At 59.7% G+C, this 55902-nt stretch carries 56 protein-coding genes (1 of these 56 only partly in view); 26 read left to right on the top strand and 30 right to left on the bottom strand.

The features are described 5' to 3' along the window. The 11 genes from VCA57_RS06095 to argH form a co-directional block, all read right to left on the bottom strand. On the bottom strand, positions 1-1267 hold the beginning of the coding sequence (locus VCA57_RS06095) for an insulinase family protein (RefSeq protein WP_411184072.1). 1520 nt of this gene lie to the left of the window's left edge; the window shows 1267 of its 2787 coding nt (coding positions 1-1267); its start codon is at positions 1265-1267; the stop codon falls past the left edge of the window. Positions 1268-1280: 13 nt separating this feature from the next. Beyond that, positions 1281-4169: a TonB-dependent receptor plug domain-containing protein gene (locus VCA57_RS06090; protein WP_411184071.1), complete on the bottom strand. Its 2889-nt coding sequence runs from the start codon at positions 4167-4169 to the stop codon at positions 1281-1283. Positions 4170-4280: 111 nt separating this feature from the next. Continuing rightward, positions 4281-5315, bottom strand: a complete 1035-nt coding sequence (locus VCA57_RS06085) for a FecR family protein (protein ID WP_411184158.1) — start codon at positions 5313-5315, stop codon at positions 4281-4283. Beyond that, on the bottom strand, positions 5305-5808 hold the full coding sequence (locus VCA57_RS06080; RefSeq protein WP_411184070.1) for a sigma-70 family RNA polymerase sigma factor: 504 nt from the start codon (positions 5806-5808) through the stop codon (positions 5305-5307). The genes VCA57_RS06085 and VCA57_RS06080 overlap by 11 nt, the downstream gene beginning before the upstream one ends. 71 nt (positions 5809-5879) lie before the next feature. Further along, on the bottom strand, positions 5880-8738 hold the full coding sequence (locus VCA57_RS06075; protein WP_411184069.1) for a class I adenylate cyclase: 2859 nt from the start codon (positions 8736-8738) through the stop codon (positions 5880-5882). A 244-nt stretch (positions 8739-8982) separates the two neighbouring features. After that, positions 8983-9237: a TIGR02647 family protein gene (locus VCA57_RS06070; protein WP_411184068.1), complete on the bottom strand. Its 255-nt coding sequence runs from the start codon at positions 9235-9237 to the stop codon at positions 8983-8985. Further along, complete coding sequence (locus tag VCA57_RS06065; protein WP_411184067.1) at positions 9234-10052, bottom strand: substrate-binding periplasmic protein; 819 nt, start codon at positions 10050-10052, stop codon at positions 9234-9236. The genes VCA57_RS06070 and VCA57_RS06065 overlap by 4 nt, the downstream gene beginning before the upstream one ends. 181 nt (positions 10053-10233) lie before the next feature. Beyond that, entirely contained in the window at positions 10234-10500 is a 267-nt protein-coding gene (locus VCA57_RS06060) for a hypothetical protein (protein WP_411184066.1), read from the bottom strand. A gap of 24 nt (positions 10501-10524) precedes the next feature. Then, on the bottom strand, positions 10525-11004 hold the full coding sequence (locus VCA57_RS06055) for a GNAT family N-acetyltransferase (RefSeq protein ID WP_411184065.1): 480 nt from the start codon (positions 11002-11004) through the stop codon (positions 10525-10527). Between the two features lie 34 nt (positions 11005-11038). Beyond that, positions 11039-11587 (bottom strand): AAA family ATPase, encoded by a 549-nt coding sequence (locus tag VCA57_RS06050; protein ID WP_411184064.1) that lies wholly within the window; start codon positions 11585-11587, stop codon positions 11039-11041. A 1-nt stretch (position 11588) separates the two neighbouring features. Beyond that, a complete protein-coding gene (argH, locus tag VCA57_RS06045; protein ID WP_411184063.1) occupies positions 11589-12983 on the bottom strand; it encodes an argininosuccinate lyase in 1395 nt (464 codons plus the stop codon). A gap of 253 nt (positions 12984-13236) precedes the next feature. Between argH and VCA57_RS06040 the strand changes: the two genes are divergently transcribed. The 8 genes from VCA57_RS06040 (at position 13237) to rsd (ending at position 20541) form a co-directional block, all read left to right on the top strand. Next, positions 13237-14319: a sensor histidine kinase gene (locus tag VCA57_RS06040; protein ID WP_411184062.1), complete on the top strand. Its 1083-nt coding sequence runs from the start codon at positions 13237-13239 to the stop codon at positions 14317-14319. Then, positions 14316-15062 (top strand): LytR/AlgR family response regulator transcription factor, encoded by a 747-nt coding sequence (locus tag VCA57_RS06035; RefSeq protein ID WP_411184061.1) that lies wholly within the window; start codon positions 14316-14318, stop codon positions 15060-15062. The genes VCA57_RS06040 and VCA57_RS06035 overlap by 4 nt, the downstream gene beginning before the upstream one ends. 91 nt (positions 15063-15153) lie before the next feature. After that, a complete protein-coding gene (gene hemC, locus VCA57_RS06030; protein ID WP_411184060.1) occupies positions 15154-16092 on the top strand; it encodes a hydroxymethylbilane synthase in 939 nt (312 codons plus the stop codon). Further along, a complete protein-coding gene (locus VCA57_RS06025) occupies positions 16089-16862 on the top strand; it encodes a uroporphyrinogen-III synthase (protein ID WP_411184059.1) in 774 nt (257 codons plus the stop codon). Before hemC ends, VCA57_RS06025 begins: the two co-directional genes overlap by 4 nt. A 16-nt stretch (positions 16863-16878) precedes the next feature. Further along, on the top strand, positions 16879-18066 hold the full coding sequence (locus VCA57_RS06020; protein ID WP_411184058.1) for a uroporphyrinogen-III C-methyltransferase: 1188 nt from the start codon (positions 16879-16881) through the stop codon (positions 18064-18066). After that, the gene (locus tag VCA57_RS06015) at positions 18063-19313 is read left to right on the top strand and encodes a heme biosynthesis HemY N-terminal domain-containing protein (RefSeq protein ID WP_411184057.1); all 1251 of its coding nucleotides are present in this window, start codon (positions 18063-18065) and stop codon (positions 19311-19313) included. Before VCA57_RS06020 ends, VCA57_RS06015 begins: the two co-directional genes overlap by 4 nt. A gap of 23 nt (positions 19314-19336) precedes the next feature. Continuing rightward, positions 19337-19879, top strand: coding sequence for a DUF3833 domain-containing protein (locus VCA57_RS06010; RefSeq protein ID WP_411184056.1), 543 nt, complete (start codon positions 19337-19339; stop codon positions 19877-19879). 194 nt (positions 19880-20073) lie between these two features. Further along, positions 20074-20541, top strand: coding sequence for a sigma D regulator (rsd, locus tag VCA57_RS06005; RefSeq protein ID WP_411184055.1), 468 nt, complete (start codon positions 20074-20076; stop codon positions 20539-20541). A gap of 12 nt (positions 20542-20553) precedes the next feature. On the opposite strand, the gene VCA57_RS06000 is transcribed toward rsd, so the two are convergent. Beyond that, entirely contained in the window at positions 20554-21198 is a 645-nt protein-coding gene (locus tag VCA57_RS06000; protein ID WP_411184054.1) for an FKBP-type peptidyl-prolyl cis-trans isomerase, read from the bottom strand. Positions 21199-21312: 114 nt separating this feature from the next. Here VCA57_RS06000 and VCA57_RS05995 point away from each other — a divergent pair, with 114 nt between their 5' ends. Further along, a complete protein-coding gene (locus VCA57_RS05995) occupies positions 21313-22215 on the top strand; it encodes an AlgP family protein (protein ID WP_411184053.1) in 903 nt (300 codons plus the stop codon). Here VCA57_RS05995 and VCA57_RS05990 read toward each other — a convergent pair. Continuing rightward, positions 22212-22673: a TIGR02444 family protein gene (locus tag VCA57_RS05990; protein ID WP_411184052.1), complete on the bottom strand. Its 462-nt coding sequence runs from the start codon at positions 22671-22673 to the stop codon at positions 22212-22214. The two genes, VCA57_RS05995 and VCA57_RS05990, sit on opposite strands and share 4 nt — an antisense overlap. A 113-nt stretch (positions 22674-22786) precedes the next feature. Here VCA57_RS05990 and VCA57_RS05985 point away from each other — a divergent pair, with 113 nt between their 5' ends. The 4 genes from VCA57_RS05985 to rhtB all read left to right on the top strand — a co-directional run bounded on the left by VCA57_RS05985 (position 22787) and on the right by rhtB (position 26802). Next, positions 22787-24697 carry an ATP-binding cassette domain-containing protein gene (locus VCA57_RS05985; RefSeq protein WP_411184051.1) on the top strand — a complete coding sequence of 637 codons (1911 nt, stop codon included), beginning with the start codon at positions 22787-22789 and terminating at the stop codon, positions 24695-24697. 8 nt (positions 24698-24705) lie between these two features. Further along, complete coding sequence (locus VCA57_RS05980; protein WP_411184157.1) at positions 24706-25281, top strand: mechanosensitive ion channel domain-containing protein; 576 nt, start codon at positions 24706-24708, stop codon at positions 25279-25281. Between the two features lie 6 nt (positions 25282-25287). After that, positions 25288-26052, top strand: coding sequence for a TerC family protein (locus VCA57_RS05975; protein ID WP_411184050.1), 765 nt, complete (start codon positions 25288-25290; stop codon positions 26050-26052). A 120-nt stretch (positions 26053-26172) separates the two neighbouring features. Beyond that, entirely contained in the window at positions 26173-26802 is a 630-nt protein-coding gene (gene rhtB / locus VCA57_RS05970) for a homoserine/homoserine lactone efflux protein (protein WP_411184049.1), read from the top strand. Here rhtB and VCA57_RS05965 read toward each other — a convergent pair whose 3' ends face one another. Continuing rightward, positions 26803-27576, bottom strand: a complete 774-nt coding sequence (locus tag VCA57_RS05965; RefSeq protein WP_411184048.1) for an SDR family NAD(P)-dependent oxidoreductase — start codon at positions 27574-27576, stop codon at positions 26803-26805. A 121-nt stretch (positions 27577-27697) separates the two neighbouring features. Between VCA57_RS05965 and VCA57_RS05960 the strand changes: the two genes are divergently transcribed. Continuing rightward, positions 27698-29593, top strand: a complete 1896-nt coding sequence (locus VCA57_RS05960; RefSeq protein WP_411184047.1) for an FTR1 family protein — start codon at positions 27698-27700, stop codon at positions 29591-29593. Positions 29594-29652: 59 nt separating this feature from the next. Beyond that, positions 29653-30108, top strand: a complete 456-nt coding sequence (locus VCA57_RS05955; protein ID WP_411184046.1) for a YaiI/YqxD family protein — start codon at positions 29653-29655, stop codon at positions 30106-30108. 3 nt (positions 30109-30111) lie between these two features. Here the strand turns inward: VCA57_RS05955 and VCA57_RS05950 are convergent, their stop codons facing one another. The 3 genes from VCA57_RS05950 to radC all read right to left on the bottom strand — a co-directional run bounded on the left by VCA57_RS05950 (position 30112) and on the right by radC (position 32445). After that, complete coding sequence (locus VCA57_RS05950) at positions 30112-30582, bottom strand: thioesterase family protein (protein WP_411184045.1); 471 nt, start codon at positions 30580-30582, stop codon at positions 30112-30114. 114 nt (positions 30583-30696) lie between these two features. Beyond that, positions 30697-31359: an isoprenoid biosynthesis glyoxalase ElbB gene (gene elbB, locus VCA57_RS05945; protein ID WP_411184044.1), complete on the bottom strand. Its 663-nt coding sequence runs from the start codon at positions 31357-31359 to the stop codon at positions 30697-30699. Between the two features lie 411 nt (positions 31360-31770). After that, positions 31771-32445 (bottom strand): RadC family protein, encoded by a 675-nt coding sequence (gene radC, locus VCA57_RS05940; protein WP_411184043.1) that lies wholly within the window; start codon positions 32443-32445, stop codon positions 31771-31773. A gap of 191 nt (positions 32446-32636) precedes the next feature. Here radC and coaBC point away from each other — a divergent pair, with 191 nt between their 5' ends. Genes coaBC through argB form a run of 4 tightly spaced genes read left to right on the top strand, consistent with a single transcriptional unit; the run spans position 32637 to position 37908 of the window. Continuing rightward, positions 32637-33860, top strand: a complete 1224-nt coding sequence (coaBC, locus tag VCA57_RS05935; RefSeq protein ID WP_411184042.1) for a bifunctional phosphopantothenoylcysteine decarboxylase/phosphopantothenate--cysteine ligase CoaBC — start codon at positions 32637-32639, stop codon at positions 33858-33860. Between the two features lie 14 nt (positions 33861-33874). Then, a complete protein-coding gene (gene dut, locus VCA57_RS05930; RefSeq protein ID WP_411184041.1) occupies positions 33875-34330 on the top strand; it encodes a dUTP diphosphatase in 456 nt (151 codons plus the stop codon). Between the two features lie 43 nt (positions 34331-34373). Next, entirely contained in the window at positions 34374-36971 is a 2598-nt protein-coding gene (locus VCA57_RS05925; RefSeq protein ID WP_411184040.1) for a phosphomannomutase/phosphoglucomutase, read from the top strand. A gap of 31 nt (positions 36972-37002) precedes the next feature. Further along, positions 37003-37908 carry an acetylglutamate kinase gene (gene argB / locus VCA57_RS05920; RefSeq protein ID WP_411184039.1) on the top strand — a complete coding sequence of 302 codons (906 nt, stop codon included), beginning with the start codon at positions 37003-37005 and terminating at the stop codon, positions 37906-37908. Positions 37909-38107: 199 nt separating this feature from the next. Here the strand turns inward: argB and VCA57_RS05915 are convergent, their stop codons facing one another. Beyond that, positions 38108-38701: a DUF4124 domain-containing protein gene (locus VCA57_RS05915; protein WP_411184038.1), complete on the bottom strand. Its 594-nt coding sequence runs from the start codon at positions 38699-38701 to the stop codon at positions 38108-38110. Positions 38702-38722: 21 nt separating this feature from the next. After that, on the bottom strand, positions 38723-39364 hold the full coding sequence (pyrE, locus tag VCA57_RS05910; RefSeq protein ID WP_411184037.1) for an orotate phosphoribosyltransferase: 642 nt from the start codon (positions 39362-39364) through the stop codon (positions 38723-38725). Between the two features lie 93 nt (positions 39365-39457). Here pyrE and VCA57_RS05905 point away from each other — a divergent pair, with 93 nt between their 5' ends. Next, a complete protein-coding gene (locus VCA57_RS05905; protein ID WP_411184036.1) occupies positions 39458-40237 on the top strand; it encodes an exodeoxyribonuclease III in 780 nt (259 codons plus the stop codon). Positions 40238-40317: 80 nt separating this feature from the next. Here the strand turns inward: VCA57_RS05905 and VCA57_RS05900 are convergent, their stop codons facing one another. Both VCA57_RS05900 and rph read right to left on the bottom strand, forming a co-directional pair. After that, entirely contained in the window at positions 40318-40629 is a 312-nt protein-coding gene (locus tag VCA57_RS05900; protein WP_411184156.1) for a DUF4870 domain-containing protein, read from the bottom strand. A 94-nt stretch (positions 40630-40723) separates the two neighbouring features. Further along, positions 40724-41446: a ribonuclease PH gene (gene rph / locus VCA57_RS05895; protein ID WP_411184035.1), complete on the bottom strand. Its 723-nt coding sequence runs from the start codon at positions 41444-41446 to the stop codon at positions 40724-40726. 269 nt (positions 41447-41715) lie between these two features. Between rph and VCA57_RS05890 the strand changes: the two genes are divergently transcribed. The 6 genes from VCA57_RS05890 to VCA57_RS05865 all read left to right on the top strand — a co-directional run bounded on the left by VCA57_RS05890 (position 41716) and on the right by VCA57_RS05865 (position 47257). Then, positions 41716-42579 (top strand): YicC/YloC family endoribonuclease, encoded by an 864-nt coding sequence (locus VCA57_RS05890; RefSeq protein ID WP_411184034.1) that lies wholly within the window; start codon positions 41716-41718, stop codon positions 42577-42579. Between the two features lie 205 nt (positions 42580-42784). Continuing rightward, positions 42785-43405 (top strand): guanylate kinase, encoded by a 621-nt coding sequence (gmk, locus tag VCA57_RS05885; RefSeq protein ID WP_411184033.1) that lies wholly within the window; start codon positions 42785-42787, stop codon positions 43403-43405. Positions 43406-43519: 114 nt separating this feature from the next. After that, complete coding sequence (gene rpoZ, locus VCA57_RS05880) at positions 43520-43783, top strand: DNA-directed RNA polymerase subunit omega (RefSeq protein ID WP_305621687.1); 264 nt, start codon at positions 43520-43522, stop codon at positions 43781-43783. Positions 43784-43842: 59 nt separating this feature from the next. Beyond that, entirely contained in the window at positions 43843-45951 is a 2109-nt protein-coding gene (spoT, locus tag VCA57_RS05875; RefSeq protein WP_411184032.1) for a bifunctional GTP diphosphokinase/guanosine-3',5'-bis pyrophosphate 3'-pyrophosphohydrolase, read from the top strand. 143 nt (positions 45952-46094) lie between these two features. Beyond that, on the top strand, positions 46095-46475 hold the full coding sequence (locus VCA57_RS05870) for a RidA family protein (protein ID WP_411184031.1): 381 nt from the start codon (positions 46095-46097) through the stop codon (positions 46473-46475). Positions 46476-46522: 47 nt separating this feature from the next. Beyond that, positions 46523-47257 (top strand): hypothetical protein, encoded by a 735-nt coding sequence (locus tag VCA57_RS05865; protein ID WP_411184030.1) that lies wholly within the window; start codon positions 46523-46525, stop codon positions 47255-47257. Positions 47258-47292: 35 nt separating this feature from the next. Here VCA57_RS05865 and VCA57_RS05860 read toward each other — a convergent pair whose 3' ends face one another. From VCA57_RS05860 to VCA57_RS05820, 9 genes are all read right to left on the bottom strand, one after another. Then, entirely contained in the window at positions 47293-47922 is a 630-nt protein-coding gene (locus VCA57_RS05860; RefSeq protein WP_411184029.1) for a LysE family translocator, read from the bottom strand. A 68-nt stretch (positions 47923-47990) separates the two neighbouring features. Further along, positions 47991-48791 carry an AraC family transcriptional regulator gene (locus VCA57_RS05855; protein WP_411184028.1) on the bottom strand — a complete coding sequence of 267 codons (801 nt, stop codon included), beginning with the start codon at positions 48789-48791 and terminating at the stop codon, positions 47991-47993. Positions 48792-48793: 2 nt separating this feature from the next. Then, positions 48794-49681, bottom strand: coding sequence for an SDR family oxidoreductase (locus VCA57_RS05850; RefSeq protein WP_411184027.1), 888 nt, complete (start codon positions 49679-49681; stop codon positions 48794-48796). Further along, positions 49678-51147 carry an NADH-quinone oxidoreductase subunit NuoN gene (gene nuoN / locus VCA57_RS05845; RefSeq protein ID WP_411184026.1) on the bottom strand — a complete coding sequence of 490 codons (1470 nt, stop codon included), beginning with the start codon at positions 51145-51147 and terminating at the stop codon, positions 49678-49680. The genes VCA57_RS05850 and nuoN overlap by 4 nt, the downstream gene beginning before the upstream one ends. A gap of 23 nt (positions 51148-51170) precedes the next feature. Next, the gene (nuoM, locus tag VCA57_RS05840; RefSeq protein ID WP_411184025.1) at positions 51171-52700 is read right to left on the bottom strand and encodes an NADH-quinone oxidoreductase subunit M; all 1530 of its coding nucleotides are present in this window, start codon (positions 52698-52700) and stop codon (positions 51171-51173) included. 13 nt (positions 52701-52713) lie between these two features. Continuing rightward, a complete protein-coding gene (nuoL, locus tag VCA57_RS05835) occupies positions 52714-54564 on the bottom strand; it encodes an NADH-quinone oxidoreductase subunit L (protein WP_411184024.1) in 1851 nt (616 codons plus the stop codon). Continuing rightward, the gene (gene nuoK / locus VCA57_RS05830; protein ID WP_411184023.1) at positions 54561-54869 is read right to left on the bottom strand and encodes an NADH-quinone oxidoreductase subunit NuoK; all 309 of its coding nucleotides are present in this window, start codon (positions 54867-54869) and stop codon (positions 54561-54563) included. Before nuoK ends, nuoL begins: the two co-directional genes overlap by 4 nt. Continuing rightward, complete coding sequence (gene nuoJ / locus VCA57_RS05825; protein WP_411184022.1) at positions 54866-55375, bottom strand: NADH-quinone oxidoreductase subunit J; 510 nt, start codon at positions 55373-55375, stop codon at positions 54866-54868. The genes nuoK and nuoJ overlap by 4 nt, the downstream gene beginning before the upstream one ends. A 173-nt stretch (positions 55376-55548) precedes the next feature. Continuing rightward, positions 55549-55902 (bottom strand): hypothetical protein (locus VCA57_RS05820; RefSeq protein ID WP_411184021.1); only part of this gene is annotated, 354 nt, incomplete at its 5' end.

Genomic DNA, 55902 nt, shown 5'->3' with positions numbered 1-55902 from the left:
CGGCAGGGTCTTGCAGTACCCGTTCGCCCAGGGTGGCGTCATTGAGTTGCCGTACCCATCCGTCGAAATCCCGGGTCACCGGCTTCGCCAGCATGCGCTCGGCGATCTGCCGCACCTCATCCTTCACCGCTTGCACATCAGCGTCGTACGAGGCGTGCTGGCGCACCCGCTCAAGCTCGCGCAATACGCTCTGCAAGGCCTGCTCATGTCGCTGACCTTTGACGCTGGCAGCCACTGCCAGTACACCGGTGCGCCGGCCGATCTGGGTCTTGACCGCGGTCAGGCTGGCAACGCCTTCATCCCGCGGTTGGCGGCGCAGTTGCCGTGACAGCAGGCTGAGCGCCAGGCGATCAAGCAAACGCTCACGCCCGCCGGCCTGGTTTTGCTGACGAATATCCAACTGGCGGAAGCGGAACAGCAGGGCGACCTGGTTGCTGCCGCTCTGGCTGTCCTGCACACGGAAGACTTTCAACCGGTCATCCAATGGCAGTTCAAGGTGCTCGCGCGATGGGCGTTCACCGCGTGCGGGCGCGCCGAAGTGCTGCTCGATCTGTTGGATCATCTGCTGCGGATCGAAGTCGCCGACGATGTTCAGCACCATATTGTTCGGCAGATACCAGCGCTGCTGGAATGCTTGCAGCGCCGCCAGCTGCGCCTGCTCGATGGCTTGGCGATTGCCGATGGTGCGGTGTGCCGGGTAACGCGAACCGGTGCGCTGGGCGGCGGTGCGTTTGGCGTTCATGCGTTGTGCCACGCCGAGGCCACCGCGCCATTCTTCGATCACGATGGGGCGCTCGCGCTGCAGGTCGGCCACGCTGTAGTCGCCCGCGAAGGCCATCGTCGACAGCGCTTGCAGGGCCAACGCAGTGCTCGCTGTGCCATCGGGCGGGCTGAGCAGGTATTGGGTGCGTTCGTAGTTGGTCACCGCATTGAAGTGGCGTCCCTGTAGCCAGCCGGCTTTCTGCAGACGCTGGCGCACATCAAGCGCATCGCCGCCGTGGCTGTAGAAGGTCAGGTGCTCAAGCATATGAGCGATGCCGACTTGGTCATCGGTTTCGTCCACCGAGCCGGCCTGCACTGTCAGGCGTATATCCAGGCGGCCTTTTTGCGCATCGACGGGGATCAGGTTGTAGCGCAAGCCATTGGGCAGCTCGCCACGGCTGACGGCGGGGTGCCAGGGCAGTGGTGTATCGCCGGCGGGCAGGTGGCTACAGGCACCAAGCAGCAACGCTGCCAGTGCCGCGAAAAGGATTTTCACGGGATACATGGAGCGCACCTTTTTAGAATTGGTAGCCGACTTCGAGCCAGTATTGGCGGCCGGTTTCGTAGCTGATTACACCGGCGGTGTTACTGACGATATTGTTGACTTTGTCTGTGACGTTGGTGACATCTACTGCCACGTAAGTCGACTGTGAGCCGCCCATCGGCAATGTCCACTTGACCCGGGTATCCCAGGTTGGTGCCGCACTTACTTCGCCAACTTCATAGTTTTCGTAGGTGCCGCCATTGATCGTGATGTTTTCAGGGTTTGCCCGGAATATCTGTTCATAGGCACCCCGATAACGCAGGAAGTTTGTCCACGCTAGGTTCAGCGCCGGGATGCTGGTGACCGTATTCAGGCGGGCTGTCCAGGGGCGGTTGAAGTTGTTTGCAGGCAATTCGCTGTAAGAAATCAGCCGGCCATCAAAGTAAACATCTTCGTCAGCCAGGCGGTCTTCGTTGAGCAGGTCATCGTAATTGCTCTGTGGACTTTGTGTACGGTTCCAGTCCAGGCCGAGCATAAAGCTGGTCATGGTGCCTGCGAACCTGAGGTTTTCGAGCGGAGTGACGGTCAGGGTTACGGTCTCGCTGCGGCTTTGCCCTGCGTTGGTGTAGGTGTAGTAGTTGTCGATGGCGTCGACGCCATTACCTTGCTCCAGTCCCAAGTAATTGGCGCGGCTGCGTACAACCTGATCCTTGCCGTCGCGGTGCACATATTTGAGGTCAAATTGCAGGCCGACCAGCCGCTGTGAAAAGCCCACCATCCATTCGTCGTCGTAGGGGATGTCGAGCTGGCGGAAGCTGTTCTCGTCTACACCAAAGTTGGTCCATGGACCAAAGTCGCGAATGGTGTCGGTGCTCGAGTTGAGACGCGTGGCGCGCCAGCGCAATGACTCGCGCCCGTCCGCGAGGCGGTATTTGAACAGGTTGCGGCCGTAGTAGCGGTTGAGGCCTGCTGTGAGCACGCTGGTCTCGTCACCGAAGAAGTCGTAGCTGGCGGCAAAGCGTGGGGCTATGGTCTTTTTGTCCATGTAGTCATCGGCATCAAAACGTACGCCGGGGCGCAGCTTCAGGTTGCCGATTTGGATGTCGTCCTGCAGGTAAAGCGCATAGTCGATTTGCTCAGCCTCGACCTTGCCAGCGCGCACGCTGTTCAATAAGCCAAAGTACTGGCGTTCAGGGGTACCAATAGCGTCCACGCTGATCGAGCAGTAATCATTGTCCAGTTGTCCGCTGGCGGTCACGCAAGTGCTGCTGCTAGTGGCATTACTGCGGCGCAGAACCGACGCGCTAAGGGTGTCTTCTGATACCTCATAAGAGGCTTTTTGTCGGCGTACTTCCATGCCAAAGGACAGCGTGTGAGCTGAGCCTGCCAGGTCGAAAGGAATCGCCTGGATATCCAGGTTGTATTCAAGCCCGCTCTGCTCTTGTTCGATATCGCCCATGCCCCCCTCTATGCTGGTGGAGCCGGCGTAAAGTACGCCGTCACGGAAGGGGTTGCCCCAGTTCTTTTCTTGCGACCAGCGCCATTGTTTGAGAGTGCTGCTATCGGCATCCCGCGAGCTTTGCACCATCTTGTAGGCAAACTGTTGGGTATAAGTGAGCGTGTCGCCGGTCCAGATTGTCTTGAGGGCAGCGGTTTGCCCGCCCTGGTCAATGCGAAAGCCCGAGTCTCGCTGGTTGCTCTTGAAATAAGTGTTCTCGGCGGGGGCGTCGACTAGGGTCAGGGTCATGTCTAGGCGATCGCTGGGCGTCCAGAACGCTTTGATCATCTTGTTTTCGATAAGGCGTTCTTGGTTGTGCTTGGTCTTGTCGCCAGCACTTACAAAACCGCCATCGTATGAATACAGGGGTATTTCCGAGGTTTTGCGCACGAAGTTGCCGATCAGTCCGAAATTATCGGTCAGGTGGCCTTCAAGCATGACGCGAGTGGTGAGTTTTTCAAACTCCGGTTGGTTGGAGTAGGTACTCGATTTAGCGAATTCCTCATCGCTCATTTGGTCGTTGTTGATGTGGTAACGGGTCCAGTCAGACTTGGTCATCTGCGCAGAAACCTTGCCATGAAACTCTTTGCTTGGCCGGCGTGTTATGGCATCGATAACCCCACCATTAAACCGTCCATATTTGGCCGAGACGTTGGAGTCATAGACCCGGACCTCTTCCAGCAGGTCAGCGTCCAGGGCGATACCAAATGCATTGCTTGGCAGTAGGTATTGCCCATTGACGTCGCTGCGCGATCCCGAACTGGCCCCCGGATCAAGGTCGTTGTTGATGCTGATGCCATCCACCATAAAGTTGTTCTGGTAGAACTTGGCACCGTTGATGCTGATGTCGGCCGGGTTGATCTCGCCGGGGGTATTGGAGCTTTGCTGGGTGGTGTCGAAGCGCACGCTGGGGTGCATTTTCAGCATGGTGGTGAGGTCGCCGTTGCCGCCGGCGAAATTCTCGATGGCGCGCCTATTGATTACGGCCTCGCCCTGAAAATTGTGATCGGCTTTGCCCAGTACCACGATGTCCGGTGTCTGCAATGCCGCAGGATCCTGGGCACGGTAATCCGGGTCGACTTCCAAGGTCAGGCTGTTGGCCGTGCTCACGCGCCAGCGCAGGCCGCTGCCGCTGAGCAGGCGCTGCAGGGCGTCCTGGGTGGACCACTCGCCGCTGGTGCCCGTCGAGTGGCGCTCGCTGACCAAATTACTGTCCACGCTGATCTGCAGACCGGCCTGCTGAGCAAACTCCAGCAGCGCGCTGGCCAGTGGCTGTGCGGCCACCTCGAAGGCTTGGCGCTGGGCCAACTGCTCTTGCAGGGCGTCGGCCTGGGCGGGCAGTACCTGGATCAGCAGTAAGGTCGCCAGGCTGACTTGGTTCAGCCAGCGGTAGCGGTTGGGTGTGGTCGGTGCAGAGGTGGTCATGCAAGCGTCTCCCCGAGTGGTGCAAGGTTGATAGCGTTATTTGCGAACGCCTCTCACTTGCGTCGCAGCCAAGAGACGGCTGGCGGGAGATTTTTTTCAGAATTTACTGCGTTATTTTTCAGGAGGGCCCTGAATCACCCGCAACCAGGGACTGTAGGCCTTGATATGACCGCCTTGTGGGGCGACCAATGCCTCTAGCGCTGCGTCCGGACGAGTGAGGTCAAAGACCCCGGTGACGCGACGTTGGCCCAGTGCGGGATCGTCCAGCATAACCAGGCCTGGCAGGTGTTCGGCCAGTTGCTCGAGTATCTCGGTCAGGGGTTGGTTGTTGGCAACCAGCAGGCCTTTGCGCCACGCGGCCATGGCCCCCAGCGCCTGCTGACTCAGCTGTGCCTTACCTTGGCGGTGGTCCAGCTCCAGGCGATCACCTGCTGTGAGGGGCGTCTTGAGCTGGCTTGGTTTAGTCTGCGGGTCATTGACCTGCACACTGCCATGCTCGACGGCCACGCTTGAACGTTCATTGCCTCGCGCCACGGTGAAGGCAGTACCGGTAACGGTGACAGTGGTGGTCCCGGCCATGACCCGAAACGGACGTGCCACGTCGTGGCTGACCTGAAAGTACACGCGGCCCTTCAGCAGGGTGACCTGCCGCTGGGTTGTGTTGAGCTTAACCTTGACGGCGCTGCCGCCATCGAGGGTGAGTTGGCTGCCATCGCTCAGGCTAACGCTTAGCCGCTCGCCTGGCGGGCTGTAGTAGTCGGCTTGCCAGGTGGGCCACTGCAGTACAAGCACCAGCAGGCAGGCGGCGATGGCTGCGCCGCCACTAAGTAAGCGTTTGCGCCGCCGCAGTGGCCGGCTGCGCGGCTGCATAGGTGGCGGTGTGCTGGCGGTGTGCTTTGCAGGCGGTGTGGTCAGTGCGCCGCTAAGGTGCCAGACCCGCTGGGCGCGCTGCCAGGCACGGGCATGCGCAGGGTGGGCACCGTACCAGGTGTTGAAGGCGGCGTGCAGGGCGCTATCGTGCGGTTGTGCGTGCAAGCGCAGGTGCCAGTCCAGTGCGGCCTGCCAGGCGGGGTCGCTGGCCAGGTCATGCGCAGGGACCTGCGCTGCGGGCGCGGGCGGTTCAATCAATGGCGGCTCAGTCTTCATGCTCACCCAGGCACTGCGCGCAGTGTGTCATGGCATCACGTACCAGGCTGTGCACCAGGCCGACCGACACGCCGAGGTGCTGGGCGATCTGTTGCAGGGTGTAATCGCCCAAACGGTGCATTTCAAAGGCTATGCGTGTGCGGTCGGGCAGCTCCAGCAGCGCTTTGGCGATCATCTGCAGGGCATCCTCGTCACACACTTGGGCTTCGGGTGATGGGGTGGAGGCGACCAGTTCGCCAAGGCGAGTGGCACTTTCAGGTTCGCGCTGTTCGGTGGCCAAGCGACGGCCGGCGTCCAGCGCCAAATTACGTACGATACGGTAGAGGTAACCGAGCGGGTTACTCAGCGTGTGGTCGCTACGGGTATCGGCAAAACGTAGCCAGGCGTCTTGGACCACATCTTCAGCCTGGGCGCGGCCGCCAGCAATCGAGCGCGCATAGTCGATCAAGGCGCGGCGATGGCTGAGGTAGAGGTCCAGCTTGGGGTCGTTCACGGTGGTAGCAGCTGCTAAAAGCAAGGTGTCGGCATTATATGCAATCAAGAATCAATATCAATTGTATTTCTTCAGGCCTTTTGTAAGGCCTGATTCAGAGCCGCTTCCAAGCGGCTCTTGTAGCGCAGGTAATGCACGCTTTGCATATGCCCATCACCGAGTACCGCGGATAGGTCCAGGTCGGTGATGTAGCAGGGGTAGCGCGCGCCGTCACGGCGCTGCGCGAGGATATGTTGGGCCACCGCCGCGAACAGATCGCCGGCGTATTCCAGTTCAGAAAACTCTCGATGATTGCAGTACAGCGTGACGTGCGAGCGTCTGTGGCCATCTGCCGGCTCGACAATGGCCTGCACGTCGTAGAACGGGTGGCTGATCGGTGACAGTGGCGGTGGTCGCCGCTCCAGGCGCTGCGCGCGCAGTGGCGCATCTGGCAGCACTTGGTAATACAGCACTTCAAGCGGTTGATGCGCCGGCAGATTGTCCAGGGGCAGCAGCGCATTGCGTCGGTACAGCACCGACTGCAGAAAGCGCTGCAGGGGTGTCAGCAGGCTTTGCTCGTCACGAAACGGCATCTGTTGCCGCCACAACGCATTGTGTTCGTCGAGCACGCTGAGCTCGGCCGTCTCGTTGGACTCGTTGAGGCGATAGAACACTTGGATGCACTGCGCACGCCCAAGCGGCAGGATCAGCGCCAGGTCTTCACCTTCCAGAGCACTGCGGTCCAGGTGCAGCTCGCTGTAGCCGGGCAACTCCTCGCCAAGGTGTTCGATTAGTGTCGGCAGGTCTTTCAGGCTGGTGTGGCGAACATGACCGGGCTTGAGTTCGAGCACGTGGTACTGCTGCTTGATCTGCAATAAGTAGCGGTTGGTCTGTTCGCTACTGAAGCTGTCGAGGGTTGTGCGGAACAGCTCCTCGACCCGCTCGGCAATCGCCGTGGCGCGGTTGCGGCAGAAGCAGCGCACCTGCAGGTTGGGTTTGCCGCCGCTGCTGGGCAGGTTGTTGAGGAAGTCGCGCAGGCAGTTAAGCAGCGCCTGCGGGCCGTCATAACGGCTTACCAATAGCTCGTTCCAGCTGTTCAGGGTGACTTGGTCGATGGTCAGAATCAGGTTTTCGCGTACCCCGGAATAGCCCAGCGCATCCGTGCGCCCGGTGGTCATGTGCATGTTCATCTGGCTGAACTGCTTGAGCGGGTCGACGCCGACGTTGACCAGTAACAGCACTTCGCGGGGCACGCTGGCGCTTAGCAAAGCGGCTTCATCGACTGCTGGCAGCGGCAGGGGGATCGCTTGCTGCAGGCTACTGAGCAAGTTGGTCAACTCGAAATCGGTTAAATCGCTGCTGCCGGGATGCAGTGACAGGCGCGTGCTGTTATCGATCACACCATTGCGCTGGCACCAGGCGAGCAGTTCGATGAGTTCGCGCGCGCGTTTGAGCGGTGAGAAATCTGCCAGATCCTGAGCGCTGACACTGCCGCTGTAGAGCGCCCAGAGGGTTTCATTGGGCTCGTCCGGGCTCGGGCTTTGCGCCAGGGTCAGGGTGTCTTCGGCAAGGTCCGGGGCGATGCCGGGGTTGATGTATTCGATTTTGCCGGATTTGCGCTCGAAGGCGGCGTACAGCCGGCGGCCGAGGATGCCTAGGTCGCGGCTGTTGAGTGAGCTGCCGACGTGCTCGCTACGGGCGAATTCGGAAAGGAAGCGGTAGCTGTAGGTTAGTTCGTTGACCAGCATGCGGCGCTCGGCACTGACTTGGCGCACCTTCCACTGGCTGCGGCTGTCGAGCATTGCTAGTTGGCGGCTGTCCCAGTTCCAGTCGCGGGTGAGGCGCTCAAGCAGCAGACGCTGCCAGCTTTTGCGGTTGTTGCGCGGCGGGCGGCTAAGTTTTTTGTCGACCTTAAGGTACAGGCAGCGGCGGATCAGCTCCAGCCGTTCAGACTCGCCGCGGGCCTTGAGGTATTCCTCCAGGCGGCGGTAAACCACGATGTAAGGGTCGAGCTCATCGACGTCGAGCCGGTTGGCGAATACCGCCTGCTTGAAACGCAGCGACAGGCATTCAACCTTGGGGTGTTCGCTGGCGTAAACCTCGGTCAGGAGCAGTTTGAGCACCGACTTGTAGGGTGACTCAATCCCCTTGAACAGTTGCCACATACCTGCGCCAATAAACTCTTCTGGCGGAATGCGCGCCAGGTGGCCGAGATCGAGTACGTCTTCAGCGCGGATAAAGCGCTTGGCCAGCAGGGTGCTGGTGTAGTGCTGGTAACGCTGTTCTTCATACACCGGCACTAGCCACCACAGCGGTGTGCGCCCGCCGAGCCAAATGGCTGTGCGGTAGAACTCGTCGAGTAGCAGGTAGTGTTGGGTGGTGCCGCAGTCATCCGAGGTCAACTGGGCTTCGCGCTCACCTTGGGTGAAGCGCGCAGGGTCGATCAGGAAGAAGTGCGCTTCGGCACCGAAGGTCGCCGCCCAGCTTTCCAGAAGCGCGCATTTTTTGCCCAGTTCGTCTACCTGTTGCTGGCTAAGGTCGCTGGCATGGCACACCCATAAATCCATATCGCTCTGTTCTGCCTGGGCTACGGTGCCCAGGCTGCCCATCAGGAACAAGCCGTGAATTGGCAGGGCCTGGTTGCCACGATAGGGTTTGTAGGCGAAGGAGCGGGTCAGGCGTTGTACTTCAGCGAGCAGGTTGTCATCCGGCTCGAAGCCGCTGAGGCCGGCGGGAGTTAGCCCGGATACATAGCCCGGTAGCAGTGGATGATTGACGTGGAGCAGGAGCGGCAGAAGCTTCAGCACCAGTTGCTGGCGTGTCGATAGAGCCTGCATGGCGCGTTGCAGGCGGGTTTGGTTGATTGTGAGGAAGCGCGCACGCAGCTGGGTCAGTACCTTGCGATCAATACCGTCGTCAATGTCTGGGCGAATTTCCTGATTGCGCGTCATGCTCGTGCTCGCTAGGGCGGTGAAGCAAGCCTATCAGCTGCCTTCGCTCTTGAAACCTGTTGATCAGTACGTGCAGGCATCACGCGTGCTGTGGCAGGCCGCGCGGTTAAGGTGCGCAACATTGGCGAAGCGTGGGCGTATATCGCCGGAGAGATGTGCCAGTTTACTTGCGGCGGTGTGCAGCAGAGCGCACAGGTGCTGTGCCGTGTCTGCTGCTATATCGCTGATAGGTCTGGCTGGAAGGTTATGTCAGTAAGGCGGGTTCTTGCGTGAGGATAGTTAGCAGGCCTTGAGCGTGTTCGGCTGCATCAATGCCCAGGCTGGTCAGGTAGCCGCCGTCAGGCTGGCTGATCAGGCCTTTTTCATGCAGGCGGGTAATCGCCCCTTGGGCCTTGAACGAGGCGTTGTTGTGCACCTTGAGCCCCTCTTGGTGGTTGCTCAGGTTGTACATGGCGAGGATTTCAAGTTCGTCGATCAGGTCTGAAGTAAAGGCTTTCATTGTGACTCCGTCTTGTTGTTATGCCTGTCCAGCAGTGTAGTGGCGTGTGCCGTAGCTTGCCGAGCAGGAAACTGCCAGTTATCAATAATTTTTTGGTAGGTGCCGTTTTTTCTGATCTGCCGCATGCCTTGGTCAAAGCGCTGCATAAGTGCTGGCGCCTGTGGGTGGCGGCGGGAAAAGCTCAGGTACAACTGTGGCTGGTGAACGGTGGCCAGAGCGACAAACTGGCCAGCAAGCTCCGGATTCTGCTGGATCAGTGCCTGGGCAGTGCCGCGAAAGGCGACAACGTAGTCAACCCTATTACGCTGCAGCATGAGAAAGCCATTAAGGTCACGGCGGACCGGGATGCGCTGAATGTCCTGGCGCGCGTCGAAATGCTCGCCGTAGGTATAGCCGATGGTTACTGCCACGCGTTTGCCGGCCAGGGCATCGAGATTTCTCAGCGGCGCGGCACCCGTGCGCGCCCAGAGCAGAATGTCATCGCTGAACAGCATTTCCTCTGGCAGCAAAAATTGCGCTTCGATTTGCGAATTAGGCGAGGTGTTGAAGCAGGCCGCAAGTCCGCCGCTCCGGGTCATTTCCATGCAGCGTGAATAGGGGTAGTGGACGAGATCAATAGGTGTGCCGCTGCTAGCGAAGGCGGCGCGTACGATGTCCACCGACATGCCCACGATTCGCTCATCACGCCAGGCACTGTAAGGGTACCAGTCGTCCTCGGCCCCAATGCGCGGGGTGTCAGCTGCCACGTCTCCAGCCCTGGCCAGTGAGCCGAGCAGGGTAAGCAGAATGCCGATTTGCTCGAGCGAACGGATCATCGGGGGGCTGCGCCTTATGGGGTCAGGTTGTCTGAGAGCCTGGTTGCGGTTTGCTTACCTTGCGGGTCAGTCGTTGTGAGCACTCCGCTGCATTGCTTGATTGTGGTGCATGGGGTGCTAATACACTCTCTGGCAAGCAATCTGCTTGCCAGGCTGAGCGGCGGGTATGGGTTCGTGCCGCTTAGTTTTCTTCCGGTAGCTCGGGCAGGGTCCGCAATCCCAGTTCATAGCGGGCGAGATCAAAAGGGCGGTCATCGCGCAGCATGGTGTCGATCTCATCAGCCAGCACCAGCGCCATCAGCTCAATGATTTCATCGCGTTCGTAGCCGACCAGGGTCAGCTTGTTCAGTACGGCCTGGACGAAGGCCGGCTCGCCCGCTTCGAGTTGGTTCTCGATGGCTTGCGTCAAGGTGTCTTGGGCAAAATCTTCATCGTCTTGTTCGCTCATGATGGGCTCCTGAATGCAGTGGTTTTAGCCCTGGGCAAAGTCCAGCAGGGCTTGGCCGGTAAGGCGGTAAGTGGTCCATTCATCCTGCGCGCGAGCACCGAATGATTGGTAGAAATCAATCGCCGGCTGGTTCCAGTCCAACACCGACCACTCAAAGCGGCCACAGCCTTGGCTGACGGCCAATTGCGCCAAGTGACGCAGCAAGGCTTTGCCTGCACCGACGCCGCGTTGTTCGGGCGTCACGTAAAGGTCTTCAAGGTACAGCCCGTGTTTGCCGAGCCAGGTTGAGTAGTTGAAGAAGTACACGGCATAACCAATGGGCTGACCCGCGTACTCGCAGATCAGCGCGCGAGTGCTGCTGTCGGGCCCAAACAGGCTAGCTTGAATGCCGGCCACATCGGTTTTCACTTCATGTTCAGCTTTCTCGTAGATCGCCAGATCGGTGATAAAACGCAGAATAACGGCAGCGTCTTCAAGGGTGGCGGGGCGGATTTGCAGGGGCATTAGGTGGGCTCCGAAGTGTGGTTGAGGGCACTAACTAGCCCGGCAGGTTTGCTAGAAAATGCTCGACGGCTTGCCGTGAATCCAATCGCACATAACGCTGCATTGGCGGTGCATTACGCATCTCGTGGCCATAGCGCTGCCGGTAGATGTGATAGCGGGTCCAGGCCCAGACTAAAATTGAATGCTTGGCGGTGAGCTTGAACAAGTTGCCCCAGCGCTCGCGGTTACCGTTCCAGAGCGTCTGGCGCAGTATCAGGCGCTTGAGGGTTCTTGGGATCAGTTGGCGCATCACGGTAGCTCTGGGTAGGTCGAGCCAGATCACCATGTCCGAGCGTTCGAGCACCAGTGGGCGTACCGCTGAATAGTTGCCTTCGACTACCCAGCCATCACCTTGTAAGGCCTCGGTGGCCGCTTGCTGGAACTGCTCTGTAGGGAGCGATTGCCAGTCAGGTTGATGGTAGAGCGCATCCAGTTCGACATGGCGGTAGCCCAGTTGCTGTGCCAGGCGGCGCGCCAGGGTGGTCTTGCCCGCGCCGGAGCAACCGACCACCGAGATACGCCGTCCTGGCGACTGGGCTGGCATATCAGCGTACGGCGAGCAATTCTTTGCCGCGCACTACTGCCGCGCGCACCTGATTCGGTGCGGTGCCGCCGATATGGTCGCGGGCGTTGACCGAGCCTTCCAGGGTTAGCACGGCGAACACGTCCTGCTCTATCTGCTCGCTGAACTGGCGCAGTTCTTCCAGGCTCATCTCGGCCAGATCTTTGCCAGTGTCCACACCATATTTCACCGCATGGCCGACGATTTCGTGGCAGTCACGGAATGGCAGACCTTTGCGCACTAGGTAGTCGGCAAGGTCGGTGGCGGTGGAGAAACCACGCAGCGCCGCTTCACGCATGATCGCGTGCTTGGGTTTGATTGCCGGGATCATGTCGGCAAAGGCACGCAGCGAGTCGCGCAGGGTGTCGGCGGCGTCGAACAGCGGTTCTTTGTCTTCCTGGTTGTCCTTGTTGTAGGCCAGCGGTTGGCCTTTCATCAGGGTTAGCAGGCCCATCAGCGCGCCGAATACGCGGCCGGTCTTGCCGCGTACCAGCTCAGGGACGTCGGGGTTTTTCTTCTGCGGCATGATCGAGGAGCCGGTGCAGAAACGATCCGGTAGATCGATAAATTGGAACTGCGCGGACGTCCACAGCACCAGCTCTTCGGAGAAACGCGACAGGTGCATCATGGCAATCGAAGCTGCAGCACAGAACTCGATGGCGAAGTCGCGATCCGACACGCCATCTAGGGAGTTGCCGCCTACAGCGTCGAAACCCAGCAGTTGTGCAGTGACTTCGCGCTGGATTGGGTAGGTGGTGCCGGCCAGTGCGGCGCTGCCCAGTGGCATACGGTTGGTGCGCTTGCGGCAATCGACCAGGCGTTCGTAGTCGCGGCTAAGCATCTCGAACCAGGCCAGCAGGTGATGGCCGAAGGTCACGGGTTGGGCGGTCTGCAGGTGGGTGAAGCCGGGCATGATGGTTTCCGCCTCACGCTCGGCCTGTTCCAGCAGACCCTGCTGCAGGCGGGTGATTTCGCCGAGGATCAGGTCGATTTCGTCACGCAGCCATAAGCGGATGTCGGTTGCCACCTGGTCGTTACGCGAGCGGCCAGTGTGCAGCTTCTTGCCAGTCACGCCGATGCGATCAGTCAGGCGTGCTTCGATGTTCATGTGGACATCTTCAAGGTCGACGCGCCAGTCGAACTGGCCGGCCTCGATCTCGCCCTGAATGGTCTTCAGGCCGTCGATGATGCTGTCACGCTCGGCATCGCTGAGTACGCCGACTTTGGCCAGCATGGTGGCGTGGGCAATGGAGCCCATGATGTCGTGGCGATACAGGCGCTTGTCGAACTCGACGGAAGCGGTAAAGCGGGCAACAAAGGCATCGACTGGCTCGCTGAAGCGGCCGCCCCAGGATTGATTGGTTTTTTCAGTGCTCATGGGCTTCACTCGGCTGGTGCGCTAAAACGGGCTGGCCGCGCGTAGCGGCCGGCAAGACGGGAAAGTGTGCCGATAATAACAGGCTGGCCGGTAAATTCGCCGCGTCGCGTTCTCGGTGTTGGCGACTGGGTTTGGCCTAGGCAATGTCGTGCCGTTCACAGTTTTATCGTGGCGAGGGCATTTGAGGGCTTTATTTTGCCCGGACACCGCTAGCTATCTTGCTGCCGGGGCGGGCCGCGCGGAAACTGCAGCGATGAAAATAAAATCCACAGCAGCAGAAAAACAGCCGCCACTGGTCGACGACTTCTTCGTCCCTGAACTGTGCGAACCGGAAGCCCTACTGAGCATGGTGTTGCTGGCTGAGTTGCTGGTATTGGTGCTGGTTTTGTCCGACCCCATGCTGCCCGGCTTCGACTGGATGCGTCTGGCGCTGACGTCGCTGTTTGTGCAGTGGATTGTGCTGCTGTCAGCTGCCGTACTGTGCCGTTTGCGCCCACTGATGGCGCGCATGCCGGCGGCCACGGCGGGAGGTTTGTGTTGTGCGATTGTGGTTGCGCTGAGCCTGATGTGCACTGCCGTGGCGGACTACTACGATTTGGGCGGGCCACTGCCGCGTGCAGGCGAGGTCAATCTGTATCTGCGCCACGGCCTGATCAGTCTGATTATGTCGGCACTGCTGCTGCGCTATTTCTACCTGCAGAGCCAATGGCGCAAGCAGGAGCAAGCCGAGCTGCGCGCGCGTATCGAGTCGTTGCAGGCGCGTATCCGCCCGCATTTTCTGTTTAACAGTCTGAACAGTATTGCCAGCCTGGTGGTGGTCGATCCGTACAAGGCCGAACAGGCGGTGCTGGACCTCTCCGACCTGTTCCGTGCCAGCCTAGCCAAACCGGGTAGCTTGGTGCCCTGGCGTGATGAGCTGGAGTTGGCGCAACGATATTTATCGATTGAACGCTATCGGCTCGGCGAGCGTCTACAGTTGCAGTGGGAGATTGTCGATGTACCGGATGATCTGCCGATTCCACAACTGACATTGCAGCCTTTACTGGAAAACGCCTTGATCTATGGCATACAGCCACGCATCGAGGGTGGCTTAGTGAAGGTAGAAGCAAGTTATCACGAGGGAGTATTCCAGCTGTGCGTGAGCAATCCATACGAACAACTCAGCGAGCCGCCAGCATCGCGCGGCACGCATCAGGCGCTGGCCAATATCGATGCACGCCTGGTGGCACTTTTTGGGCCTCGGGCCAGTCTCAGCGTTGAGCGCCGTGACGGTCGCCACTTCACTTGTCTACGCTATCCTTGTGCGAGACCCAAGCAGGAAGCCCGTGCATTATGAATGTCCTGATTGTCGATGATGAACCCCTGGCCCGTGAGCGCCTGAGCCGCATGGTGGGCGAACTCGATGGCTATCGCGTGCTTGAGCCCGCGGCATGCAATGGCGAGGAGGCGCTGAGCCTGATCGAGAGCTTGAAGCCGGATGTGGTATTGCTGGATATCCGCATGCCAGGTCTGGATGGTCTGCAGGTTGCCGCCAAATTGTGTGAGCGTGAAGCGCCACCGGCAGTGATTTTTTGCACCGCCCATGATGAATTTGCCCTTGAGGCCTTTCAGGTCAGTGCGGTGGGTTATCTGGTCAAACCGGTTCGTGCGGAAAGTCTTAGTGAGGCGTTGAAGAAAGCCGAACGGCCCAACCGCGTACAATTGGCCGCCCTGACCCGCCCGACAGTGGACAGCGGTGGTGGTCCGCGTAGCCATATCAGTGCGCGCACGCGCAAAGGCATTGAGCTGATTCCGCTGGATCAGGTGATCTATTTCATTGCCGATCACAAATACGTGACCCTGCGCCATGTCGGCGGCGAAGTGCTGTTGGATGAGCCACTAAAGGCGCTTGAGGACGAGTTTGGTGATCGCTTCGTGCGTATTCATCGCAATGCTCTTGTCGCCCGTGAGCGTATTGAACGCCTGCAACGTACTCCGCTCGGGCATTTCCAGCTATTCCTCAAGGGCATGAACGAGGAAGCGCTGATTGTCAGTCGCCGGCATGTGGCCGGGGTGCGCAAGTTGATGCACAACCTTTGACGTAATCGGCCGGCCCGGATGACTCCGGGTCGCACGCCTGACTTGGGCCAGCCTGTTATTATCCCCGGCAGTTCGTTTTCTGGAATTGCCCATGACTCGCGAAATTCGCATCGCCACCCGTAAAAGTGCGCTTGCCCTGTGGCAGGCTGAGCACGTTAAAGCCCGCTTGGAACAGGCGCACCCTGGCCTCAAGGTCAGCCTGGTGCCCATGGTTAGTCGTGGCGACAAGTTGCTTGACGCGCCGCTGGCGAAAATCGGTGGCAAGGGCCTGTTTGTTAAAGAGCTGGAAACCGCGCTACTGGAAAATCAGGCCGACATCGCCGTGCATTCTATGAAGGATGTGCCGATGGACTTCCCCGAAGGCCTGGGTCTGTACTGCATCTGCGAGCGGGAAGACCCGCGCGATGCGTTTGTCTCCAATACATATGCCAGCCTTGACGCGTTGCCAGCTGGCAGCGTGGTGGGTACGTCGAGCCTGCGGCGTCAGGCACAGTTATTGGCGCGCCGTCCGGATCTGCAAATCCAGTTCCTGCGTGGCAACGTCAATACCCGGCTGGCCAAGCTGGATGCTGGAGATTACGACGCCATCATCCTTGCCGCCGCCGGCCTGATCCGCCTCGGTTTTGAGGCGCGTATTCGCAGCTCGATTAGTGCTGAAGACAGCCTGCCGGCCGGTGGCCAGGGTGCTGTGGGCATTGAGTGCCGTAGCGCCGACAGTGAAATCCATGCCCTGCTGGCACCGTTGCATCACCGTGACACCGCGCTGCGAGTGACTGCTGAACGCGCGTTGAACAAGCACCTGAACGGCGGCTGCCAAGTGCCAATCGCCTGTTATGCCGTGCTGGAAGGCGAGCAGCTGTGGCTACGTGGCCTGGTTGGCCAGCCAGATGGTTCGCAGTTGCTACGTGCCGAACAGCGTGCCAGTACGGCAGATGCCGAGCAGTTAGGCGTACAGGTGGCCGAAGCCTTGTTAGCTCAGGGTGCTGCGGCCATTTTGCAGGCCGTATACGGCGAGGCCGCCGCCGAGTGACCGGCTGGCGTTTGCTGCTGACGCGGCCGACTCAAGAGTCGGCCGCACTGGCTGCAACCTTGGCGCAGCAGGGCATCTACAGCAGCAGCTTGCCGCTACTGGCGATTGAACCGCTGAGTGAAGATGCTGAACAGCGCGCAGCAATGGTTAACTTGCAGCACTACGGTGCGGTGATTGTGGTGAGTAAGCCGGCCGCGCGCCTGGCGCTGGATCTACTCGCGCGCAATCAAATATGCGCACCTGCTGAACAGTCCTGGTTCAGCGTAGGCGCGGCCACTGCACAGATTCTCACAGAGCATGGCCTGAACGTGTATTACCCCGAGCAGGGTGATGACAGTGAGGCGCTGCTTGCCCTGGAGCCGTTGCGGCAGGCGCTGGCGGCGTCGGTTAACCCGCGTGTGCTAATTTTGCGCGGTGAAGGTGGCCGAGAGTTGCTGGCCGAACGCTTGTGCGGCCAAGGCGCGCAGGTGGACTATCTGTCACTGTATCGTCGGGTGCTGCCGGATTACCCGCCAGCGGCATTGGCCGAGCGGGTTCAGGCTGAACGCCTGAACGGCCTAGTGGTCAGCAGTGGGCAGGGCTTTGTGCATTTGCGCGAGCTGGCCGCTGATACCTGGGCCGAACTGGCCCAGCTACCCTTATTTGTACCTAGCCCGCGAGTTGCTGAGATGGCCCGTGCGGCGGGCGCACAATTTGTTGTGGATTGTCGTGGTGCGAGTGCCACGGCGTTGCTGGCAGCGTTGCAAGAGCAGCCTGCCCCCGACCTCTGACGCAAAGGATGGATACGTGAGCGAAGCAACTACGCCGAAAGAGCAAACCCCGAAAGAGCATCAACAGACTCCGCTGGATGCCGCCACGGACAGACCTGGCTCGCCGGTTCCCGCCACGAGCAAGCCGGCTTCAGGTGGTAACGGTCTGGCGTTGCTGGCGCTGTTAATTGCGGCGGCTGGTGCGGGTGCCGGTGGCTGGGGGCTTTGGCAGCTGCATGAGCTGGATGCTCGCGAGCAGCAGCAGTTGAGCCAAGTGCAAGCAGCGCGTAGCGATGCGCAGCGCCTGCAACTGGCTGGCAATGAGTTGAAGGGACGGCTGGATCAACTGCCAAGTGTTGATGAGCTGGAAAGCCGTCGGCGTTTGTTGGCGCAGTTGCAGGGCGATCAGCAGCTACTCAACCAGCGTCTGGAATCCGTGCTTGGGGCAAGTCGCCAGGATTGGCGTTTAGCTGAGGCTGAGCATCTGTTGCGATTGGCCAGCTTGCGTCTGTCTGCATTGCAGGACATCAACAGCGCCACCGCGCTGGTGCAGGCTGCCGATGACATTCTGCATGAGCAGGATGATCCCGCAGCGTTTGCTGCACGTGAGCAGTTAGCCAAGAGCCTGGAGGCGTTACGCTCGACCCTCAACCCTGACCGTACTGGGTTGTTCCTGAAACTCGGCGCATTGCGTGAGCAGGTCGTGCAACTCAACGCCCAGGCACCGATTTTCAGTGGTGAAGATGGCGTGCTCAGTGAGCTGGCCAGCGAGGGTTCTGCTGAACCGACATGGTGGCAGCGCGGCCTGCAAACGTTGTCGGAATACTTCCGTATCGACTTCAACGCTGATCAGAATATCCGCCCACTACTGGCTGGCCAGAGCCTGACCCAGGTGCGCCTGGCGCTTAGCCTGGCCCTGGAGCAGGCGCAGTGGGGCGCATTGAATGGCCAGACTGAGGTCTTCCGCCAGGCCTTGCAGCAGGCGCGTGAGGTGTTGGATGCGCATTTCGATGTGGATAACCCCAATACCCGTGCCTTGCGCGCGCGTATCGACGAATTGGCTACCCAGCCGGTTGGCGTGACGCCTCCAGACTTGAGCCCGGCACTGAATGCCGTGCAAGCCTATCTCCAGGCTAAGCAGGCCGCGCGTAGCCAGCAAAAAGTCGAGGCGGAGCCAGCCGCTGCGGATGATATCGAAGCGCAGTTGCAGGAGGCTCCGCAATGAAACGCCTCTTCTGGTTGTTGCTGATCCTCGCGGTGGTTGCCGGCGTTGCCTATTTGGCTTGGTTCGGTCAGCCCTTGATCGAGCACAAGGGCTATGTGCTGATTGCCTTTCAGGGCTTGCGCTATGAGTCCAGCGTGTGGGCTTTTGTGGCGTTGCTGCTGGTGCTGTGGTTGCTGGTTTATCTGCTACGCCTAAGCCTGCGTTTGTTAGTGACGTCGGGTGGTCTGCTTAACCCTTGGTCGCGGCTGCACAGCCGTCGGCGTGCGCGTCTGGCGTCCGAGCAGGGTTTTCTCGATCTGGCTGAAGGTCGCTGGGCGCGGGCGCTTCGTCACCTAAAACAGGCGGCAAAAAACTCGCCACAGCCTCTCAGCTATTACCTGGGCGCGGCGCGCGCGGCCAATCAGCTTGGGCATCATGAAGACAGCGATGAACTGCTGGAACAGGCACTTAATCGCCAGCCGCAGGCAGAGCTGGCGATTGCCCTGCAGCATGCCGAGTTGCAACTGGCGCGCGGGCAGACCGATGCTGCGCTGGATACATTGCAGGCCATGCGCTCGCGTCATCCGCATCATCATCTGGTGTTGCGTCAGTTGCAGCAGCTTTACCTGCAGTCCGCCAATTGGTCGGCCTTGCTTGGCTTGCTGCCTGATTTACGTAAGGAAAAAGCCCTGGGTAATGCTGAGCTGAGCGAGCTGGAACTCCAGGCTTGGCGCGGCCGCTTGCTAGAGGCTGGGAGCCAGGAGGGCGTTGATGTGCAAGCTGCTCTGGCAACTCTGCAGCAGACCTGGCAGGCCATGTCGGCGGCGCAGCATCAGAAGCCTGAACTGGTGGCTGTATATGCCGAGCAACTGCGGCTGTTGGGTGGCGAAGCTGAAGCGGAAGAGCTGCTGCGGCACTTCCTCAAGCAGCATTACGACACCGCCCTGGTTCGCCTTTATGGCTTGCTCCATGGTCGTGATCCGAGTCGTCAGCTGCAGGCGGCAGAGGGTTGGTTGAAACAACACCCAGACGATGCTGGGCTGTTGCTGACCTTGGGGCGGTTATGCCTGCATAGCCAACTGTGGGGTAAGGCCAAGGATTATCTGGAAAGTAGCCTGACCTTCCAGCGTCACCCGGAAAGCTGTGCTGAATTGGCCCGCCTGCTGGCGCAATTAGGCGAGTTGGAACGCAGCAATAGCCTGTATCAAGAAGGCCTGTATTTGCTTGATGCACGTTTGTGTCCGCCGGCATTGCCAGGGGCCAACTGACTTAATCGCTGATCGAGGTATTTATGCGCGCGCTGTTACTGCTTTGTCTGGTAACGCTGCTGGCCGGTTGTGCCGGCCCTCAGGTGGATGATTATGTCCATGAACAGCCGGCGCTTGAGCTAAGTGACTACTTCAATGGCGAGTTGCAGGCGCGGGGCATGTTTCAAAACCGTTCCGGGGAAGTGGTAAAACGCTTCCATGTGGTTATTACCGGCACCTGGCATGGTGATGTGGGTGTGCTGGATGAGCGCTTTACCTACAGCGATGGCAGCACCGAGCGACGCGTCTGGACCCTGAAAAAACAGGCCGATGGCAGCTGGCGCGGCACTGCGGACGATGTTGTCGGTGAGGCTGTCGGGCATGTTGCCGGCAACGCCCTCAACTGGCGATACAAGCTGCGCTTGAAGGTCGATGACTCAACCTATGTGGTTGATTTTGATGATTGGATGTTCCTGATGGATGGCCAGGTTATGCTCAATCGGGCGCGCATGTCCAAGTGGGGGGTTGACCTCGGGCAAGTCACCCTGAGTTTTTATAAGCCGGCAGTTGCAGCAAAGAGCGATTGATAGCAAGTTAAACGCTTGTATGAAGTTTTCTTCCCGGTCGCCTTGAAGGCTAGAGCTGGCGGGAATAATCTGGCTCGCAGTACCGCCGGAAAGTTGCCGTTTCCCGGTTGTCTTCCCAGACTTGGCGGCGATTGACAAAAAAATGTCTCCGGCAGGCGAACAACACTAATAGCAATAGGGAAGTAGAGGTCATCATGCTCGAGAGTTGTCAGAACGCCCAAGAACGTTGGGGTGGGGTTCACCTGCTGATCGACCGCTGGCTACAGGAGCGCAAGGAGCTGGTGGAAACCTATGTGGCCATCAATGGCACTGCACAGGCGCCGAGCGCTGATGCTCTGCAGCACTTCTGCGAAATACTGGTCGACTACGTGTCGGCTGGCCATTTCGAGGTATACGAGCAGTTAACCAATGAAGCCAAGGCATTTGGTGATGAGCGTGGTCTGGAATTGGCTAAGCAGATTTACCCGCGCATCGAAGTGATTACCGAGGTTGCATTGGCCTTCAATGATCGTTGCGATGGTGGCGACTGTCGTGATTCGGCGGCCTTGCTTGATGAGTTGAAACGCTTGGGGCAGTTGCTGCATGAGCGTTTTGAGTTGGAAGATTGCCTTATCGAAGTTCTCCACAACGCCCACCAGGAGCAGGCCGCGCCTGCACTTTGACGGATTGACTGGCTATTCCTTGGTGTCGAGCAGTTCCAGTTCGAACACCAAGGGTGAATAGGGCGGAATAAGATCTCCCGCGCCTTCTGCGCCATAGGCCTGGGATGATGGAATTACCAAGCGCCACTGTGCGCCTACCGGCATTTCCTGCAAGGCGTCGCGCCATCCGTTAATTACGCTATCCAGGTGAAACCATTGCGCTGTCTGGCTTTCGTCGAACTGGCTACCGTCAGCAAGAAAACCGACATAGCGCACCTGAATACGGTCTTTAGGGCCCGGTTTTCGGCCGTTGCCAGCGCGTAATTCGTGCACCAATACACCATTTTTCAGTACCCGTACGCCTGTCTTGGCCTTTTCCCCGGCAAGGAAGCGCTTTTCCGCTGCCTTGGCTTTTTCGATTCGTTCGGGCACCTGCGCCAAGTGCGCTTCATGTTCGGCCAAGAGCTTTTCGATGCGTTTGACATCCAGCGTCAGTGGCTCATTACGATAGGCTTGGCGAAGGCCGTCGAGCAGGGCTTGTAGCTCCAGGTCGGGTACTTCGTCGCGTAGACGCTCACCCAGTTTGACCCCCAGGCTATAGGCCAGATCGTGTGAATGATTATCGGCGTGAGCCAATGGGGCGAGTAGGCAGATCAGCAACAGGGAAAAGCGTGGCATGGAGTTTCTCCGGCCGAAGGAGGGCCGATTATGCCAGTCAGCTGCGGTGAGGTGGCAAGGTGGGTAAAAGGAGGTCTAGTATGCTCGCCAACTACATCCGCCTGGAGACGCGACATGCCGGCAACAAAGCAAGCCAAGAAGAAGTCAGTGAGTACCCCGCTGCACCTGTTGCAACAACTTTCCAGCAGTTTGCTTGAGCACCTGGAAGACGCCTGTACGCGCGCTCTGGTTGATGCTGAAGCGCTACTCGCCAAGCTGGAGAAGCAGCGCGGCAAGGCCCAGGAAAAACTGCACAAAGCGCGCAGCAAAATGCAGGACGCCGCAGTCGCGGGTAAAGCCAAGGCACAAGCCAAAGCCAAGGATGCGGTGGCCGAGCTTGAGCAATTGCTTGATACCCTGAAAGATCGGCAGAGTGAGACCCGCAGTTATATTGCCGAGCTTAAACGCGATGCCCAGGAAAGCCTGAAATTGGCTCAGGGCGTTGGTAAGGTCAAAGAGGCTGTAGGCAAGGCGCTGGACAGTCGTGCTGCCAAAGCGACTCAGGTCAAGCCAGCCAGCAAACCTGCCGCCGCTAAAGCACCAGCCAAACCTGCGGCCAGCAAGCCTGTCGCTGCTCCCGCCGCCAAGAGCGCTGCGCCTGCTGCAAAGGCCCCAGCAAAAGCACCGGCTAAAGTTGCAGCTAAAGCGCCGGCCAAGGCCATCAGCAAAGCGCCAGCTGCAGCTAAACCTGCGGCCAAGCCAGTTGCGAAGAAGCCAGCCGCAGCCAGTGGTGCCAAGCCTGCAGCAAGCAAACCAGCGGCTCAGCCGGCTGCAAAGGCTGTGAGTAAGCCAGTAGCGAAAAAGGCTCCGGCAGCCAAACCGGCCAGCAAGCCGGTCGCTAAGCCTGCGGTCAAACCTGCAGCGAAACCGGCTGCCAAAAAGGTCGCCGCTAAGCCTGCAGTGGCTAAGGCCCCGGTTACCGAAGTTGCTGCCGCACCTGCCGCCAGCACTAGCGGTACGCCAGCTGGCACTGTTTAAGCGTTGAGTTGTGCCGCCGCGATGCGCAGCGTTTGCAGTGCATCGCGGCTGGCAGGCTCCGCTGCCAGACTTTCCAGCCAGTTCGCTGATGCACCTGCGGCCGCTGACCAGCCCTGGCTGTACGCTGCTAAGCGCTGCAGTTGCTCACGCTCCGCCGTCAGTTCCAGCTGCTTGATCTGTTCACGCAATTGCGCCAGGGCATTATCGCTCTGCGCGGCCTCGCGCCAGTGCTGACGTACTTGCCGCAGTGGTATCACCACCTGTTCCTGCCAAGGCTGCGCCAGGTTGCGCAATGCCGCAATGTGCTCGTCGGTGCAGGCGATCATTCGAGCTTCCAGCCAGGCGGCACATAGCAGTAAGCACACGTCCGCGCCCTGTGTCTGCAATTGCAGGCAGGCGGCTTCGACGCCCGGGCGTTGATACAGCGTTTCGGCGAATCGCCACAGGTCATTAGGCATGGTGCTTTCCGGGTTTCACTGGGGTCTGCTCCCGTTTCATTTCTCGCGGCAACGAGGCTCGCGATGAAACGCGAACAGACCCTAAAGGGACTCTGGTAGACTCCGCCGCCATTATGATCCGACTCCAGAACCTGACTTTACAGCGTGGCCCTCAACGTCTGCTAGAAGACGCTGAGATGACCCTGCATCCCGGCCACAAAGCCGGTCTGATCGGTGCCAACGGCGCCGGCAAATCCAGCCTGTTTGCCCTGTTTCGTGGCGAGCTGAGTGCGGACGCGGGCGATTGCCTGATTCCTGCCGATTGGCGCGTGGCCCACATGCGCCAGGAAATCGATGCAGTTGAGCGTCAGGCGGTCGACTACGTGCTCGATGGCGACCTACAGCTGCGTCGTGTGCAGGCCGAACTGGCCGAGGCCGAGGCCGCCCATGACGGCGCGGCAGTGGCGCGTTTGCACATCGAGCTGGATACCCTCGACGGTTACACCGCTGATGCCCGCGCGCGTAAATTGCTCGCCGGCTTGGGTTTTGACAGTGCGCAGATGGATCGCCGGGTTGGCGATTTCTCTGGTGGCTGGCGCATGCGCCTGAACCTGGCGCAGGCGCTGATGTGTCCGTCCGACTTGCTGCTGCTCGATGAGCCGACCAACCACCTCGACCTTGATGCCATTCTCTGGCTGGAAGGCTGGCTGAAAGGCTATCCCGGCACTTTATTGCTGATTTCTCACGACCGTGATTTTCTTGATGCGGTCGTGGACCACGTGGCCCACCTTGATCAGCAGAAGCTGACGCTGTATCGCGGCGGCTATTCGGCGTTCGAACGTACCCGTGCCGAGCGACTTGCACAGCAGCAACAAGCTTACGAGAAGCAGCAAGCGCAGCGCGCGCACATGGAAAAATACATCGCCCGCTTCAAGGCGCAGGCCACCAAAGCGCGTCAGGCGCAGAGCCGAATCAAGGCGCTGGAACGCATGGAGGAGCTGTCGGCGGCGCATGTCGATTCGCCCTTCGATTTCAGCTTCCGCGAGGCCGACAAGATTTCCAGCCCGCTGCTGAGCCTGAGCGAAGGTCGCCTCGGTTATGGCGACAAAGTGGTGCTGGAGAAGGTCAAACTGAGCCTTACGCCAGGCGCGCGCTTGGGCCTGCTCGGGCCGAATGGCGCGGGTAAATCGACCCTGATCAAAAACCTGTCGAACGAACTGCAGCCCATCAGTGGTCACCTGCAGCGTGGTGAGAACCTGGTGGTCGGCTACTTTGCCCAGCATCAGCTTGATGCGCTGGATGACAAGGCCAGCCCGCTGCTGCACTTCCAGCGCCTGGCACCGGGCGAGCGCGAGCAGACGCTGCGTGACTTCCTCGGCGGCTTCGACTTCCGTGGTCCGCGTTGCGACGAGCCGGTGGTGAACTTCTCTGGTGGCGAAAAAGCTCGCCTGGCCTTGGCGCTGATCGCCTGGGGCAAGCCCAACCTGCTGCTGCTCGACGAACCGACCAACCACCTCGACCTGGAAATGCGTCTGGCGCTAACCATGGCGCTGCAGGAGTTCAGTGGCGCGGTGGTGGTGGTCTCTCACGACCGCCATCTGCTCAAAAGCACCACCGATGAATTCCTGCTGGTCGCCGATGGCCAGGTGCAACCGTTCGACGGTGACCTAGAAGACTACGCCCGTTGGTTGGTGGATTACCGCGTGCGGCAGGCTCCGGTGAGCAGTGTTGAGAGCAACCCGGACAAGACCGACAAGCGTGTGCAGCGCCAGGCTGCCGCCGCGTTGCGTCAGCAGTTGGCCCCGCATAAGCGCGAAGCCGACAAGTTGGAGAAGGAGCTGGGTCAACTGCATGAAAAGTTGGCTGCAGTGGAAACTCGCCTAGGTGACGGCGATATCTACGAAGCGGCGCGCAAGGACGACCTGCGTGATGCTCTGGCCGAACAAGCCAAGCTGAAAAGCCGTGAGGCTGACCTGGAAGAACGCTGGCTGCTGGCGCTGGAAACCCTCGAAGCGCTGCAGGCCGAGCTGGAGGCCGCCAGTTGAATATCACGTTGCCAACCCTGGAATGGCTGCTGGCCTGGCGTGAGCCGCTGCTGATTGCCGGCCAGGTCGTGCTGATTGTGCTGCTGGCCTGGGTGTTTCAGCGCATTCTCACCCGTGGCATCACCCGCTTAGGTAACCGTTATCCGCAGTTGCCGGCCGAGTTGTTGATGCCGCTGCGTGGGCTGATACGTTGGCTGATTTTGGGTAGCGCCTTGATGCTGGTGCTTGAGCGCCTTGGCGTCTCCGCTCAGGTGCTGTGGGGCGCGCTTACGGGTTTTGTGGCAGTGGCGGCGATTGCCTTCTTCGCGATCTGGAGCGTGTTGTCCAACATGTTCTGCGCGTTGCTGATCTTTGCCATGGGGCCGTTTCGCATCGGCGAGTGTGTTGAGGTGCTGGAAAGCGCTGAGAAACCTGGCGTGCGCGGGCGGGTGGTGGCAATCAATCTGTTCTATACCACCCTGGAAGACCTTAGCGGTGATGCCCCTGGAGCCTGGGTGCAAATTCCCAATAGCCTGTTTTTTCAAAAGCCTGTGCGCCGCTGGCGCAATGGCGAAACCCCTACGCCGCGAAACACTGAGGTTTAAGTAGTTATGGAATGGCTGACCAGCCCGGAAATCTGGGTCGCTTTTTTGACATTGACGGCTCTTGAGATTGTCCTGGGCATCGACAACATCATCTTTATCTCGATTCTTGTCAGTCGTCTGCCCAAGGCCCAACAGCCCAAGGCGCGCTTCTTTGGTCTGGCACTGGCGATGGGCACGCGGATTCTGCTGTTGCTATCGATCAGTTGGGTAATGCGCCTGACTAGCGACTTGTTCCACTTGTTCGGTGAAGGCGTCTCCGGCCGTGACTTGATTCTGCTGTTTGGTGGGTTATTTCTGCTGTTCAAGAGTACCGCCGAGATCTACCACAGCCTGGAAGGCGAAGAGGAGGCGCAGTCCGCTGGCGGTAAGGCTTATGGTTTTATCGGCATCATCGTGCAGATCGCCATTATCGATATTGTGTTCTCCCTGGATTCGGTCATTACCGCGGTCGGCCTGGTCGACAATGTGCCGGTGATGATTGCTGCCATTATGATTTCGGTGGTGGTGATGATGCTTTCGGCGGGCACCATCAGCGACTTTATCGACAAGCACCCAAGCCTGAAAATGCTCGCGCTGTCGTTCCTGATCGTGGTCGGTACTGTGTTGATCGCTGAAGCCTTTGATGTGCATGTGCCGAAGGGCTACGTGTACTTTGCCATGGCCTTCTCGCTGGCTGTGGAGGCGATCAATATCCGCATGCGTACGGCCCGTGCTCGGGCGCGCAAGGAAGAGCAGGAGCCGGTGCAGTTGCGCAAAGGTTCGCCGGACTAACCGGCTGTAACTCACCTTGCGTCTTGTCTCGGCTGCTTTTGCGAGGCCTCTGGGCGAGTGTCACAACAAGGGGTAGGCTACGGTCTCCCCTTTTTTATTGCTCTATTTGAGGTATGTGCCATGGCACTTGAAACCTGGCTTGCGTTCTTTGTCGCCTGTTGGCTTATTAGTCTGTCGCCGGGGGCGGGGGCGATTGCCTCGATGTCTGCCGGTTTGCAGTACGGCTTTTGGCGCGGCTACTGGAATGCCCTGGGTTTGCAGCTGGGTTTGGCGTTGCAGATTGTCATTGTGGCGGCGGGCGTCGGGGCGATACTGGCTGCTTCGGAGCTGGCTTTCAGCCTGATCAAATGGTTTGGGGTGCTGTACCTGGTGTACCTCGGCTATCGCCAATGGCGAGCGTTACCCAGTGACATGACGGCCCAAACGGTACGGCCCATTGGCCGGCCGCTGACGCTGGTGCTGCGTGGCTTTCTGGTCAACTTCAGCAATCCCAAGGCGATTGTCTTTATGCTCGCGGTGCTGCCGCAGTTTCTCAATCCGCAAGCCCCGCTATTGATGCAGTACCTGGTGATGGGCGTGACCATGATCTGTGTCGATTTGATCGTTATGGCCGGTTATACCGGCCTGGCATCGCGGGTGTTGGGCGCGCTGCGCTCGCACCGCCAGCAGCGCATTATGAACCGCACCTTCGGCGCACTGTTTGTGGGGGCGGCTGCGTTGCTCGCCAGCGTGCGTCGCGCGGTGGTATAGCTACCAGGCAATTGGCTGGCCGTCCCAGCCCCAGAACGTGCCGGTTTGCTCCGGGCCGTGCCGCTCAATCTGCGCCAGCAGGCAGTCGGCGGCATAGCTTGGGCTGAACAGCTTGTCGGCCGGTACATTGGCTTGAAAGGGTTTCGACAGCTCGGTATCGGTGGTGCCCGGGTGCAGGCTGAGCACGCAACTATTGGGGTTCAGTCGGCTTAGCTCGATGCTCGCCGTGTGCAGCAGCTGGTTCAACGCCGCCTTGCTGGCGCGATAGCTGTACCAGCCGCCGAGGCGGTTATCGCCAATTGAGCCAACCCGCGCGGATAACGCCGCGACTGTGCACGGGTGCTTGCCACGCAACAGTGGTAGCAAGTGCTTGAGCAGCAGGATTGGCGCAAAACTGTTGACCCGAAAGGTCGCCAGCAAGCCCTGCAGGTTCAGCTGGGCCAAGCCTTTTTCGGCTTTGGCTGCACCTTGTTGCAGTACGCCGACAGTGCAAAGCAGCAGGTGCACGCGCGGTACTGCTGCGCGTAGCTGGCTGGCCAGCTCAGCTAATGCCTGTTCATCGCAAACATCCACATCCAGGCAGTGCAGGCGCTGACCGTGTTGCGCAAGCAGTGCGCGCAATTCTGGGGCCAGGCTGGCTTGGCGGGCAATCGCCCAGACTCCGGCTACATCTCTGCGTGCCAGTAGCTGCGTGGTCAATGCCAGGCCGATACCGCGGCTGGCACCACACACCACGACATGCGCGGGCTCCTCCAGGCGTTGCCAAAAACTCATCGGGTCACTCCTGCGTCATTGCGACAATCCGTCGCGGGCGATGGTCGATCAGGGGTTGAGGAAAACGGATTAGAGGACGAAAATCTAATGTCATCCATTCGTATTTGGAACTTACTCCTATATGACTTCCGTATTGCGTTACTTCAGTTGGTTGCTGCTGCCTGTGTTGGCAGCATGCAGCCTGACTGTTATGGCCGAGCCCATCGAGGGCGCGGCGCAAGCTCTGCATATGTTGGGCTATTTGGGTGCGGACTACCCGGCCACCGTGGCTAATGGCCAGGTCATCGACTCCGGTGAATACCGCGAGCAACTGGAATTTCTTACTGTACTGCAAGGTTTGATCGTGGCGCTGCCGGCACGTGATGAGCAAGCCAAGCTGGAACAAGGCGTAATCAGTCTGCGTCAGGGCATCGAACAGCGTAAGGATGGCGCTCAAGTTGCTCAACAGGCACGTGAATTGGGCGCGGTGCTGGCCAAAGCCTATGGCGTCATCCAGGCCCCGGCGATTACGCCCGACCCCAGCCGTGGTGCTCCGCTGTTCGCGCAACATTGCAGCGTTTGCCATGGTGACAGCGGCGCGGGTGACGGGCCGGCGGGAATCGGTCTGGAGCCGCCACCGGCCAATCTGCGTGACGCCGCGCGGCTGAACCGCTTGAGTCTGTATGACCTGTTCAACACCATCGGTCTGGGTATCGACGGTACTGATATGGCGGCGTTTGCCGATCAGCTGGATGAGCGTCAGCGCTGGGATCTGGCCAGCTACATTGCTGGCTTCAGCGCCGTGCCGACTGCCGCTGGCGAATCCTTCAGTCTGGCTGCGTTAGCGGGTATGACCCCTGACGAGGTGGTTGCCACTCAGGGTGATGCGGCTGCTGCGCGGTTTCGGGCGCAGCGTGCTCAGCCACCTGTGCAGCAGCGCGGTCCGCAGCAGTTGATCGGCTACACCCGCGCGACCCTGGAACAGAGCTTGGCGGCTTACCGCGCCGGCGACCGTGAGCAGGCCTACGACCTCTCCGTCGGTGCCTATTTGGAAGGTTTTGAGCTGGTCGAAAGTGCACTGGATAACCTCGATTCGGTGCAGCGCAAAACCACCGAGCGCGCGCTAATGGCCTATCGGCAGGCGCTGCAGGACGGTTTGCCAGTGCCTCAGGCAGCGCAGCGCCTGGAGCAGGCCAAGGTCGAGCTGGCGACTGCAGCCGCCTTGCTCGACAGAGATGGCATGTCCAATTCGCTGAGTTTCTTCTCCAGCTTGCTGATCCTGCTGCGCGAAGGCCTTGAAGCCATTCTGGTACTGGCGGCGATCCTCGCTTTCCTGCGTAACACCGGTCAGCAACAGGCGGTGCGCAGCGTACACGTCGGTTGGGGCCTGGCCTTGCTGGCCGGGGTGGGGACTTGGGCGCTGGCGGCGTATTTGATTGATGTCAGCGGTGCTCAGCGTGAATTGCTCGAAGGCGTCACGGCGCTGTTCGCCAGCGTCATGGTGCTCTGGCTTGGCGTGTGGATGCATGACCGCCGGCATGCGGCGGCTTGGCAGGATTACATCAAGAGCAGCCTGGTCGGTGGCGGTGGTCGTTTCGGTTTTGCCGTGCTGGCATTCTTCTCGGTATACCGCGAGCTGTTCGAGGTCATTCTGTTCTACGAAACCCTCTGGCTGCAGGCGGGTCCGCAAGGTCACAGTATGGTTCTGGCCGGTGCGGCGGCCGCTCTGGTGCTGTTGTTGGGGTTGGCCTGGGTGATCTTGCGGGGTTCGCGCAAACTGCCGCTGGCGACCTTCTTTGGCGCTAACGCGGTGTTGCTGTGCGTGCTCTCGGTGGTGTTTGCCGGTCATGGTGTGGCAGCTTTGCAGGAAGCTGGGGTGCTGGGCACGCAGCCGGTGGCATTCTTCGAGTTTGACTGGCTGGGCATTCACGATGATGCCTACAGCCTTGCGGCCCAAGCGACGGCGCTGGTTGCCATTGCGCTGCTCTATGGCCGTAGCTGGTTAGGTGAACGTCGGCGTCTGGCCGTCGAGGCCTGAACCAGTAGAAGTCGGCATGGCTTAGCATGTCGGCTTTGTTGGTTACGGAGTGTTGTGTGATGCGAGTCTGGATCGATGCCGATGCCTGTCCCAAGGCGGCCAAGGATCAGGTGGTGAAGTTCGCCTTGAAGCGGAGTTTTGAGGTGTTGCTGGTGGCCGGCCAGGCGCAGGTCAAGCCGGCCTACAGCTGCGTGCGTCTGATCGTTGTGCCCAGCGGCCCAGATGCTGCCGATGATTACTTGGTGGAGCATGCTCTGCCGGGTGAGTTGGTGATCTGCAGCGACGTGCCGCTGGCTGATCGCCTGGTGAAGAAGGGCGTCGCTGCACTTGATCCACGCGGCCGCGAGTTCGATGAGCGCAACATGGGTGACAAGTTGGCGGTGCGTAACCTGTTTACCGAGCTGCGTGAGCTCGGCCAGGTTGGCGGTGGTCAGCCGCCTTATGGCGAGCGTGATAAACAGGCTTTCGCCAACAGTCTGGATCGTATTCTCACGCGCTTGCAGCGGCAGACCTGAGGTTTATCCGCATAGGTAGGTGCCGGTGCCAACCGCGACCAGGGTGCCGTCGTCGCTGTGCAGTTCGCTGCGCACCACGGCCACTTTGTTACCCGTGCGCAACAACACGGCGGTTGCGGTAAAGCGCTGGCCGCGACCGGGGCGCAGGTAATCTATACGCAGGTCGATGGTGCCGAGCTTCGACAGCCGTGCCATGCGCTCGGCGCTAGACAGGTTTTGGTGCTTGTCGAAAGCGCCGATCAGCGCCATGGCCCCGCCGGCTACATCCAGCAGTGAGGAAATCACCCCGCCATGCAAAATGCCGTGGACGAAGTTGCCGATCAGTTCGGGCTTCATCGGCAGGTGCATGGTCACGCGTTGGGCGCTTAGCTCATCGAGTTCGATGCCGAGCATCTGGTTGAACGGGATTCGCTGAAAAAAGTTGCTGACCGCTTGCTGCAGCTCGACGGTGAGCTCGAATGGTGGGTTGCTCATGGGGGTGTGCCTGGCCGGGTGAGTAAGCAACCTGCCGCACTATGGCTGAGATAACCAGTGGCGCGGCTGGAGTGCCGCGCGCATTGGCATAATCGGCTTGATCCGCGTTCGGGCTCAAGCGGGGTGGCTGAGCTCTAGCACCCGATCCACCAGCTTGTTGATCCCCGAAGCGGCTTCGCTGATTGACTGGGCGAGCATATAGGCCGGAGTGGTCACCAGCTTGCGCTCTGGGTCTTCAACCACCTCACTGACTTCGCATTCATGATGCTCTGCGCCCATTTGTACCAGCGCTGCAGCGGTCTCATGGTCGTTTCCTATGGTGCAGATCACGCCTTCGCCGAAGATTCTCGCTGCCAGCGCTGGTGCAATGCACATCAGGCCCACGGGTTTGCCAGCTTTGACAAAGGCCTGGGCGGCGCTCAGTACATCTGGCTGCACCGTGCAGTTGGCGCCGCTGACGGCGAAGTCTGAGAGGTTTTTCGCCACGCCGAAGCCGCCCGGCATGATCAGCGCATCGAAGTCACCGACATGCAGCTCTTTGACGTCCTTGATGTTGCCACGGGCAATCCGCGCGGACTCCACCAGCACATTCCGCGTGCCGCCCATTTCGTCGCCGCTGTAGTGATCGACTACATGCAGTTGCAGCACGTTGGGGGCAAAGCATTGCACCTTTGCCCCGCGCTGATCGAGGCGCAGCAGGGTGATCACACTTTCATGAATCTCCGCGCCGTCATAGACGCCACAGCCGGAAAGAATCACCGCGACTTTCTTGTTCATGTAAACCTCCTGGATTACCAGCCGTAACGGATCGAGTCATGCCATTAGATTGTCGTCATATACCACTTGGATTGGCGTGGTATGCCACGAGAGTCGTGCGTTGCTGAACTAAGATTGGTTGAGCAATCCTAGGGTCTGTTCCCGTTTCGTCGCAAGCCGCGTTGCTGCGAAAAATCTCGCCATGGCCGGGCGGCGTTCCGCTAGGCGGAGGACGCAGGTAATGGTTGTTCCCTTGCCAAGTCCTCCAACACCGCATGGCGAGATTTTGCGCGCAACCCGTAGGGCCAGGCCTGTTTTAGCGCGATACTGCGTTTCTCGACACTCATTTGGAACAACCAAACTTCGTGTCTCGTGCCTTGCCTCGCGCTAAAACAGGCTTCGGCGCGGCCGCGAGCGAAACGGGAACAGACCCTATAGCCAACCGTACTCGGCCATCGACAACGGCTCACCGTCACCGACAATAAAATGGTCGAGTACGCGCACATCCACCAGCTCTAACGCTTCTTTCAGGCGGCGGGTCAGCACCCGGTCCGCTTGGCTCGGCTCGGCAACACCGGACGGGTGATTGTGGGTAAGAATCAGCGCCGCCGCGTTGTGCGCCAACGCGCGCTTGACCACCTGCCGGGGATAAACGCTGGCACTGTCGATAGACCCGTGAAACAGCGCCTCAAAAGCCAATACACGGTGTTTGGCGTCGAGGAACAGGCAGCCAAACACCTCATGCGGCTCATGGCGTAGCAGCGCCTTCAAGTAGTCACGCACCGCCTGCGGGCTCTCCAGCGCCGAATCGCGGCGCAACTGCTCGGCCAAATGCCGCCGCGCCATCTCCAGCACGGCCTGCAACTGGGCGAACTTGGCCGGACCCAAGCCCAAACGCTGGCTGAACGACGCTAAGTCCGCCTGCAGCAGCGCGCGCAAACTGCCAAAGTCGCCCAACAGGTGGCGCGCCAAGTCGACTGCACTTTGCCCAGCCACGCCCGTACGCAGGAAAATGGCCAATAACTCGGCATCCGTCAGAGCGCTAGCGCCCTGGGCTAACAGCTTTTCCCGCGGGCGCTCGGCCGCCGGCCAATCACGAATACTCATCACACCTCCTTGTGTGCTGCCAGACGCAGCAAACTGCACCATCAGATGACCGCAAAGCCATACTGGGCAAGCACTTGGCAGCGCTACTCCGATACAGGCTCTGTGCTATCGTAGCCCAACTTTTGCGCGACGCCTGGCCTGGGGAGGCGTCAGCGTTGCGGTGTATCCCAATTTTTATAAAAGGCAGGCCTATGCAGCGGCTGTATCGGAAACGCATCATTGTTGGCGTGGGCGGCGGCATTGCCGCGTATAAAAGTGCCGAGCTGATTCGCCGTCTCAAAGACCAAGATGCTGATGTACGGGTGGTAATGACCAAAGGCGGCCGTGAGTTCATCACCCCGTTGACCCTGCAAGCGCTCTCCGGGCACCCGGTACACCTCGACCTGCTTGATCCCGCTGCCGAAGCGGCCATGGGCCATATCGAACTGGCGCGCTGGGCGGATTTGGTACTGATTGCCCCCGCCACAGCTGATTTGATGGCACGCCTGGCGCAAGGCGTAGCCGACGACCTGCTGACCACCCTGGTACTGGCCACCGACGCCGCCGTGGCCCTGGCCCCGGCGATGAATCAAGCCATGTGGCGCGACCCGGCAACCCAAGCCAACGCGGCACTGTTAAGCGCACGCGGCCTGCACCTGTTTGGCCCTGCGGCCGGCAGCCAAGCCTGCGGCGATGTTGGCCTAGGGCGCATGTTTGAAGCCGAACAATTGGTGCAATGCGCCGCCGACTGCTTCCAACACCAGGCATTAACCGGCAAACACGTGCTGATTACTGCCGGCCCCACCCAGGAAAACATCGACCCGGTTCGCTATATCACCAACCACAGCTCCGGCAAAATGGGCTTTGCCCTCGCCGAAGCAGCAGCAGAAGCCGGTGCCAAGGTCACCCTAATCAGCGGCCCGGTGCACCTGCCAACACCCGAGCGAGTCACGCGCATCGACGTCACCAGCGCCCGCGACATGCTCGCCGCCTGCGAGGCCGAGATGCCCTGCGATCTGCTGATCGCCGCCGCCGCCGTGGCCGATTACCGCCCAGAAGTGGTTGCGCAGCACAAATTGAAGAAAGACCCCAACAGCGGTGACGGCTTACTCCTGCAAATGGTGCGCAACCCGGATATTCTCGCCACATTAGCGTGCCGCAACGACCGCCCGTTCAGCGTTGGCTTTGCCGCAGAAACCGAGAACTTGCTGGAATACGCCTCACGCAAGCTACGTGACAAGAACCTCGACCTGATTGTCGCCAATGACGTGGCCAACCCCAGCATTGGTTTCAACAGTGAAGAAAACGCCATCACCATCATCGACCGTGAGCTCCAGCAAAGCAGCTTCGCGCAGACCAGCAAAAGCAAAATTGCCCGCCAACTGGTGAGCTTTATCGCCGAACGCATGGCCCTTAGCTGCAGCTCCACTCACTGACCACAGAGCCCACTATGCACGCCTTACAAGCCAAAATTCTCGACCCGCGCCTGGGCAACGAATTCCCCCTTCCGCACTACGCCACACCAGGCTCTGCGGGCCTCGATTTGCGCGCCATGCTCAAACAGGAGCTGGTGCTTGAGCCCGGGCAGACCGTGCTGATCCCTACAGGCTTGTCGATCTACATTGGCGACCCGGGCCTGGCCGCGATGATCCTGCCGCGCTCTGGCCTGGGGCATAAACATGGCATCGTCCTCGGCAACCTGGTCGGCCTGATTGACTCGGACTATCAGGGCGAGCTGATGGTCTCCTGCTGGAACCGTGGTCAGTCCCCCTTCACCATCGCCATTGGCGAGCGCATTGCCCAACTGATCCTGGTCCCGGTAGTCCAAGCGCATTTCGAGCTGGTCGAACAGTTCGACGAAACCCAGCGCGGCGCTGGCGGTTTCGGCCACTCTGGCAGCAACTGATTGCCTTAACCCATTCCAGGATGAATTGCCGAGGAGACGCTGCATGAAACGCTTCAAGCGCACCGCCAAGGATGCTGACACAGTTACCTCCAGCGCCCACCTGGCCAGCAGCGACGCCAACGCCAAGTCGACTCCATCCAGCCTCAATGGCCTGCTGCCTGGGCTGCTGGCCGCCTTTATCGGCATTGCCTTAGGCGGTGCCCTGCTCTGGTTCGGCCCTCTCAATAGCGCGAACCAGCAGCAATTGCTACAGCTCAGCCAAGCCTGGGGTGGTGGCCAGGCAACGGTCATGCAGAAAGCCTTGCAGCAGCTGAGCGCAGATACTCAGGCAGCCGCCCGCAACCCACAGCTGCTGCAAGCCTTGCAAAGTCAGGACACCACTCAGATCCGCGCCGCAGAACGCAACCTGACCTACTGGTACGGTGTGGTTGATGCACACCTTAATGCCCGCAACCAGGCCGTACAGGACATGAACCGCAGCGCGCCAATGAACTTTGCCGCCCTGGACATGCTGCGCCGCGTGGAAAACGGTCAAACACCCGCACCGGAGGCCTACAAAGTCGGCCAGCGCTGGCTGGTCTACAGCGCAGCACCGCTGCGCTTGAGCGAAGGCGAACCGTTAAACGGCACCTTGCTACTGGCCGTTGACCTAGAACGCTTACTCGCCAGCCTACCGACCATGCCCGCTGAAGTAGGGCAGATCCAACTCATTCAAAAATTCAACAACACCACCGCCCAAGTGTTGGCCCAACGCGGCCAGGCCTCAGGCACTGCGCAGTCGTTCGGCACGGGCAACCCCAACTGGATGATCAGCTTTACCCCGGGCCCGTCACTCACCAGCTCGGTGCTATCGCCAGTGCTTCTAGGCATCGCTGGCCTGCTCGCACTGGCTGGGGCACTGGTTGGCCTGTATATGCTGCAGAGCCACCAGCAACGCCACCTGCATGCCGACGTGCTACAACTGGGACAAATGCTCAAGGAACTGTCAGCCGGCAAGTCCGTCAAAGCCTTCAGCCTTCGCCTGCCAGCCTTGGATAGCCTGGCGCAGAGCCTGGCACGCCTGCCACGCCGCGCTAGCGAACAGACCGCAGCGGCAAGCACAGACACCACCAACTCGGAACGTGCGAGCACCGCACCAATACCTGTCAACAGCATGATTGACCCACTGTTTCAGGACACCGACATTCTCGACATTGATATTCTCGATGAGGATCAGGATTTGCTAGGCCTAGATGAAGCAGCACCACTTCCCGCACAGATAAACGCCCCGAAACTGCCGGCTGACATTTTTCGCGCCTATGACATTCGCGGCGTAGTCGGACGCACCTTGAATGCCGAAACCGCTTACTGGATCGGCCGCGCCATTGGCTCGCAGAGCATTGCCCAGGGCGAACCCAACATCGCCGTCGGCCGCGATGGGCGCCTTTCCGGCCCTGAACTGGTGCAACAACTGATTCAAGGCCTGCTTGATTGCGGCTGCCACGTCAGCGATGTCGGCATGGTGCCAACGCCAGTGGTCTACTACGCCGGGCATATCCTCACTGGCAAATCGGCAGTCATGCTCACCGGCAGCCACAACCCGGCGGATTACAACGGCTTCAAGATCGTCATTGCCGGCGATACCCTGGCCAACGAGCAGATTCAGGCGCTGAAAGCACGCATTGATAACAACGACCTGGCCAGCGGTATCGGCACGGTCGAGCAGGTTGATGTTCTGGAGCGCTACTTCAAGCAAATCCGCGATGACATCGCCATGGCCAAGCCCATGCGTGTGGTGGTCGACTGCGGCAACGGCGTAGCTGGCGTGATCGCCCCACAACTGATCGAAGCACTGGGCTGCTCAGTAATCCCGCTGTACTGCGAAGTAGACGGCAACTTCCCCAACCACCACCCAGACCCCGGCAAGCCGGAGAACCTGGTGGACCTAATCGCCAAGGTCAAAAGCGAGAAAGCCGATATCGGCCTGGCCTTCGACGGCGACGGCGACCGTGTGGGCGTGGTGACCAATACCGGTGCCGTGGTCTATCCAGATCGCCTGCTGATGCTGTTCGCCAAAGATGTGGTCTCGCGCAATCCGGGTGCAGACATCATCTTCGACGTCAAATGCACACGTCGCCTGACTCCGCTGATCAGTGGCTACGGTGGCCGCCCAGTGATGTGGAAAACCGGCCACTCGCTGATCAAAAAGAAGATGAAGGAAACCGGCGCGCTGCTTGCGGGCGAAATGAGCGGGCATATTTTCTTCAAGGAACGCTGGTTCGGCTTCGACGATGGCATCTATGCCGCCGCGCGCCTGCTGGAAATTCTCAGCCAGGATCGCCGCGACGCCGACCATGTATTCGCCGCTTTCCCTAACGACATCTCGACCCCGGAAATCAATATCCAGGTCACTGAGCAGAGCAAGTTCAGCATTATCGAACGCCTGCAACGCGATGGCGTATGGGGCGAAGGCAACATCACCAACCTCGATGGCGTGCGTGTCGATTACCCTAAAGGCTGGGGCCTGGTGCGCGCCTCCAACACTACACCCGTACTGGTGCTGCGCTTCGAGGCGGAAAGCGAACAGGAACTCGAGCGGATCAAGGAAGTTTTCCGCGCGCAGCTCTACAGCGCTGCGCCTGATATCGACCTACCGTTCTGATTAATTAGCAAATTTTCTACTGGAGCCCTGCATGACCCTCGAACGTGATGCCGCCACCAACGTCGCCAAAGTACTGTCCGAAGCGCTGCCGTATATCCGCCGCTTCGTTGGCAAGACGCTGGTAATCAAATACGGCGGCAACGCCATGGAAAGTGAAGAGCTCAAGCAAGGCTTCGCCCGCGACATCGTGCTGATGAAGGCCGTGGGCATCAACCCGGTTGTCGTGCACGGAGGCGGCCCGCAGATCGGTGACCTGCTCAAGCGCCTGTCCATCGAAAGCCACTTTGTCGACGGCATGCGCGTCACCGACACCGCCACCATGGACGTGGTGGAAATGGTTCTCGGCGGCCAGGTCAACAAAAGCATCGTCAACCTGATCAACCAGCACGGCGGCAGCGCCATCGGCCTGACCGGCAAAGACGCCCAGCTGATCCGCGCCAAGAAGCTCCAGGTCAGCCGCCAAACGCCGGAGATGACCCAGCCGGAAATCATCGATATCGGCCATGTCGGCGAAGTCACCGGGGTCAACATCGACCTGCTGAATATGCTGGTCAAGGGCGACTTCATTCCGGTGATTGCGCCGATTGGCGTCGGCCCAGAAGGCGAGTCGTACAACATCAACGCCGACCTGGTGGCTGGGAAGGTCGCCGAAGCCCTGAAAGCCGAGAAACTGATGCTGCTGACCAATATTGCCGGCCTGATGGATAAGCAGGGCCAGGTGCTCACCGGCCTGACCACCGAACAGGTCGATAGCCTGATTGCCGACGGCACCATCTACGGCGGCATGCTGCCGAAGATCCGCTGCGCACTTGAGGCGGTTCAAGGTGGTGTGAACAGTGCGCACATCATCGACGGCCGCGTTCCCAACGCCGTGCTGCTGGAGATTTTCACTGACATCGGCAACGGCACGATGATCAGCAATCGCAAGCGTCACTAAGACTCCACACGCGAACCAGCCGTCGATGGCGGCTGATTCGCCTGCCTAACAACTTGCTGCAAACCCGCCCGCAGGCTGCCTTATCCTCGAAATTCAGTAACCTAGGCGCGCACGGCTGCGCCTCGCCAGAAAGCACTCAGCGCAATGGGTGCACCAGTTAATCGTCTGATATTTAGATGATGAAGACCACGGCAAGCAGCTAGCGGTTGCGTTCCAGCAGTTCCTTGAGCCGATCGTGGTCAGCCTTGAAGCGGCTGTCTGCCTCTTTGCGCGCCGCCTGATAACGCGCGATATCACCTTTAAGGCGCGCCTGCTCGGCCTTCTGGCTGTCAATCTGTGCCAGCAGATTGGCCGGTACGGCACGCCCCGCCCGCTCATGATCTGCCGCCTGACTTTGCAGATTGGCCTGCTGGGTACGCACAGACTGCAGGTTGCCGCGCGCCACACCAATCAAACCATCAAGCTCAGCCAGCTTACGTTCATGGGCTCGTTCGACATCTTCAGGGGTGCTGTACAAGCGCCGCAACTGCACATCAGAACTGGCTCGTTCCTTGTCCGCCAGGATGCGCTGCATTTCTTCGGCGCTAGGGGCCGGAGGAATGACCTTAACAACCCGCCCCTGATCATTCAGCACTTCGTAACCCTTGCCGATGAACTCCGGCGGCACACCCTGACGGGTGAGCACCGTGGTGCCCTTGTTATCGACATAGCGGTACAACTCGGTCGCACTTGCCAAAACCGGCAACAGTAGGCCAAGCAACAGCGCACAGCAGGTCAGGGCAACTTTATACACACGCAGTACCTTATCAGCAGGTTAGATTCCGTACTCGGCACGGTAGGCTTGTACCGCAGGGAGATACTGCTTTAGTTCAGCATCCTCTGCCAGGTATTCCAGTACCTGTTCGAGCGAAACAATGCTCACCACCGGCATCGCGTAGTCACGCTCGACTTCCTGAATTGCCGACAACTCGCCTTTACCGCGCTCCTGACGGTTCAATGCAATCAACACACCAGCCGCCTGCGCGCCCTGCGCCTGGATGATCTGCATCACCTCACGAATCGCGGTGCCGGCGGTGATCACGTCATCGATAATCAGCACACGACCAGCCAGCGGCGCGCCGACCAACGTGCCACCTTCGCCGTGATCCTTGGCCTCTTTTCGGTTGAAGCACCAAGGCATATCACGCTGATGATGCTCAGCCAGCGCCACCGCTGTAGTGGCCGCCAGTGGAATACCTTTGTATGCAGGGCCAAATAGCACATCAAAATCAATCCCGCTGTTCACCACGGCAGCAGCATAGAAACGCCCGAGCTGCGCCAGCGCCAAACCGCTGTCAAACAACCCGGCATTGAAGAAGTAAGGGCTGATACGCCCGGATTTCAGGGTGAACTGGCCAAAGCGCAAAACCCCGCGCTCAATGGCAAAACGGATGAAATCACGTTGATACGCATGCATGGAAAAGCCCCGGGCAGCAAGGATTTACTAGGTAATTTAGCTAATACAGGTGAGCTCGGGTATCATACACGCACGTGATTTTTGGGGCCATTTATGCGGATCATCAGTGTGAACGTGAATGGTATTCATGCGGCAGTCGAGCGCGGTTTGCTCAGTTGGCTGCAAGCACAGAATGCCGACGTCATCTGCCTGCAGGACACTCGCGCCTCCGCCTTTGAACTGGACGACCAAGCCCTCCAACTGGATGGCTATTTCCTCTATGCCTGCGATGCAGAAGTCCCAAGCCAAGGTGGCGTGGCACTGTATTCGCGGTTGCAACCCAAGGCGGTAATCAGCGGCCTCGGCTTTGAAATGGCCGACCGCTATGGGCGCTACCTGCAAGCCGATTTCGACAAAGTAAGTATTGCCACCATGCTTATGCCCTCGGGGCAGAGCGGTGATGAGAGTTTGAATCAAAAATTCAAGTTCATGGACGACTTCGCACATTATTTGGACAAGCAGCGCCGCAAGCGCCGTGAGTACATCTATTGCGGTTCGCTCTACGTGGCGCACCAGAAGCTTGATGTGAAGAACTGGCGCGACTGCCAGCAATCACCCGGCTTCCTCGCCCCGGAACGGGCCTGGATGGATGAAGTGATTGGCACCATGGGCTATGTCGACGCACTGCGCGAAGTCAGCCGCGAAGGTGATCAGTTCAGCTGGTGGCCGGATAGTGAACAGGCTGAGATGCTCAATTTGGGCTATCGCTTTGACTATCAACTGCTAACCCCTGGCATGCGCCGCAGCATCCGCAGCGCCCGCCTGCCGCGCCAGCCACGCTTTTCACAGCACGCACCACTGATCGTCGATTACGACTGGATTCTCAGCGTATAGCCTGATCAGCAAGCACAAAAAAGCCGGCTAACTGCCGGCTTTTTTGTGGCCTACCATTCGTGGCAGCCGCTGCGCAGCACCTACTTCACCATGCGCCAGGCAAAGGGATAACGATAAGCCCGACCTTCATTGGCCTTAATTCCGGCAATCACCGTCAGCACTAACGCTGCGATGCTAACCAGCGCCAACAGGGGGACGCCTATCACTACCACCATCAGCAAGAAGCACAGCAGCATCGCCAAGGCGACACTGATCTGAAAGTTAAGTGCCTCCTTGCCCTGAGCATCGACGAACGGATCCAGATCCTTCTTGATCTGCCAGACGATTAACGGCCCAAGCAGATTACCAAACGGGAACACCAACCCGAGAAAAGCCGCAAAGTGGCAAAACATCGCCCACTGGCGAGCTTCAGGACCGGGGACCGGCTGTGGCACTTGGGACTCGTCACTCACGATGCGTCTCCTGCGTTAGAGGTTTTTGCTCACATCAGTCAGCAAGTGCCGCCTGCTGTAGTTCGAACAACTCAGTCATGCCTTTTTGCGCCAGTGCCAGCATGGCGTTCAACTCGGCAGGCTGGAACGGCGCACCTTCTGCGGTACCCTGCACTTCGATGAAACCGCCGCCGCTGGTCATTACCACGTTGAGGTCGGTTTCAGCAGCTGAGTCTTCCAGGTAATCCAGATCCAGCACCGGCTCACCCTGATACATACCCACGGAGACTGCGGCGATCATTTGCTTGAGCGGGTCACCGCCCTTCAGACCACCGCGCTTCTTGATCACTTTCAATGCATCAATCACGGCAACCATGGCACCCGTGATAGACGCTGTACGCGTGCCGCCGTCAGCCTGGATCACGTCGCAATCGACGTACAGGGTGTTCTCACCCAACTTCGACATATCCAGCGCGGCGCGCAGCGAACGACCGATCAGGCGCTGGATTTCCAGGGTGCGGCCACCTTGCTTGCCACGGCTGGCTTCGCGCTGGTTACGGTCGCCGGTAGCGCGCGGCAGCATGCCGTACTCGGCAGTCAGCCAACCTTGGCCCTGGCCTTTGAGAAAACGCGGCACGCCCGACTCAACACTGACCGTGCAAATCACTTTGGTATCGCCAAACTCCACCAATACCGAACCCTCGGCATGCTTGGTGTAGTTGCGGGTGATACGGATTGAGCGCAACTGATCGGCGGCGCGGCCACTAGGACGTTTCATCTAGGAATACCTGTTCTGAATAAAAATCTGCCCGGCATTATAGGGGCGTAAGCCAGCGACGGCATGTCGAATTGGGAGCGACCGACGCACTGCGCTACAATCCTGCGCCTTTACCCATGAAAATCGCGTAACGACGCCTCCTTGTGCCCTCCCCCTCCGAGAGGGGGCGCGCAGAGCTGGACAAGGGTGATGGGCCGTCGCACCGACTTTTTTACTACATGCCATCGTTGGCATGCCCATTCGTTACGACTTTTCGCGAGGTTCGCCCCATGATCCACAGCATGACTGCCTTCGCCCGCGCCGAACAGGCTGGCGCCAACGGCACCCTGAGCTGGGAGCTGCGCTCGGTCAACCATCGCTACCTGGAACCGCACCTGCGCCTGCCGGAAGCCTTCCGCGACCTCGAAGGCGCAGTGCGGGAAGCGCTGCGCAATGGCCTGTCACGCGGCAAAGTCGAATGCACCCTGCGCTTCAGCGATGACAACGCAGGCCAAGCCTTGCAGGTTGATCTGGAGCGCGCCGCGCAGCTGATCGCTGCCGCCGAAAGCGTTGCCGGCCTAATCAAACAGCCCGCCGCACTCAACCCGCTGGAAGTGCTCAGCTGGCCAGGCGTACTGGTGGCCAACACGGCCGACCCGCAAGCACTGAACCAAAACGCGCTGAACCTGTTCACCCAGGCATTAAACGACCTGAAAAGCGGGCGTGAACGCGAAGGCGCAGAACTGGCCAAGCTGCTCAACGAACGCCTGGACAGCATCCTTGAGCAGGTTGTTGCCCTGCGCGAACTGGTGCCACAGATGCTTGCCGGGCAACGCCAGAAGATCCTCGACCGCTGCGCCGAAATGCAGGCCGAGCTCGACCCGCAGCGACTGGAACAGGAGCTGGTGATTCTCGCGCAGAAAAGCGACGTCGCCGAAGAACTAGACCGCCTGAGCACTCACGTCACCGAAGTACGCCGCGTACTCAAGAGTGGCGGCCAAGCAGGTCGCCGCCTGGACTTTCTGATGCAGGAACTTAACCGCGAAGCCAATACGCTGGGTTCCAAGGCCTTCGACACCCGTAGCACCCAGGCAGCAGTCAACCTTAAAGTGCTGATCGAGCAAATGCGCGAACAAGTACAGAACATCGAATGAAAACTACTGCGCTAGGCTATGCCGCGTTGAAACGAAGCAAAGCGTAGTAACAGCCAGAGGCTGGCCCGAAGGGGAGCGAAGCGTATAAATTAGGTTCGAAATGCTCATTTACAGTCGTAAACTCCGCTTTCTCACCTGATTTCGCCTTGCCTAGCCGTCGCTCGCTACGTTTTCAAGCCCCACAAGATTTGTCCAGGATGCATCCATGAGCATAACCACCGGCACCCTCTACATCATTTCCGCCCCATCCGGCGCGGGCAAAACCAGCCTGGTCAAGGCGCTGATCGACAGCGAAGCGCAGATTCGCGTGTCTGTCTCGCACACCACCCGCGCTATGCGCCCAGGTGAGGTCGACGGGGTGAACTACCACTTCGTCAGCCGTGAGCAGTTCCACGCCATGCTCGACAAGACCGAGTTCCTTGAGCACGCGGAAGTCTTCGGCAACCTTTATGGCACCTCGCAGGAGTGGGTCAAACAAACCTTGAGTGAAGGCTTTGATCTGATTCTGGAAATCGACTGGCAAGGCGCACAGCAGGTCCGCCGACTGATGCCTGAAGCCAAATCGATTTTTATTCTGCCGCCAACCCAGGAAGCCTTGCGTCACCGCCTGACCAACCGTGGCCAGGATAGCGGCGAAATCATTGAGCGACGCATGCGTGAAGCCGTCAGCGAGATGAGCCACTACGTCGAGTACGACTACCTGCTGATCAACGATGACTTTGCCCACGCGCTGAGTGACCTGAAGGCCATCTTCCGCGCCAACCAGTTGCTGCAAGGCACGCAACAGCAGCGCCACAGCGGTTTGCTCAGCGAGCTATTGGTCTGACTTATCGCCCGCTGGCAAATCAATGCTTCCCTTAATGCTGGTGGTTTTTTAAACTATCGAGTCCGCTCGCCCATTTGGGCCCAGCTCTATTACGCATTTGCTACGAGGAACACCATGGCCCGCGTTACCGTCGAAGATTGCCTGGATCACGTTGATAACCGCTTTGAACTGGTCATGCTCGCCACCAAGCGTTCGCGCCAACTGGCTACCGGTGGCAAAGAGCCAAAGCTGGCTTGGGAAAATGACAAGCCAACCGTAGTCGCGCTGCGCGAAATCGCTGCTGGCCTGATGAGCTACGACGTCATAGCCCAAGACGAGATCGTCGAAGAAGAGCCGCTGTTTGCTGCATTCGAGGAAGAGGCTAACGAGCCTCTGTAAGCGATGCCAGGACGACGTCGTCAGGCGCAGAGCCCACTAAATCGGCAAGGGGATTCCCCATGCCGAGCATAGACGCTCTCGCCGACAGACTTTCGACCTACCTAGACGGCGACCAGGTCAATCTGGTTCGCCGTGCTTATTTCTATGCAGAACAAGCCCACGACGGCCAACGCCGCCGTAGCGGCGAAGCCTACGTCACCCATCCCCTTGCGGTGGCGAGCATCCTTGCTGACATGCACATGGACCATCAAAGCCTGATGGCCGCGATGCTGCATGACGTGATTGAAGACACCGGCATTGCCAAAGAAGCGCTGGACGCGCAGTTCGGCGAATCCGTGGCCGAATTGGTCGACGGAGTCAGCAAACTGACCCAGATGAACTTCGAGACCAAGGCCGAAGCTCAGGCGGAAAACTTCCAGAAAATGGCCATGGCCATGGCGCGCGATATCCGCGTGATCCTGGTCAAGCTGGCTGACCGACTGCACAACATGCGCACGTTGGAAGTGCTGTCTGGCGAAAAACGCCGACGCATTGCCAAGGAAACCCTGGAAATCTACGCCCCCATCGCCAACCGACTGGGCATGCACAGCATGCGCATCGAGTTCGAGGACCTGGGCTTCAAAGCCATGCACCCGATGCGCTCCGAGCGCATCCGCGCAGCGGTCAGGCGCGCTCGGGGCAATCGCAAGGAAATCGTCAACAAGATTGAAGAGTCAATCATCCACTGCCTGGCGCGCGAAGGCATGGAAGGCGAAGTGTCGGGCCGCGAGAAGCACCTCTACGGCATCTACCAAAAGATGCGCGGCAAACGCCGGGCATTCAACGAAATCATGGATGTGTACGCCTTCCGCATCGTCGTCGATAAAGTCGACACTTGCTACCGCGTGCTCGGCGCTGTGCATAACCTGTACAAGCCACTGCCAGGCCGCTTCAAGGATTACATCGCGATACCCAAGGCCAACGGCTACCAGTCGCTGCACACCACGCTATTCGGCATGCACGGCGTACCGATCGAGATCCAGATCCGCACCCGTGAAATGGAAGAGCTGGCCAACAACGGCATTGCCGCGCATTGGCTGTACAAATCCAACGAAGAAGATCAGCCGAAGGGCAGCCACGCCCGCGCGCGGCAGTGGGTCAAGGGCGTGCTGGAAATGCAGCAACGCGCCGGCAACTCGCTGGAATTCATCGAGAGCGTGAAGATCGACCTGTTCCCCGACGAGGTCTACGTATTCACGCCCAAGGGCCGCATCATGGAGCTGCCGAAAGGCTCCACGGCGGTCGATTTTGCCTACGCGGTGCACACCGATGTCGGCAACACCTGCATTGCCTGTCGCATCAACCGCCGCCTGGCGCCGTTATCACAAGCGCTGGAAAGTGGCTCGACGGTAGAAATCGTCAGCGCCCCCGGCGCACGACCGAACCCGGCCTGGTTAAGTTTCGTGGTCACCGGCAAGGCGCGTACGCATATTCGCCACGCTCTAAAGCTTCAGCGCCGCTCAGAATCCATCAGTCTCGGCGAGCGCCTGCTGAACAAAGTTCTGGCGAGTTTCGACAGCCGTATCGACAAGCTTTCTGCCGAGCGGGTACAGACTGTGCTCGCGGAATATCACCAAGAGGTCATCGAAGACCTGCTGGAAGATATCGGCCTGGGCAACCGCATGGCTTATGTGGTGGCGCGACGCCTGCTCAGCGACAGCAACGAAGCCTCGCCAAGCAGTGAAGGTCCATTAGCCATTCGCGGCACCGAGGGCTTGGTGCTGAGTTACGCACGGTGCTGTACGCCGATTCCAGGCGACCCGATTGTCGGCTACTTGTCGGCCGGTAAAGGCATGGTTGTTCACCTGGACAGCTGCAAGAACATCGGCGATGTCCGCCACAATCCAGAAAAATGCATCCAGCTGTCTTGGGCCAAGGATGTGACGGGCGAATTCAATGTCGAATTGCGCGTCGAATTGGAACACCAGCGTGGCCTGATTGCCCTGCTGGCCGGCAGCGTGAATGCCGCCGATGGCAATATCGAGAAGATCAGCATGGACGAACGCGATGGCCGCATCAGCGTCGTACAGCTGGTTGTTAGCGTCCACGACCGCGTGCACCTGTCGCGGGTAATCAAGAAACTGCGCGCCCTTAGCGGTGTAATCCGCATCACCCGCGCCCGCGGCTGATGCCCGCGCAAGATTCCAAGCAATCTTGCGCCAGCTGTACTTTGACAGTATCCGTGGCTTCCCCCACCCTAAGCGGCCTAACTGGCAGTGCGTGATCGAAACGCCAGTCCATGTTTTCCCTTAACCGTTTTGCAGGAGCTCCCATGAGCAAGAGCGTTATCACCAGCGACAAAGCCCCAGCCGCTATCGGCACTTATTCCCAGGCCATCAAAGCGGGCAACACCGTTTACATGTCCGGCCAGATCCCCCTGGACCCGCAAACCATGGAACTGGTGGAAGGCTTTGAAGCGCAGACCGTGCAGGTATTCGAAAACCTCAAAGCCGTAGCCGAAGCGGCAGGCGGTTCGTTCAAAGACATCGTCAAGCTGAATATCTTCCTCACCGACCTGTCGCACTTCGCCAAGGTCAATGAAGTCATGGGTCGTTACTTCGAGCAGCCTTACCCGGCTCGCGCGGCCATCGGCGTTGCTGCTCTGCCGCGTGGTGCGCAGGTAGAAATGGACGCTATTCTGGTTATCGAATAAGCCCCTGGCGGGGCCACCGCCCCGCCCTTTCCTTTCGAGGACGCACCATGCGTTGCCTGTTTGCTGCTCTGTTCTTCAGCGCCCTACTCAGTGGCTGCGCCAGCCCACCAGCAGACCCCAGCGGCACCTGGATCAACCAGGCGGCGATTGATGCTGCCGTGGAAGGCGGCAATCTGCGCGAAGCCTTACTTGCCTATGGCCCGAATCTGGAATGGCAGATCGACAGCCAGCGCCAGCAGGCTAACTTCAGCAACGGTTTCGAACACGACGAAGGCACTTTTGCGCGCAGCGCGGATGGCCACTTACGTGTGAATTTTTACGCTGAATCGCAGGAGTCCCTGAGCCTCAGCAACAACCAATTGGTACAAGCGCAAAGCGCTACGTGGCCAGAACAACGCTTTGTCCGTGCCGCCGCAACGCCAGGCCCGCTGGCACCGCCCGGCAGCAGCTTCGAGCAGGCGCTGTATAGCGCCTACCTAGGTGGCACCTGGGTCATCGAGGAAGGCGTGGGCGAAGGTGGTCTGGTGCTGTTTCAGGCCGATGGCAGCCTCCAGGGCTTACCCGGAGCAGATCGCTATGCGTTGTGCCTTGCCGGTGACTGCGCAGCCATGAGTGGCGAATTCGACAGCCTTTGGCTGCAACTCGCCGACCAGGGGCAAAGCTGGATTTTCGAGCGAGAGGGCAAGCAACTGCGCATTTTCGAAGCGCTGAATCGTGCGCAGATTGATGAAATGCCGGAGTACTACAAAGGCGAGCTGCGTTGGTTACTCAAACGCCGTTAGTAGATGCTTCTACGACGCAGAGACACGGGCGGATATCAGTAGATATCGCCCAAGCCACTCACCAGCAGCCAGCCACCCAACACCAGCAGTAGCGCGCCACAGCCCCGGTCGAGCCAACGAATCTGCCGCTGCAGCCAGGTGCGCCAACGCCGATGGCTAAGCAAACGCACCAGAGCCAGATCCCAACCCCAGACCACCAGCGTCATCCACAGCATCACCAGCGCAAGGCCCCAGCTTGGTATGGCGGCATCGCGCAGCACGCCGAATAGCCCGGCATAAAACAGCGGCAGCTTGGGGTTAACGCTGCTGGCTAATAACCCTTGGTAAAGCCCGCGCCACCAACTCCCCGTTGCCGCCTGCTCACCCGCCTGCAGGTTTAGCTGACGCCGCGTTAACAACGCCTGCAGGCCAATGTAGGCGAAATAGCCACCACCGAGCACCTGCAAGGCCGTCCATAGCCCAGCGCTCTTATCTGGCAGCAACCCAAGTGCAAGCAGCACCAGCAACATGCTCAGCAAGTTGGCCAGAGCAATACCGCCAGCGCAGCCATCGGCTTGCCGGCGGCCATGGGCAAGCGCAGTGCGAATCAACAGGAAGAAGTCCGGCCCAGGCGACAACAGCGCGGCAAAGTGGGTGCTGGCGACCAGCAAAAACAAGGCAAGCATCGGAATTGACCTCCATCGAACGTGGCGGTCAGTTTCTCGGTGCTAGGCGGCCAGGTCTTGGAGAAAACTCAGGTCGCCGCGCTGCGGCGATACTGCCCTGGCGTAACGCCGGTGAAGCGCTTGAAGGTGCCGGAGAAGTGCGCCTGATCGTAAAAGCCCAGGCTCAGCGCCACGTCCAGCGAAGTCTGCTCACTCAGTAACAGGCGCTTGGCTTCGCGCACGCGACGCTGCAGCAGATAGGTATGTGGTGGCACGCCATAGGCCCGACGAAAAGCCTCAATCACATGGCGCGGGTGACGCTGAACCAAGCCGGCCAGCTGTTCCAGGCTAATCGCCTGCGCATAGTGCGCTTCCAGGTAATCATGCAGAAACGCCGTCACGCCACCGTCGCGTGGCGCTGGTCGCGCGGTGCGCAGCCCGCCGTGACGTACGAAGACCAGTTCCAGCACAGCCAGCAGCTCGCTTTCCAGCGCGAGCGCATCGCCGCGCTCAAACTCCGTCGCGAGGCGCGCCAGACCAGCCGCGACCTGGCCGTCGTCATTAGGATTGATACAGCGAAAGCCATCCGGCAGGCGCTTACGTCCGAGTAGCGTCGGTAACCGCGACTCCTCAACATAGAGCATGCGGTAAACCAGGCGTGCTGACTCAGCATGCCCGGTATGCGCTTCTTCGGGGTTCATCAGCGACAAGGTACCGGCCGGCAGCGCATGGCGCTGACCGCGACACTGGTAACCACCGACACCCTGAAGGATCGCGCCAATGGCAAAGGCATCGTGACTGTGGCGGGCAAACGTCAGCCCGGAGAAATCGGCATGAAACAGCTCGACACCCGGCAGCCAGGTTTTGCTTAGCAGGCGATTGCCATCCATGTTTACCGCTGCGCCAGAATTGCCCGGTAACCCTCGCGATAACTCGGGTACTGCGGCTGCCAGCCCAGGGCTTTGGCGCGGGCGTTGCTACAGCGTTTGCTGCCGGCACGGCGCACGCTCGACTGCTCGGACCAATGGCTAACGCCCAGCTGCTCGCGCAACCAGCCCACTACTTCATGCAGCGGCGCCGGTTGATCGTCGACGCCGATATAGCAGTCATCCAACACAACACCGCGCACATCCGCCTGCAGCAGGTAAGCCAAGAGCCCGGCCGCGTCATCGGCATGAATGCGGTTGCCATACAGCGGCGGCTCACTGGCCACGCGATAGCCCTGACGCACCTGACCCAGCAACCATTCCCGCCCTGGCCCGTAAATCCCGGTAAGCCTCACCACACTGGCCGGCATACCGCAGGACAGGAGCAATTGCTCGGCTTCACGCATGATCCGCCCGGAATAACTCTCAGCATCAGCCGGCGAAGTTTCATCCACCCATTCGCCATGCTTCTGGCCATAAACGCCACTGCTGGAGACGAACAGCAGACGCTTAGGGCGCTGCCCCTGCTGCGCCAACCAGTTCAGCACCTGCTGCAAGCCATCGACATAAGCGGCCCTGTAGCCGGCCTCGTCATGTTCGGTAGCGGCGGCGCAATACACCAGGTAATCCAGCGCCCCGCTTGGCCAGGCTTGCGGGCAGGCAGCGCTTTGCAGGTCACCAGCAACCGGTAGCAGCATCTCTGGCAGCTGCGAGACATTGCGGCGCAATCCATAAACCGTCCAGCCCACGGCACTCAGTTGTTGCCCCAAGCGGCTGCCGACGTCACCACAGCCAGCAATCAGCAATGTTTGCGGCCGCAATACAGCGCTCGCTACAGACTCAGTCAGGCTCACAGCGCCCCCAGACCGGCGTGCTGCACCAGCTCCAGCAATGGCTGCGGATAGACGCCGAGGAAGAAGGCCAGCAGCGCTACGAACAGCAGCATCAGGCCACCCGCCTGTTGTCCCCAATACATGGGGGCATCATGCCGGCGCAGGTTCGGCTCGACCATGAATAGGGTGACCATCACCCGCAGGTAATAGAACACACCGATAGCGCTGCCAATTACCAAGGCGGCGAGCAGGCCCCATTGCTGCGATTGCACACCAGCAGCAACCACATAGAACTTGCCAATAAAACCAGCAGTCAGCGGAATACCGGCCAGCGACAGCATCATCACGGTCAATACGGCAGTCAGGTACGGCCGCCGCCAAAACAGCCCACGGTATTCGTACAGCGCATCGCAATCACGGCCTTTGTAGGGCGTCGACATCAGGGTGATCACTCCAAACGCGCCCAGGCTGGTCAGCACATAGGTCGCCAGGTACACGCCAACCGCTTCCACGGCCAGACCTTTGCTGGCAATCAGCGCCACCAACAGGTAACCGAAGTGGGCGATGGAGGAATAACCCAGCAGGCGTTTGAGGTTGTTCTGCAGCAGCGCCAGCAGGTTGCCGAAGATGATCGAGGCAATGGCTATCAGGGTCAGCAGGTCGCTCAGCCAGCCGCCAGCCATAGCCGGCGACATCTCATACAGACGCAGCAGCACAGCAAACACCGCGACCTTACTGGCCGTGGCGAGGAACGCCGCCACCGGCGCTGGCGCGCCTTCGTAGACATCCGGTGTCCACAGGTGGAAGGGCACCAGCGACAGCTTGAAGGCCAGGCCGATCAGCATCATGCCGACGCCTAACTGCGCAAGCATGCTCGGCAGACCATTAGCCGCTAACTGCGCGCCGATGCCAGCGAAGGTCAGGCTGCCCGAATCGGCATACAGCAGCGCCATACCGAACAACAGAAACGCCGAACCGGCGGCAGACAGCAGCATGTACTTGATGCCGGCTTCCAGCGAACGCTTGTTGAAGAAGGCGTAGGCGATCATCCCGTAGGTCGGCACCGAGAGCAGTTCCAGGCCGATAAACAAGCCGGCCAGGTGCCGTGCGCTAACCAATACCAACCCACCCGCAGCGGCCAGCAACATCAGCAGGTACAGCTCTTCACGGTTGCCCGGATAGCCCTTGCCGGACTCACCACCGAGGTAAGCGTGGGTTAGCGTCACACAGGCCAGGGTCGCGGCCAGCACCAGCGCCATGTAATAACAAGCGAAGTTATCCACCAACAGCAGCGGTGAGACGGCAATCGGCGAAACTTCCAAGGCCGGCAGCAGCGACAGTAGAGCCAAATTGAGCCCCACCACTGACAAGCCAAAGGTCATGGTGTGATTGCGCTTCCAGGCGATTGCCAGCATCACCAGCACCACAGTGGCACTGGTAATCAGCAATGGCAGCAGCGCGATGAAATGTTGAGTCGTCAGGTGCATAGCATGACTTTCCATTAAGCAGCTTACCGAGCCGGAACAGGTTGATTGAGAGCGCTACCCAGCCACTGCTGCACACCGTGCATGCTGGCAGCAGAGGTATCGATCACCGGCTGCGGATAAACACCGAGCAGAATCAGCAGCAACGCAAGACCGAGCACCATGCTCAGCTCGCGTGCTTTCAGGCCGGGCAATGCAGTATCCGCCTTGGCCGGGCCGAAGTAGGCGCGGTGAATCATGATCAGCGAATACACCGAACCGAATACCAGGCCCGTGGCAGCCAATACCGTAACCCATGGCGAGGCCTGGAAGCTGCCGAGCAGAATCAGGAACTCACCAACAAAGTTACCGGTGCCTGGCAGGCCCAGCGCCGCCGCGGCAAAGAACAGGCTCAGCGCCGGCAACCAAGGCATACGCGCCCAGATGCCGCCCATCTCGCGCATGTCACGGGTGTGCAAGCGCTCGTAGAGCTGACCACAGAGAATGAACAGGGCCGCCGCCGAAAGACCGTGGGCCATCATCTGCACCACCGCACCCTGCAGGGCAATTTCACTGCCGGAATAGATGGCAATCAACACAAAGCCCATGTGCGACACGCTGGAGTAGGCCACTAGACGCTTGATATCGGTCTGCGCGAACGACAGCAGCGCGCCGTAGATGATGGCGAACACGCCGAGCCACTGGGCGATCGGCGCGAACTCGGCCGAGGCATTGGGGAACAGCGGCAGGGCAAAACGCATCAGGCCGTAGGCGGCGGTTTTCAGCAGGATACCGGCCAAATCCACCGAGCCGGCAGTCGGCGCCTGAGCATGCGCATCCGGCAGCCAGGAGTGGAACGGCACCACCGGGAACTTCACTGCAAAGGCGATAAAGAAGCCGAGCATCAGGACGTATTCAGTACCCGGAGCCAACTTGGTTTGCAGCAGGTCGGCGTAGTTGAAGGTCAGTACACCGGTCTGGTTGAAGTGCACGAACACCAGGCCGAGTATCGCCAACAGCATGATCAGGCCGCTGGCCTGGGTAAAGATGAAGAACTTGGTAGCGGCATAGATGCGGGTTTTGCCGTCGCTGCCGCTATGCCCCCAGAGTGCGATGAGGAAATACATCGGCACCAGCATCATTTCCCAGAAGAAGAAGAACAGGAACAGGTCGACGGCAAGAAACACCCCGACCACGCCGCCAAGAATCCACATCAGATTGAGGTGGAAGAAACCCACGCGGTTCTGGATCTCGTTCCACGAACAGAGCACCGAGAGCACACCGAGCAAACCAGTGAGGCAGACCATCAGCACCGACAGACCATCCATCGCCAGGTGGATGCTGATGCCGAAACGCTCGATCCAGCGTACTTGAAACTCGTGGGCCCACTGCGGCGCACTGCCAGGTGCCGGAGCGAGGCTGAAGTCGCCGGTGGCCCACAGCCACAGACCAAGGCCGAACAACAGCGCCATGGTCAGCAGAGCAATCCAGCGCGGCAGGGTGTTGCCGAAACGCTCGCACTGCCAGCACAGCAAGCCACCGATAAAGGGGATCAGGATTAGCCAGGGCAAAATCATCAGGCTGCTTTCCTTAATTCAGAAACAGGAGGACGGCGAGCACCAGCACGGCACCCCCGGCAATCGATGTGGCGTACCAGCGCACCTGGCCGGTCTCGCTGCTGGCCAGCAGGGCATTCGCGCCCCGCACCAGACGCGGAATCAGGCCAATACTTCGGTCAATCGGGTCATGCCCGAGCAACCGGCAAATCAGCAAGTACGGCTGCACAAACAGCTTGTCGTAGAGCCAGTCGAAGCCCCAGGCCGCAAACCACCAGGCCGAGAGGAAGCGCCCTGGCGCACTCTGTGCCACCGCCGTAGCGAAGCGGCGCTTGCCAAGGAACAGCAACGCCGCCAGCACGATACCGATGATGGCAACAGCCCCGGAGGCGATCTCCAAGCTGTGTTTGGCCTCACCACCGGCATGCCCGACGCTCTGCGGCAACACGCCAGCCAGCGGTGGGCTGATCAACGCGCCGATAAAGGTCGACAGCACCATCAAGGTCACCAGCGGCAGCCAGTGGGCAACACCGTGACCGGCATGGGCTTCGGTCTTCTGCTCGCCATGGAAGGCGATAAAGATCAGGCGGAAGGTGTAGATCGACGTCAGGAAAGCGCCCACCAGGCCGGCATACAGCAGCCATTGGTGGCCGCTGGCAAAGGCTTCCCAGAGGATTTCATCCTTCGAGTAGAAGCCGGCCGTAATCAACGGCAATGCCGCCAGGGCCGAACCACCGATGATAAAGCTGGCGTATGCCAGTGGCAGTTTCTTCCACAGGCCACCCATCTTGAAGATGTTCTGCTCGTGGTGGCAGGCGTTGATCACCGCGCCGGAAGCCAGGAACAGCAGCGCTTTGAAGAAGGCGTGAGTCATCAAATGGAAGATCGCCGCGTCCCAGGCGCCAACACCGAGGGCGAGGAACATATAACCGATCTGGCTCATGGTCGAGTAGGCGAGGATGCGCTTGATGTCGGTCTGCACCAACGCGGCAAAGCCAGCCAGCACCAGGGTCACGCCACCGACAATGCCGACCAGTTCGAGAATCTCTGGGGTCAGCAGGAACAGGCCGTGGGTCCGCGCGATCAGGTAAACGCCGGCGGTGACCATGGTCGCCGCGTGGATCAAGGCTGAAACCGGGGTCGGGCCAGCCATCGCGTCAGCCAGCCAGGTTTGCAGTGGCAGCTGAGCAGATTTACCCACCGCACCGCCGAGCAACATCAGGGTGGCGATCCACAACCAGCTATCACCTTGCACGTACTTCTGCGGGGCCAGCAGCATCAGTTCCTGAATATTCAGGGTGCCCAGGTGCAGGAACAGGATAAACAGGCCGACAGCCATAAACACGTCGCCAATGCGGGTGACGATAAACGCCTTGAGCGCCGCGTTGCCGTTGGCCGTGTGCTTGAAGTAGAAGCCGATCAGCAGGTAGGAACACAGCCCCACGCCTTCCCAGCCGAAATACAGCATCAGCAGGTTGTCGCCCAATACCAGCAGCAACATGCTGAAGATAAACAGGTTGGTGTAGGCAAAGAAGCGCGAATAGCCCTCCTCCCCACGCATATACCAACTGGCGAATAGGTGGATCAGGAAGCCCACGCCAGTCACCACGCCGAGCATGGTCACGGACAGACCATCCAGGTACAGGGTGAAGCTCGGTGCAAAGCTGGCCACGCTCATCCACTGCCACAGCACTTGGCTGAACACGCCGTTTTCCGGCGGGTTGAGGTTGAACTGGATAATCACCCAAGCCGCCGTCAGGGCGGACAATCCCACCGAACCCACGCCAATCAGCGCCGAGAGGTTTTCGGAGAAACGCCCACGGGAGAAGGCCAGGAGAAACCAGCCCAGCAGCGGGAACACACAAGTCAGAAATAGAAGGTTCATCCGCGCATCTCGCTGGCAGCGTCGACATCGAGGGTGTTGAAGCGGCGATACAGCTGCAACAGGATCGCCAAGCCAATACTGGCCTCGGCGGCTGCCAGGGTGATCACCAGAATAAACATCACCTGGCCATCCGGCTGAGCCCAACGGCTACCGGCCACCACAAAAGCCAGGGCGGTGGCATTCATCATCACTTCCAGGCTCATCAACACGAAGAGGATGTTGCGCCGCACCATCAGGCCAATCAGGCCCAGGCTGAACAGCACGCCGGCCAGTGCCAGGCCGTGCTCCATGGGAATCGCGCTCATGCAGTTGGCTCCTTGGCATCGTGACGGCCCAGATGGTAGGCCGCGACCAGTGCAGCGAGTAGCAGCATGGACGCCAGCTCCACTGCCAGCAGATACGGCCCGTACAAGGCAATACCGACAGCCTTGGCGCCAATCTCCTGCAAACCGACTGCCGCACCACTGGGCGACTGGAACAGTACATACATCAATTGCCCCAGCAGCAGCGCCGAAAGAATCGCCGGGCCAACCCAAATACCGGGCGTCAGCCACTGCCGCTCTTGCTCGGCAGCCGCCGGGCCAAGGTTAAGCATCATCACCACAAACACGAACAGCACCATGATCGCGCCCGCATAAACGATGATCTCCAGCGCCCCGGCAAACGGCGCACCGAGGGCGAAGAAGGTCATGGCCACCGCTAACAGCGAGAGAATCAGATACAGCAAGGCATGCACCGGATTGCTCGCGGTAATCACCCTGAATGTGGCCGCCACGGCAACGCCGGCGGCGAGGTAGAAAGCGAATTCCATATAAATCCTTTATCTCCGCAGGAGTCTGTTTAAGGGCGTCGCGAGCGCAGCTGAGACAAGGCGAAAACAGGCGAGGAAGCGGAGTGTACTTTTGTACATGAGCATTCCGACTGGGCTCGCATCCGAGCCTGTTTTTAACGCCACAGGGCCGACGCGCAGCAGACTTTGAGTTTTCAGCCGGAGTAATCCAACACCGTCCAAACCCGAGTAAGTCCATCGCTAATCACGCAACCGCTCTGCCCCAGTTGATTGTTGCTGTGCAACGACATCAGGTTGGTCATGCCATCCGCCGCATCCGAGCGTTCGCTCAACCACTGCACACGGCCGCAATTGGCCGTTTCGATCACATAACTGGCCGCTACAGCAGAACCCTCGCTCGGCAGTCTGATCACATCCACCACCGTGCCCTGCTCTTCCACGCGCTTGCCGTCCGATACCAGCACGGCCCAGGCCAGGCCGTTCTCAATTACCAGGTAGGTGCCATTAGCCCTGGGTTGATCAAGCTGCGGTTGCGCACAGCCGGACAA

The organism is Pseudomonas sp., assembly GCF_046581935.1.
In the GTDB taxonomy this organism is placed as follows: Bacteria; Pseudomonadota; Gammaproteobacteria; order Pseudomonadales; family Pseudomonadaceae; genus Aquipseudomonas.
The sequence above is the reverse complement of the archived record's forward strand: the minus strand, read 5'-3'. Positions and strand labels throughout refer to the sequence as shown.

Bases quoted from the DNA above. Each gene is read 5' to 3' on its own strand.
- hemC (WP_411184060.1), top strand. From the start codon at position 15,154: ATGACTCGCGAAATTCGCATCGCCACCCGTAAAAGTGCGCTTGCCCTG.
- VCA57_RS05890 (WP_411184034.1), top strand. From the start codon at position 41,716: ATGATCCACAGCATGACTGCCTTCGCCCGCGCCGAACAGGCTGGCGCC.
- argB (WP_411184039.1), top strand. From the start codon at position 37,003: ATGACCCTCGAACGTGATGCCGCCACCAACGTCGCCAAAGTACTGTCC.
- VCA57_RS06065 (WP_411184067.1), bottom strand. From the start codon at position 10,052: ATGATCCGTTCGCTCGAGCAAATCGGCATTCTGCTTACCCTGCTCGGC.
- nuoM (WP_411184025.1), bottom strand. From the start codon at position 52,700: ATGATTTTGCCCTGGCTAATCCTGATCCCCTTTATCGGTGGCTTGCTG.
- VCA57_RS05995 (WP_411184053.1), top strand. From the start codon at position 21,313: ATGCCGGCAACAAAGCAAGCCAAGAAGAAGTCAGTGAGTACCCCGCTG.
- VCA57_RS05950 (WP_411184045.1), bottom strand. From the start codon at position 30,582: ATGAGCAACCCACCATTCGAGCTCACCGTCGAGCTGCAGCAAGCGGTC.
- VCA57_RS05925 (WP_411184040.1), top strand. From the start codon at position 34,374: ATGAAACGCTTCAAGCGCACCGCCAAGGATGCTGACACAGTTACCTCC.
- spoT (WP_411184032.1), top strand. From the start codon at position 43,843: ATGCCGAGCATAGACGCTCTCGCCGACAGACTTTCGACCTACCTAGAC.
- VCA57_RS05870 (WP_411184031.1), top strand. From the start codon at position 46,095: ATGAGCAAGAGCGTTATCACCAGCGACAAAGCCCCAGCCGCTATCGGC.
- VCA57_RS05965 (WP_411184048.1), bottom strand. From the start codon at position 27,576: ATGAGTTTTTGGCAACGCCTGGAGGAGCCCGCGCATGTCGTGGTGTGT.
- dut (WP_411184041.1), top strand. From the start codon at position 33,875: ATGCACGCCTTACAAGCCAAAATTCTCGACCCGCGCCTGGGCAACGAA.
- VCA57_RS06035 (WP_411184061.1), top strand. From the start codon at position 14,316: ATGAATGTCCTGATTGTCGATGATGAACCCCTGGCCCGTGAGCGCCTG.
- VCA57_RS06055 (WP_411184065.1), bottom strand. From the start codon at position 11,004: ATGCCCCTGCAAATCCGCCCCGCCACCCTTGAAGACGCTGCCGTTATT.
- VCA57_RS05960 (WP_411184047.1), top strand. From the start codon at position 27,698: ATGACTTCCGTATTGCGTTACTTCAGTTGGTTGCTGCTGCCTGTGTTG.
- nuoL (WP_411184024.1), bottom strand. From the start codon at position 54,564: ATGAACCTTCTATTTCTGACTTGTGTGTTCCCGCTGCTGGGCTGGTTT.
- VCA57_RS06000 (WP_411184054.1), bottom strand. From the start codon at position 21,198: ATGCCACGCTTTTCCCTGTTGCTGATCTGCCTACTCGCCCCATTGGCT.
- VCA57_RS05900 (WP_411184156.1), bottom strand. From the start codon at position 40,629: ATGTTTTGCCACTTTGCGGCTTTTCTCGGGTTGGTGTTCCCGTTTGGT.
- VCA57_RS06050 (WP_411184064.1), bottom strand. From the start codon at position 11,587: ATGCCAGCCCAGTCGCCAGGACGGCGTATCTCGGTGGTCGGTTGCTCC.
- elbB (WP_411184044.1), bottom strand. From the start codon at position 31,359: ATGAACAAGAAAGTCGCGGTGATTCTTTCCGGCTGTGGCGTCTATGAC.
- coaBC (WP_411184042.1), top strand. From the start codon at position 32,637: ATGCAGCGGCTGTATCGGAAACGCATCATTGTTGGCGTGGGCGGCGGC.
- nuoK (WP_411184023.1), bottom strand. From the start codon at position 54,869: ATGAGCGCGATTCCCATGGAGCACGGCCTGGCACTGGCCGGCGTGCTG.
- VCA57_RS05985 (WP_411184051.1), top strand. From the start codon at position 22,787: ATGATCCGACTCCAGAACCTGACTTTACAGCGTGGCCCTCAACGTCTG.
- gmk (WP_411184033.1), top strand. From the start codon at position 42,785: ATGAGCATAACCACCGGCACCCTCTACATCATTTCCGCCCCATCCGGC.
- argH (WP_411184063.1), bottom strand. From the start codon at position 12,983: ATGAGCACTGAAAAAACCAATCAATCCTGGGGCGGCCGCTTCAGCGAG.
- nuoJ (WP_411184022.1), bottom strand. From the start codon at position 55,375: ATGGAATTCGCTTTCTACCTCGCCGCCGGCGTTGCCGTGGCGGCCACA.
- VCA57_RS06090 (WP_411184071.1), bottom strand. From the start codon at position 4,169: ATGACCACCTCTGCACCGACCACACCCAACCGCTACCGCTGGCTGAAC.
- VCA57_RS06010 (WP_411184056.1), top strand. From the start codon at position 19,337: ATGCGCGCGCTGTTACTGCTTTGTCTGGTAACGCTGCTGGCCGGTTGT.
- VCA57_RS05990 (WP_411184052.1), bottom strand. From the start codon at position 22,673: ATGCCTAATGACCTGTGGCGATTCGCCGAAACGCTGTATCAACGCCCG.
- VCA57_RS06070 (WP_411184068.1), bottom strand. From the start codon at position 9,237: ATGAAAGCCTTTACTTCAGACCTGATCGACGAACTTGAAATCCTCGCC.
- VCA57_RS05860 (WP_411184029.1), bottom strand. From the start codon at position 47,922: ATGCTTGCCTTGTTTTTGCTGGTCGCCAGCACCCACTTTGCCGCGCTG.
- VCA57_RS05865 (WP_411184030.1), top strand. From the start codon at position 46,523: ATGCGTTGCCTGTTTGCTGCTCTGTTCTTCAGCGCCCTACTCAGTGGC.
- VCA57_RS05855 (WP_411184028.1), bottom strand. From the start codon at position 48,791: ATGGATGGCAATCGCCTGCTAAGCAAAACCTGGCTGCCGGGTGTCGAG.
- VCA57_RS05955 (WP_411184046.1), top strand. From the start codon at position 29,653: ATGCGAGTCTGGATCGATGCCGATGCCTGTCCCAAGGCGGCCAAGGAT.
- rpoZ (WP_305621687.1), top strand. From the start codon at position 43,520: ATGGCCCGCGTTACCGTCGAAGATTGCCTGGATCACGTTGATAACCGC.
- pyrE (WP_411184037.1), bottom strand. From the start codon at position 39,364: ATGCATGCGTATCAACGTGATTTCATCCGTTTTGCCATTGAGCGCGGG.
- VCA57_RS06075 (WP_411184069.1), bottom strand. From the start codon at position 8,738: ATGACGCGCAATCAGGAAATTCGCCCAGACATTGACGACGGTATTGAT.
- VCA57_RS05975 (WP_411184050.1), top strand. From the start codon at position 25,288: ATGGAATGGCTGACCAGCCCGGAAATCTGGGTCGCTTTTTTGACATTG.
- rhtB (WP_411184049.1), top strand. From the start codon at position 26,173: ATGGCACTTGAAACCTGGCTTGCGTTCTTTGTCGCCTGTTGGCTTATT.
- radC (WP_411184043.1), bottom strand. From the start codon at position 32,445: ATGAGTATTCGTGATTGGCCGGCGGCCGAGCGCCCGCGGGAAAAGCTG.
- rsd (WP_411184055.1), top strand. From the start codon at position 20,074: ATGCTCGAGAGTTGTCAGAACGCCCAAGAACGTTGGGGTGGGGTTCAC.
- rph (WP_411184035.1), bottom strand. From the start codon at position 41,446: ATGAAACGTCCTAGTGGCCGCGCCGCCGATCAGTTGCGCTCAATCCGT.
- VCA57_RS06015 (WP_411184057.1), top strand. From the start codon at position 18,063: ATGAAACGCCTCTTCTGGTTGTTGCTGATCCTCGCGGTGGTTGCCGGC.
- VCA57_RS06060 (WP_411184066.1), bottom strand. From the start codon at position 10,500: ATGAGCGAACAAGACGATGAAGATTTTGCCCAAGACACCTTGACGCAA.
- nuoN (WP_411184026.1), bottom strand. From the start codon at position 51,147: ATGCACCTGACGACTCAACATTTCATCGCGCTGCTGCCATTGCTGATT.
- VCA57_RS05905 (WP_411184036.1), top strand. From the start codon at position 39,458: ATGCGGATCATCAGTGTGAACGTGAATGGTATTCATGCGGCAGTCGAG.
- VCA57_RS06085 (WP_411184158.1), bottom strand. From the start codon at position 5,315: ATGAAGACTGAGCCGCCATTGATTGAACCGCCCGCGCCCGCAGCGCAG.
- VCA57_RS06040 (WP_411184062.1), top strand. From the start codon at position 13,237: ATGAAAATAAAATCCACAGCAGCAGAAAAACAGCCGCCACTGGTCGAC.